Raw genomic sequence first — 41,473 nt, 5'->3', positions numbered from 1 at the left:
GATTTTGTGTAAGTGCGATTTTAATTTTATTCTTCACTATTTTTTCATACGTTGGCAAAACAGATGCAAATAATTCAGCTCCTTTTTCTTTGCTGATGGAAGGATCTTTCATGGTTACTTTTTTTCCACCCGGATAATACGTATTTCCGTAGCCTATTGTCGGGATTCCTGCTGAATCCAAATAAGGTTTGGAACTGAATCCTTCAAATGATAAAATCAGATTGATTCCTTTTTGTGATGTTTTCATTTTTTAAAATATTTATAGATGAAAAAGATGAAGATTAAAAAAAAGATAACGATTGTAATGACAATCCAGGTTCCGGCTTGAGGACCATTCGCTTTTATTGTTTTTGTTTCTTCAAAAACTGCAGAATCAGCTTCTTTTATTCTTTCCTTTGAAACAGTATTGTGAGCCAAATCCTGAATAATATTGGTAAATTTTTCTTTTTTAACCTCCGATTTTTTATTGTCAACCTTTGTATAATGATTGTTGATCGAGTATTCTGCATTTCCAATGATGGAAATAATTTGAATGGTGTCTTTTCCAACTACATTATGAAAAACAAAAGGATTGGAGGGATCAGATTTTCCCGTGATTAATATTTCTCCGGATGTTTCGTTTTTCTTTTCTTTTAACAATCCATCAACAGAGGTATTTTGGGCTGATTGTATGTTTTTTACGCTAAGAGAATCAGCTTTTACTTGTTCTGTTTCTTTTTTATTTTCTTGATGAGTCGTTGTTATTTTATGTTTACTTCGGCAACACAATATGAGGCCACTGAATAAAATCAGCAGCAGAATTTTTGCTTTCATGAGTTCTATTTTTTGAAATTATTGAATTAGGAAGCCAGAAACAGGAAGAGAGGATTTATTGTTTTTATAAAAAAATTCCTAGTTTTTCTATTTTTTTAAATGTGACTTGATTAAAAGTCTGTTTAAGACTAATTTGAAATTTAACCACAAAAGGAACAAAAGACAACTATAAAGTTATTATTAGATAATAAAGTTCTCAAAAGAATAAAAAATCAAAGATTTTTAAAGATTTTTGTGTTCTTTTTTCTTTGTAGTCATTAATTTTAAATAGAAATATCTAAATCTTTAGCCGCTTTTATGGTTAAATAAAAAGTTTACAAATGATAGACTAAAAAAACATCCAACCTCGCCCTTCCTGCTTCCAGCTTATTTTACGTAAATATTTTGTCTTCTTTCACGTATTCTTTTTTGATACTTTCTAAAAGCATCTCTACACTTACCTTATAATCAGGAGACTTTGATGCGATTGTTTTTAAACTCACATCTTGTATGACGTTCATAATATTAGAGCCGGTAAGTTCGTATCGTTTTGCAATTTGGTTCAAATTAATCTCTTCAATCTGCAACTGTTCTGGTAAGTTTTGTTGCCAAATGCGCAGTCGCTCTTCATGTTTTGGATTATTAAATTTGATGCAGCTGTGAAAACGCCTTGTAAAAGCTTTATCCATATTATTTTTAAAATTGGATGCCAAAATAATAAGCCCAGAAAATGTCTCTATTCGCTGTAACAAATAAGAAACCTCCTGATTCGCATATTTATCGTGGGCATCTTTTACAGACGTTCGTTTCCCGAAAATAGCATCTGCCTCATCAAAAAATAAAATCCAGTTTTTATTTTCTGCTTTATCAAATAATTTAGCCAATTGTTTTTCCGTTTCCCCGATATACTTTGAGACCAGCATAGAAACATCAACCCTGAAAACAGGACGCCCGGTATATTTTCCTAAAAGACTCGCTGCAAGAGTTTTTCCGGTTCCCGGTTCGCCGTAAAATAATACTCTGAAACCAGGTTTGAGTTTTTTCTGCATCCCCCAATCTTCCATCAAAATTTGGCTACTGTTGTACCAGTCTTCAATGGTTTGAAGTTCTTTTAACGTGATTTGAGGAAGTATCAGATCATTCCACGATCTATCGGTGTGTAATAATTCTGCCGGGAAATCGTTGCTCATTTTTGGCAATAATTCTACTCCGAAAATTATATTGTTAAAAGCTTCCTGATGAACGCTTAATTGGCTATTCATTGGCGCATGTTCATGAGCTGAACTTGAAAATGCAATAAGTTCTTCTTTAATTAAAACCGATTTTGTACTAAAATAATCCAACGCTTTCAATCGTTCTGAAATAATTTCTCCGCCTAAAATATATTGAACCGCCTGAATCGTCGGATAAAAAAGTCTGCCATTTTCATTGGCTGAGCAATAATCAAACAGCGCACTACCTGGAAATTCTAAAAAAATACGTTTCAACAATGACGGATCTAATCTTGGCAATAAAGCCATCAAAAGAATTACAATTTCCTGATGAGAAAGCTCTTTCCCTGAAATATAATCTCCTAATTGAAAGCCTTCATGGTCATTCGTTTTAAATTCGGGCGCTCCTGTATTAAAATCTTCTGAAGAATTGTTGATACGCCATGTAATAACCTGTTCTAAATGAGCAAATAATTTTTGTATTTGTTCTGGTTCCATTGGTTTTTTAGTCTTTTTTATTTTTTAAATTCAAAATTTACTCTTCTTCGTCTGTTTAAATAAATTCTTTCTCCTAGCCTTATTTAATACGCTGATTAATCGTGTTTAGACATTTTATAATTTTTAAAAACAATTACTGAGTTTGTTGCTTAAAGTAAACGTCATTCATAATAGAAAGTCTTACCTAAACTGCCGAAGCTTATTAGAAAGTCTTTCACTCACTGGAATTCCTACTTTTTAAAAGAATCGATCTCCCGTTTTCACGAAATCATTCTTTACTCTTGAAAGAAAATAATAGATTTTAAAACCCAATCTATCATTCTGCCTCCTGGATGAAACTCTGATGATCGTGCATCAGAAAATTCCAATATTTCAAGAGCAAAAGGCTTCCCGTTACAGAGCATCTTACTCGATTGTTATTAAAATGTTTCCACATTATTTGTGGTTTGTTTTAATAAACCTCAACCGAAAAGTTGCCCACTTATGAATGCAAATAACTTTTGTAACATCTCATTTTTCATTGGTTTTTAGTTTTTTATTTTTGATATAAACAATTACTCTTCTTTTGTGACTAAAAATAAACCTCAACCGAAAAGTGATTCACGTTAGAGAGTCTTAGAAAACTGCTGATGCAGATACTTTTAGAAAGTCTCTCTCTCTTATTGGATTTCCTACTTTTTAAAGAGTCGATCTTACGCCTGAAAGAAAATAATAGTTCAACCATGATCTATTATTTTATTCTCGGATGAAATTTTATTGCTTGTGCATTAAAAAATTCCAATATTTCAAGGGCAAAAGGCTTCCGGTTATTGAAAATCTTACTCGGATGAAGTGATATATATGTTATTAGTTTATCATATAATTGATCAAATCGTTTTCATCTCTTCCTAAAATAATTTTTACATTCACCGGATGTGATCTCAATTTTGTTCCATTAACATCAATTTCTAAAAGCATCTGAATAAGAGAAAATGGTTTTCTATGATGTGCTGTATATTTAAATGAACCAGCTCTGCTAAATGTTCCCGATGGAGAAAACTCCCTGTAATCTGCATTGGGTTTGAAATAATTAATAGGATTAAGGTCTATCACCATTTCATTAGATGTTACAGGGTATTCAGATTGTCTGCCCCAAAATTCTGCATCCAACGGAAGTTCCTGATAAAAACCTGCACTTTTTTCATAACCGCTTTTAAGCGTTTTTTGTTGTTTGTAACGTTTGATGATAATCTTAGGTTGATATTTATCGATATCTAATTCGGTTAATAATTTTACATTTAAACATTTATAAACTACATTTCTGCTTAAAACATGTACATATTTATCTATTTGTTTGGGCTCACTTTCTTCGATATCTTCAATGTTTACATGTCCTCTACCAGATTTTTCGATATCTTCAGCTAGATAGAAATGATAAAATTTTTTCTTACTATTTCCCGTTGCTTTTACGTCTAACCCGAAATTAAATTCATTTAAATGCACATAATTATCGATGAATCTGCCAAATTGAGTTTGTGTAGGATATTTACCTGTTTCAAAATAGGTTTTCAGCTCCTCTCTTTGCGTGAATTTATTTTTTTCTTCCATGACATTTTAGTTTTCTTTATAATTTATGTTTTTAATATACTTTTTCTGGGAGCTAATTTTCTTTATGTTTTAAAGTTCAAAATTCATATATTTTTTGTTCTTAAAAAAGTTTTCCGGTCTTGTTATGCAGTAGTTGCAATAGCTTTTACCACTTAATAATCAATTAATTTCAGATTTAATTTCATAGTTCAACCTCCTATCTTTTTCAGATAAAATTTCATTTTTTTGCTTTCTCTAAAAGGAATAATTAGACGTTTTAAAATTTTTGAAAAACGATGTTCATTTGCTACTGAAAAATAAACCTTAACCGAAAGTTTGTCCACATTGAAGAGCCTTACGAAACTGCCAAAGCAGTTCTTTTTTCAAAGTCTCTCTCTCATCGGATTTCCTACTTTTTTAAAGAACCAGACTCCGTTTCCACAGAATTGATTTCTGCTCTTGAAAGAAACAACAGATGTGATTATCTATTATTTCGTTTCTCGGAAGAGATTCTAATGTTCACACATCAAAAAATTCCAATATTTCAAGAGTAAAAGGTTTCCTTTTAAAGGACATCCTACTCGATTAAGGTTATATTTTTTAGTTATTAGTATATAATTGAATTGCTTTTGAGATGCAATTGCTATTTCTAATTGAGAGCTCAAAATTCATCATTTTTTTGCTCTTATGAAAGTTTTTTGCCCTTCCTATCCTGTAGTTGCAGTAACTCTTATTTTTCTGCATCGTAGACAAAAATTTCAATATTTCCGAAATCTCCTTCCATATCAATAGGAATAGACTCGTCTTTTTGAATCATAAAAACATTTAGCCCAACAATGTGATCATCCATTCTTACAGCCATACAATCTATTGGAGATGATCTTTTAAATGGGATATTAATTTTGCTATTGATCCAAACTTTACCTTCGGGAAAAGCTTTTTCCAGCATTCCTGTATAGAATCCGGTTTCTTCGCGTCTCCAGTAAATATCTCCAATTGTGTTTTCTAATACGATAAATTGAGGCTCAAAAGATTTTTGATCTATATGCAGTAAAGCTCTGTAAATTTTATACTTTCTTCCAGGTTCTGTGGAATCTGAAATGCCTAAAGCCCTTTTCCATGCATAAATATTTTCATAATCCAAATTAGAAGCATCTCTTCTTGTTAAATAACTCACATGAGAATCTGATGACCACACGTGGCTTTCTAATACATTTTTGTCTGCCTTATTTTGAAGATTGCTACTCACACTGCCTATTTGTTCCTGAACTGTGGCTTTATCAGCTTTTGCTTGAAGATCTGTATTCAGATTAGTAACTCCCGTTTCAACGGCTTTTATTTTATTAAATTCTACTTGAGCTGTTTCTAAATCTACTTTAGCTTGAAGATTTGTATTCAGATTTGCAACTCCGGTTTCTACAGCTTTTATTTTATTAAATTCTACTTGAGCGGTTTCTAAATCTACTTTTGTTTCAAGACTAGCGTTTAATTCAAGAACCGCCGCTTTATCAGCTTTCGCTTGAAGGTTGGTATTTAAAGTAGCAACTCCGGTTTCAACAACTCTTATTTTATTAAATTCTACTTGAGCGGTTTCTAAATCTACTTTAGTTTCAAGACTAGCGTTTAATTCAAGAACCGCCGCTTTATCAGCTTTCGCTTGAAGGTTGGTATTTAAAGTAGCAACTCCGGTTTCAACAACTCTTATTTTATTAAATTCGACTTGAGCGGTTTCTGCATCTACTTTTGTTTCAAGATCGGCGTTTAATGTATTAAACTGTTCAAGAACTGCGGATTTATCAGCTTTTGCTTGAAGATTTGGATTTAAAGTAGCTACTCCGGTTTCAACACCTCTTATTTTATTAAATTCGACTTGAGCGGTTTCTGCATCTACTTTTGTTTCAAGATCGGCGTTTAATGTATTAAACTGTTCAAGAACTGCGGATTTATCAGCTTTTGCTTGAAGATTTGGATTTAAAGTAGCTACTCCGGTTTCAACAACTCTTATTTTATTAAATTCGACTTGAGCGGTTTCTATATCTACTTTTGTTTCAAGACTAGCGTTTAATTCAAGAACCGCCGCTTTATCAGCTTTTGCCTGAAGGTTGGTATTCAGATTAGCTACTGCGGTTTCAACAGCTTTTATTTTATTAAATTCTACTTGTGCTGTTTCTATATCTACTTTTGTTTCAAGACTAGCGTTTAATTCAAGAACCGCCGCTTTATCAGCTTTTGCCTGAAGGTTGGTATTGAGATTAGCTACTCCGGTTTCAACAGCTTTTATTTTATTAAATTCTACTTGAGCTGTTTCTATATCTACTTTTGTTTCAAGACTAGCGTTTAGTTCAAGAACCGTCGCTTTATCAGCTTTTGTTTGAAGATTTGTATTCAGATTAGCAACTCCTGTTTCTACAGCTTTTATTTTATTAAACTCTACTTGAGCTGTTTCTGCATCAACTTTTGCTTGAAGGTTGGTAGTCAGATTAACAACTCCCGTTTCTACAGCTTTTATTTTATTAAACTCTACTTGAGCTGTTTCTGCATCAACTTTTGCTTGAAGGTTGGTAGTCAGATTAACAACTCCCGTTTCTACAGCTTTTATTTTATTAAACTCTACTTGAGCTGTTTCTGCATCAACTTTTGCTTGAAGGTTGGTATTCAGATTAACAACTCCCGTTTCTACGGCTTTTATTTTATTAAATTCTACCTGAGCTGTTTCTGCATCTACTTTTGTTTCAAGATCGGCGTTTAATGTATTAAACTGTTCAAGAACTGCGGATTTATCAGCTTTTGCTTGAAGATTTGTATTTAAAGTAGCTACTCCGGTTTCAACAGCTTTTATTTTATTAAATTCTACTTGAGCCGTTTCTAAATCTACTTTTGTTTCAAGATTAGTGTTTAAGGTATTAAACTGCTCAAGAACTGTAGATTTATCTGCTTTAATTAGAAGATCTGCGCTCACATCGATTAATTCATCTTCAACAAATTTTATTCTGTTCACCTCTTGCTGAAGTGCTGATTTATCCGCTTTTGTTTGAAGATTTGTATTCAGATTAGCGACTCCAGTTTCAACAGCTTTTATTTTATTAAACTCTACTTGAGCTGTTTCTGCATCGATTTTTGTTTCAAGATTGGTGTTTACAGTATTAAACTGTTCAAGAACCGCCGCTTTATCAGCTTGTGTTTGAAGATTTGTATTCAGATTAGCAACTCCGGTTTCTACAGCTTTTACTTTATTAAACTCTACTTGAGCTGTTTCTGCATCGATTTTTGTTTCAAGATTGGTGTTTAAAGTATTAAACTGTTCAAGAACCGCCGCTTTATCAGCTTTTGTTTGAAGATTTGTATTCAGATTAGCAACTCCGGTTTCTACAGCTTTTACTTTATTAAACTCTACTTGAGCTGTTTCTGCATCGATTTTTGTTTCAAGATTGGTGTTTACAGTATTAAACTGTTCAAGAACCGCCGCTTTATCAGCTTTTGTATGAAGATTTGTATTCAGATTAGCAACTCCGGTTTCTACAGCTTTTACTTTATTAAACTCTACTTGAGCTGTTTCTGCATCGATTTTTGTTTCAAGATCAGCATTGATTGCAGTAAATTGTTCTTGAACTAAAGCTACATCCGCTTTTGCCTGAAGATTAATATTCACTCCACTCAATTGTTCCTGAATCGTAGCTTTATCTGCTTTAGCTTGAAGATTTGTATTTAGATTAGCGACTCCCGTTTCTACAGCTTTTATTTTATTAAATTCTACTTGAGCCGTATCTAAATCTACTTTTGTTTCAAGACTAGCGTTTAACTCAAGAACCGCCGCTTTATCAGCTTTTGTCTGAAGGTTGGTATTCAGATTAGCGACTTCAGTTTCAACAGCTTTTATTTTATTAAACTCTACTTGAGCTGTTTCTGCATCGATTTTTGTTTCAAGACTAGCGTTTAACTCAAGAACCGCCGCTTTATCAGCTTTTGTCTGAAGGTTGGTATTCAGATTAGCGACTTCAGTTTCAACAGCTTTTATTTTATTAAACTCTACTTGAGCTGTTTCTGCATCGATTTTTGTTTCAAGACTGGTGTTTAATGTATCAAACTGTTCAAGAACGGCAGATTTATCTGCTTTAATTAGAAGATCTGCGCTCACATTGATTAATTCATCTTCAACAAATTTTATTCTGTTCACTTCTTGCTGAAGTGTTGATTTGTCGGCTTTAGTTTCAAGACTGGTTGTAAATGTACCGAATTGCTCAAGAACTGCAGCTTTATCAGCTTTTGCTTGAAGGTTTATATTCAGATTAGCAACTCCGGTTTCTACAGCTTTTATTTTATTAAACTCTATTTCAGCTGTTTCTATATCAATTTTTGTTTCAAGAGCAGCATTTAAGGTATTATACTGTTCCAGAACCGTCGCTTTATCAGCTTTTGCTTGAAGGTTTATATTCAGATTAGCAACTCCGGTTTCTACAGCTTTTATTTTATTAAACTCTATTTCAGCTGTTTCTATATCAATTTTTGTTTCAAGATCAGCATTTAAGGTATTATACTGTTCAAGAACCGTCGCTTTATCAGCTTTTGCCTGAAGGTTGGTATTCAAATTAGCAACTCCGGTTTCTACAGCTTTTATTTTATTAAATTCTACTTGGGCTGCCTCTGCATCAACTTTTGTTTCAAGACTAGTGTTTAAGGTATTAAACTGCTCAAGAACGGTGGATCTATCAGCTTTTATTAGAAGATCTGCGTTCACATCGATTAATCCATCTTCAATAAATTTTATTCTGTTCACTTCTTGCTGAAGTGTTAATTTATCTGCTTTAGTTTCAAGGTTTGTTGTGAAGGTGCCGAATTGCTCAAGAACTGCTGCTTTATCTGCTTTAATTTGGAGTTTAGTATTCACATTGATGAGCTCTCCCTGAACAAGTTCAATTTTATTAATCTCACTTTGAAGTCCTTCAACCATTCCAACGGTAATATTTGAAAGTCCGGTTGCTAAATAATTAGCTTTGTTTCGTTTGTCCCCCCCTTTAAAAAGATACAATGAAAAGTTTCCTTTTGAGTCGGGAACTGCGATAAAATCGTTATCCTCAAATTTATACAGGTCAGAATTTTCTGTAAACTCTAAAATACTACTTTCTGTAGCTTCAATTAAGGTTGTTAAACCCAAAGCTTCAATTTTTTCTGCTAAGATTTTCTTGTCACCATTCAAGAAGTCTTGTGAAAACATGTATTTCGAATCACTCTGATCTTTCGTGTAAACTGCAGTTTTATCAATTTTAGTTTCAAGATCAGCATTTAGTAAGTTAAATTGTTCCTCAACTATAGCTTTGTCTGCTTTATTTTGAAGATCACTATTCACATTGACTAATTCATCTTCAACAATTTTTATTTTATTGAATTCCTGCTCAACGGTAGCTTTGTCTGCCTTAGTTTGAAGATTAGTATGTAAGTTTGCTAATTCCTCCTGAATTACTGGGATTTTATTCAACTCGCTTTGAAGTCCTTCAACCATTCCAACCGTAATATTTGAAAGTCCGGTTGCTAAATAATTGGCTTTATTTCGTTTGTCGCCGCCTTTAAAAAGATACAATGAAAAGTTTCCTTTTGAGTCTGGAACTGCGATAAAATCGTTAGCTTCAAACTTGTATAAACCGGAATGTTCTGCAAATTCTGAAATATCTTTCTCCGAAGCTTCGATTAACGTTGTTAATCCTAAAGCTTCGATTTTTTCTGCTAAAATTTTATTCTCATCATTCAAAAAATCCTTCAAAAACATGTACTTGGAATCACTTTGATCTTTTGTGTAAACATTTCCAGTGTTATTATCATTATCAATAGTAGCAAGATTATTCAATGATTCTTTAACTCCTAAAATACTTTTCCAGGACTCTATATTTTGCGAATTCAAATTAGAAGCATCTTTTTTTGCTAAATAATTCGCATGAGAATCTGAGGACAAAGCATGGCCATCAAAGGCTGTTTTATCAACTTTAGATTGAAGCTGATCTATAAGTCCTATAATTTTAATCATCGGAATGGCTTCATCTTTGTGCCAAAACGAAGACCAAGATTCTTTAAACTCTTCTTGTGTTGGAAAATCGCCGGTTTCAAAATAACTGTAAATTGTATCTAATGGTATTGACATATCGTTTATTAATTTTTTGTTTTTAGTATTATTAAAATTATATTTCCCGCAATACCATACAATCACAGGCTAATTGGTGCAAAATGAGCCATTATATAATATCGTCGAAATTGCTTCTTGAGGTGAAGCTCCAAATCCAAACTTTTGATGTATTTAGATTTATACTTTTATACATTCTATCGTAATGTTTCTCACTTTATCTGCTCTATTTCCTACAGCATCACTACTGTTCCCAAAATGTCTATAATTTGTGCCGGGCTCCAGATAGTCAATGATTAATAATTCATTTGTGTCGGTATCATAAACACTACACTCAATAGTATAATCTGCTTTTGTCATGTCTGCATTGTAGCTGAAGTACAAATAATCCCATTGGTCATAATGAGCGGTTACGGTATTTTCTGTCCTGTAGATATCACGCCAATTGGTACTCTGGCATTTATATTCAATAGGAATATTTGTTTTATTAATGAAATTAATATTGGTATGCAGTACGTTTAATTCTTTTGCAAAATTTTGTTTTTTAATGTAAAAATGAAAGTTTCTTCCATCTAGTTTTCCAAATTCAAAACCATTGAAAGTAGTTGGTAATTGGTGCCCGATTAATCTATCTACGCTATCATACAGGCTTGTTTCATAATACAGATAATAGTATTCATTGGCTTGTAATTTTTCGCTTTCAAATTCTTTTATAGCAACATTATAAGGTCCATTACCAACAAAATACTGTCTTTTTACATCGCCATTATCATGAATGTCACATCTGATTTCTATCTCTTGGTTTTCTTCATTTTCTTGAGCTACATTCAATTTAATGAATGAATTGCTCATATTATCAAAATAATATTCAACAAATCCATTGTTAATCGTTGCTATACGATTTGCTATCGATACGATTTCTCGGTCGGTGAGAAGAAGGGCATTCGTGTCGGTTTGATGTTTGAAAGAATCTATCAGATCTATAAATTGATCTTGCGAAGGAATGTCTCCTGTTTCAAAAAATGTTTTTAATGTGTTTCTATCTCTTATAGCCATTTTTATTGTTTTTGCATTTGTTTATAAATTTGTTTTAGTTTCATGGATATTTTTTTGAAACTGCCCTACTATTCTTATTTTTCAGAGTTTAAAACTCATTCTTTTTTATCTCCATTAAAAGTTTTTTGATGGGTCTATTCTGTACTTGCAGCAGCTTGTATTTTTCAAGACCAGATGATTTACTATTAGATTTCAAGATTCAAAATTCATACTTTTTTTATTCTTACAAAAGTTTTTTGAGCTCTCTAGTCTGTAGTTGCAGTAGCTTTATTTCATTAAAAATCAATTGATTCGAAGTTTGATTTCAAAGCCTAAAATTCATTATTTTTTCCTTCTTATGAAAGTTTTTCGCCTTCCCTATTCCATAGTTGCAGTAACTAACAAAAACGTATAGAAAAGATGATGTTTATCTCAAATTGAAATTATATTCAGTTATTGATGTTTTAAAAAAAGAAAAAGCCCGGATTATAAAAATTCGAGCCTTAAGTTTTAACTGATATCCACAAATGGGACAATATTATTTTTTAATCTAATTTAAAGAAGAAAAAAGTTACTGCTGCCCATTCTTTTTTAATTCCTCTTGCATAGCCAATCGTGCTGTGACTGCTATTTTCTACCGTCCCATCATCTTTGATATAACCAATCGTTGATCGGCTGCTGTTTTCTACAGTTCCATCTTTTTTAACGTAACCTACCGTAGAGCGGTTTTTGTTTTCGATGGTACCATCGCTTTTGATATAACCAATCGTACTTCGGCTTTTATTTTCAATTATACCGTCATTTTTAATGTAACCAACTGTAGAACGGCTGCTGTTTTCAATCGTACCATCACTTTTGATATAACCTGTCGTACTGCGACTTCCAGATTCTATCGTTTGCGCATTTGCAATGGAAAGACTGAACAAAAGGGAACAAATGAATAGTGTTTTTTTCATGGTTTTTAAATTTAATAAGATGTATTTAGATCCTTGGTAACATGTATAAAGATAATGAGTTTTATTGAATACAATCTACAATAGCAAAACTTATTAAATACCCGTTGTGCATTTTAAATTTTGTTTTTCGGAAATAAGTGAAACGGCTTTGTATATCTTATTCCAGTAGTTTTTTAAAATTCCTTGTCTATCCTTGCGTTTTTTAATCGCTAAGAAAGACAAAGTTCATTCAGATAAACTTCTTTTTTAGATAAACAAAGGCATTTTATTTAAAAAAGAAATACAATGATTTAAATATCAAGTATTTAAAAACTTCTTCAAAATACACAATGCATTATTAAATAGAATTTTTTAGAATTGTGGAGCTTATATTTATGACTCATCAATTATGCTTTATATAAATGATTTTTTTGAGAAGATGAAGATGAAAACCCGCACGAAACGATTTGTATAAGAACGTGTGAAAATACTAATCCCGGATGAAAGAATATTACTTCCGCATGTTAAAATATAGTTTGCAGAAGCAAGAATATAATTTACAGACAGGAGAATATAACTTTCGGATGCAAGAATATTACTCCAAGGTATAAGAATATAGTTTCCGGATTGAAAAATATAATCTCCGGATGCAAGAATATAAAAACATCCAGCAAGAACTTATAATTATGGCTCATCAATTATGTTTTTGATAAAATTTAAAAAATTATTGGATAATAAAAATGCCACACGAAAGGATTCGTGCGGCAGCGGGGGGAATAAAAAAACGAAGCTTCTAAAATAGAAACTTCGCTTTTATAATTATTATTTGAATGCTTATTTATCTTTCTTCTAAAAGCTTAAAATAACGACTGTAGTCTTTATTTGGAAAAGCTTTTTGCAGAGCTTCTAATGATTTTTTTAATTTTTGATAGATACCATCTGCTTTTAAATCTTCTAGCGAAACTTCAGTAAAAAGATATTGCCAATCTGCTATACCCAACATATCTAAAACTGCCTCATAATATTCATTAAAAGTGAGATTGGTTTTATAAGCTAAGGTTCTATTAATATAATAAATAACAGGCTCGTTAGGTGGAGCTATCCCATTCTGAATACTGTAGACAGCTAATTTACCATCGCCAATTTCTGGGCGAGTATCTAAAACACGAAATGTCTTCCACAGAGCTATTTCTTCAGGGGTTTGGCCTTTAAACCAAAGTTTAGCATCATAATCTAAAAGAGATAATCCTGGGTAAAGATTCTCTATATTAAATTCTATCTGAGAAGCAAAATCATCTATTTGAAACCAAGAATGAAAATGAAATTCATCTATATTTAACACATCTACAAATCTCTCAGATACCTTCTCATAACCTAGTTTAGTAAATTTATTAATTCTAAATGCAACTGTTTCATTATCTGGAATGAAAACTTTACAATTAATAATTGCCTCTTCTAAATAATCTGATTTAATTGCTGTTTCTAAATTTTTAAACTCTTCAGTGATTTTAAATTCCATATTTTTTTTATGCTAAAATGTTATTAAATTATCTAATTTGGCTCGGCTCAATATAGCTAAATTTTCCTGATTTCTAATAGTGCTTAAATTCATTTTAGAATCTAATTTAATCTCTATGCTTTCTAAATTTAAATATCCCCCATTCTGTTTTAAAACATTAGCAAAACCTTTTGTAACTCGTAATGTTTTTTCCATTTCTGTTGCATCCCAATTGTTAGCTTTCATATCAAAAGCTTGGAATTCCATTTCCGGATAATCCGGACTCATATGAAATTCTTTGATAGGATTGTTCCGCTTCCAATCTTTTCCAACTCTGGAATAGGTTCCATAGCTTGCAAATAAGAATTTAGGAAAAACTTTTCCATTATAATATTCAATATTAAATTTGTACCATATTACCTTCCTTTGTTCTTTCGGAGCTTTTTTAGCTAAATAAATTGCATTAAGTTCTAAACCTTGAGAAAACTTTTTATTGATATTTCCTAAAGCAGGTGTTAAATTTGAATCTACAGCATTACCCCCGCTGCCGCACGATTGTATCGTGTGGTTTAATATTCATAATCTTTTAAACATCCAGCAAGAACTTATAATTATGACTCATCAATTATGTTTTTATAAAGATAAAAATTTAAAAAAATTATTGGATAATAAAAATGCCACACGAAAGGATTCGTGCGGCAGCAGGGGGGGGCTTTAATTTTAATTATTAATTGTTTTACTCTGCATTATAATCAGCTAAGCTATTAGCTTCTTCTGGAGCTTGATATTTTTCAACAACGATAAGTTCTCCTGGATTTTTCACCTGATTTATTTTTAAATCGTGTGAGTGACGCCATTCTGGTTCTTTAACACCAAAAGTTAAATCATATATTATTTTCATTCCTTCATTTGTTTCAGCTACATAAAAAAGTTTATTATATCCTAATTCTCTTCCAGTATTTTCTGTGTAACTTGTATAGCAAGCAAAAATTTCATCATTAACTAACCATCTTTCTAATCCTTCTCCTACTTTTGGATTTTTGTATTGCTTAATTTGAAATAAAGTTCGTGGGATTATTTTTTCAGATTTTTTCAGATATCTATTAACCCAAATCTCATCTCCGATAATCCTGTCTATACTACCACCTCTTCCAAAAAGGTTGGAGTTTATTGAATGATAAAATGAGTAAGCATCTCTTTCCAATTCATTGTACTGTAAATCGGAAATTTGAATATCATATTTGCCTTTATTTGCTTTAAATTCTGCTTCAATATAATTTTCGATAAGTTCTTTTATTTCTTTCATTTTTTTTATTTTGTTCCAAATAATAAGTCTGATTCTTTTATTTCAAATATTGCAAAATCAATTTCTTCTTTATTACTGTCCCCCGCTGCCGCACGATTGAATCGTGTGGTTTAATAACCATAATCTTTTAAACATCCACTAAGAACTTATAATTATGACTCATCAATGATGTTTTTATAAAGATAAAAATTAAAAAAATTATTGGATAATAAAAATGCCACACGAAAAAATTCGTGCGGCAGCGGAGGGGATATTCCAATTCTGTAAATTCTAAAATAAATTTTTTAACGTCTTCTAATGTATAATTCATGATTTTTTAGTTTTAAATCATTAAAAAACAAAACTTCTAAAGTAGAAGTGTTGTTTTTTTAAATTATCCTTTGTTGTAATCTGCTATCCAAGTAGGATGCTCAGGTTCAACAACTCTTAATGTTTCCATTAATGTACCATCTTTTTTTATTGTGATATCTTCAATATAGGTATTAGATCTTTCATTATATATCCACTCAATAACTTCTTCATTTCGTCTTCTTTCAGAATTTAGTTTTCTTTCTGTTATTATTTTTAGTTCGTCATTAACGATTCCAACACTTATATTATTTGGATATACATCAACTCCCATGTCTAAATTTGCACCTAAAAAACAAGAAAAAACTATATCAGAATCCGTATTAACTATTCCTTTTCCAAATGAAGGTTCTTTATACTTACGTATTAGAAATAATTTTCTTTTTCGTAAATTTCTTTTCTTAATAGATAATTCTTCTTCATTCATTAAAGACTCATTTCTATACTTGCTAATTGTTGAGAAATAGCCATAACGATTACCATAATAACTTTCAAGTTTTTCAACTAAAAAATTCCATCTATCGGTATCTATTGAATTATCATGTGCTCCTAATCCATATTGATATTCTAATTCCGTAAATTCCGAAATAAATTTTTTAACGTCTTCTAATGTAGAATTCATGATTTTTTTAGTGACTTAAAACTAAAAAAAGCAAAACTTCTAAAGAATAGAAGTTTTGCTTTTTTAAATTATCAAAATTATCCTTCGTTGTAATCTGCTATCCAAGTAGGATGCTCCGGCTCAATAATTCTTAATGTTTCTACTAAAGTTCCATCTTTTTTTATCGTGATGTCTTCTGTATATACATTAGACCTTTTGTTATAAACCCATTCGATAACTTCTTCATTTCTTCTTTTTTCAAAGTCAAGTTCTCTTGAGGATATAATTTTTAAGTCACCATTGACAATTCCTACACTTACATTAGTGGGATACACTTCTGCTCCCATTTCAACATCAGAACCTAAAAAACAAGAAAAAATGACATTAGAATCTGTTTTATATATTCCTTCACCGAATTTAGGATTTTCATATTTTCTAATTAAAAATAATCTTCTTTTTTTAAGATTATTTTTATTATTATTAAATCTTTTTAGGGTCATTCTCGACTCATCTCTAATAGTATTAATAATTGAATAATAACCAAAACCTATACTATAACAATTTTTAAGTTTTATCACTAAAGCTTTCCATTCTTCATCTGTTATTGAAATATCATAAAAACCTATCCCAAATTGATATTCCAACTCAGTAAATTCTAAAATAAACTTTTTAACATCTTCTAATGTATAATTCATAATATTCTATTTATTTTGTCCCTAAAAAATGATCTGGTCCGGTTTCAAATTCTTTATCAGGAGTAGTTTTTTGATTGTTCCCAAATGTAATTTTAGTTATTGTATAAAAGACATTTTTTACTCTGCGTACTCCTTTTGCCTTTGCACCAGTTCCTATTGTTTCTAATAGTTTTTCATCATTCATATTTAATAAAGCTTCTAAAGTTTTGTATTCTTTATATCGTTCTGATGTTGCTCTTTCATCTTCTGGAATCCCATCTACTTTTTCTTCTAAAGTATTTTTACGATTAGAAAGTCCTTCTCTTAATATATCTGCAGTTGAATTCCCATCATTTTCAAAACGTGTAACTTCTACGGTCATATTGAACGATTTCACGCCATTAAGACCTGCTGTTCTATCTAAATATTCACCAATAGCAACTTCTTTTTCTCTCATTGTTACCTTATTGAAAGTATCACTAGTAAGCATCAAATTATGTCCTTCAACATATCCAGAACCTCTTACTTCATTAGCTACAATATGTGCTCGATTGAGCCCTTCAACAGTATCTCCTTCTGTTTTTCCTCTTCCAAAATCATGTAAAGATATGTTTTTTGCAATAACTTTTTCGGTTTCATTAGTTTTATTATTATAAGTAACAAGAAATGTTTCAGAACCTCCTACATAACCATATACTATACTTGTTTTATCTCCATTTATTATAGTTCTTCGTATAACTGGTTTAAACTTATCATGTACATCACCTCCTGCTGTTATTTTCTTCCTTCTTTTTTCAGGAGAATCTAAAGATAATAATTCTTTATACTTCTTGTCAAAATCATTTTTCTCTTTTCGTTTTTTAACATAAGCATTCTCTGTATCTCCAACAATAATTCCATCAGCATCATTATTCTTGCTATTTGGCAATACAGCTTTGTAACCAATACGTTGTTTACCTTTCCTTTCTTCAGTAATAGTTAAATCAGTTTTTTTATCTGCACTATTACTGTTTAATAAATGTCCATCAACTTTTTCGGTGTTTTCTAATTCAGTTCCCGTCTCATGTATATTCTCCGGACTCGCTGTATATCTATAAATAATTTTATCGTCTTTACTTTCAGCTTTCAAAGAACTAAAAACAGGATATTTTGCCTTAGTTTTTTTAGCAGCTTTATTTGCTTGCTCAAGGGTAAGCTTGTTATTGTGGTTTTCATCTACTTTTTTCTCTTCTTCTTTTAAATAGATAAATCCGGCATCAATTTTCTTTTGTTTTTCAGGCTCATGGGTATTATCTTTTTTACTTTTCCCTACAACTTTCCCAAGCAATCCCTTAGCCTTACTCTTCACAAAAGTCCAGAACTTCGTAATTGCTTTCACAATACGTTCTCTTATTTTATGGATTACTCCAACTACTTTATCAGCCAATCCGCCAATTCCTAATAAGGAAGCTAAAAAGCCAATTAATACAGGGATCGCTCTGCCCAATGCATTTTCTATTGATTTGGCTACCGCACCTACATTTCCGCTTGCGATTGCTTTGATACTTTCCGTAAACGCTCTTACCAATTCCATAATTTGTGCTGCACGTTGGATGAAGAATTTTACTAAATCTATAATCGCCATTGCGGCTTTTACAAACGCTCCCACCGGAGTCATTAAGCCCATAATCCATTTGATACCCGCTTGTATTACCTGCGTCTGAACGATATCCATAATCGTATCCATGATCGTTTCTTTCAGATCGGCAAACTGGTCTTTCAGGTGCTCCCAAAGTCCGGCAACGCCGTCTTTACGAACAATCTGTACCATTTCAAAACCTGTTTCCAGAACTTTCATCACAGGCTCTCCTACTACTTTAGCACCAATGGCTCTGATGCCATCCCACGTTAAACCAAGCACCTGAGTTGTGATTGAGAAAATTCCTTTCAATGAAAACACATCTTCAGGCATTGTGATAGAAACACCTTTCATAGCTCCGGTTAACCATCCGAAGAAACCTGTTTTAAGGTGTGTCCAGATATTGGCTCCGAAATTGGTAAATCCTTGCGATACTCCCGCAATAAGATTTGACAAGAAATCAATTGGATGTGCAATGATTGATAAAATCACATCTAATGCTCCTGAAAGTAAATCGGTAAGTGTTTTTTTGATATTTTGAATGGTTTCCCACACGCCTAATGTTGCATCTTTTAAAGCACTTAAGAATCCTTGGTTACGTTTTTTAAACTCTTCAACCATTTCATCAACTTCTTTCAGGGTATTGTTGTATTTGGTTACCAAAGAATCGATTAATGAAGATTCTTTTTCACTTATTGAGTTTTCAAGTTGTTTAAATTGTCCCTGAATAGCATCAATATCGCCTTTAATGGCTTTCTTAACATCTGCAGGCAGATTTTTAATAAATGTTGTTACCTTTTGACGGCCAAAAGTAATAGCAGCTTTAGCTTTATTTAATCTGTCTGTTACTAATTTGGCGATAGTATCAATCGTTCCGTCTAGTTTTGCTAAAAATAACTTTCTTCCTTCAGTGAAAAATACATTTACTTCGTCTGGTAATTTTCCGTTCCAGCCATCTTTTATACGTTTGCCATATCCACTAACATCATACCAGCTTCCGTATCGTTTTTCTTTGTATTCGTCTGTTTTCTTAGTGACATATTTTTCAAATGCATCTTTAGCAACTTTAGCACCTGCATCAAACAACTGAGTTACTTTAGTTTCAAGATCATTTAATTCGCCATCAACAGATTTTTTAGTATCAGCATAAATTTCATTTAGCTGAGCAACAACGTCCTGATGTTTGCCTGTATTCTTTTCACTAGCCTTGTGCTGTTTTTGAGTTACGCCATCCAGCATTTCTTTTCTGCTGTGATGCATGCCTTCCATCGTATTATTGGTTTTACCTTGTGCCTCTTGTTTAGAAGATTCCAATTTTTTATTTTCAGCAGATTTAAATTCTTCAGGAGTATTTTCGGCATTCTCTTTTGCTGCTTTTTTAGCATTGAGCGCATTGATGAAACTAGGCTCATTGGAAGTTGCTAGCTGCTCATCCGTAATATTATTTTTTTCAAATTGCTGCTCAACTGCTTTGTAGCTTTTGGTAACAGGTTCGCTTAATTCAGCGTCACCTCTTTTACCAGGTATTGTAGCTTTAACATTCACTTTTGAGCCTATTTTCGGATCAGGCAATGCTGTTGCTACACGTTGCTGAACCTTCGATTCATTTGGCTCTTGTTTGGCAACCGTTTCAATACCGCCTGTTACATTATTTTTGGATGCAACGACATCTGCACTAGCCAACTGATTAACTTGGGCAATATTATTATGAGCTTCAAAATTTTCGACCTGTTTTTCATTGGTCGGCAATTCCATTTTATCTACTCTGCTTTTTAATTTTGCTTTGAAATCGGAAGGTTTGAAAGGGTTTGCCTTTTGTTGATCCAACTTTTCTACTTGTTGACCTCTTGCTTTCGATTTTCGTTCTCCAACAGGTACTGCTGCTGCTGCATTTGCATGGGTTTCAGCTTTTTCTTTAGTGTTGTGGGTTCGTTTTGTTTTAGCCGTGTTTTTAACCGAACTTACCGTTTGATTGAATTGTGGATCACTAAATGGATCTGTAGGTGTCGTTCTAACCGCAGCACCTTCTTGCTCAGCAGGTAAAACCAATCCTTCGCTTTCTTCTGGTGTTGCAGGAGAATTTTGAGCGGATTGTATTTCATTCAAAGCATTAGGTTCTGAACTCTCTGTCGTGGCAGATTCAGAGTTATTTTTAACGCTCTGATTCATTGTCGCTTGCTCTTGCGCTGTTTTAGGTAGATAAGTTCCCGATTTAAGATCATTGTAATCACGAGCCTGATCAACATTCAGGCTAGACATATAATCTTTTTCAGTTTCTTTGGTATCGGGATGACTGATATCGCCGGTTTGTGTCAAACTTTCCTGAAGTTTTTCGTACGCTATTTCCGAACCTTGGTCGTAAATAGTCTGTGAACCATGCACAGCCGAAACATTACCGTTAAGGTTTGTTGATCCTGACTTAGCTTTCGATTCTTCAGATCTTTGGGTTTGTACACCTCCTACTTCTATCTCAGATAAAGGTATAACCGATGGTTCTTTTTGCCGTTGATTTTTACTCTGGCTTTGTTGGACTTTATTGTCTTTTTCTACAGGTTTTGCTGTTTTCATTGACTTAGTTTTTTTATTTCATATTGAGTTAGAAGGCATACAAAACGCAATTGATGTGATTGCGCTTTATATACCTGTTGATCTGAGGAATCAGACCGTGTATGGTGAATTTTTAAGAATTGAAGCACTCAGCTTTGGGATGAGAAAGAGGTATGCTGAGTTATCTACTGGTACTTTCTTGCTTTTCTAAATATTCAAGTTTTCAAATTCTTAATTTCAAAATTCACTCATTTTTATGAGAATTGCCTGTTTTCTGAGTAGGAGATTCTGTAGTTGCAGTAGGAGTTTATTTTTGTGATTTATTTTTCTTTTAAATAATTTCATCTTTTTTCTCTTCCTCTTCCTCAAAGTGTCTCTCTGTTTTTACTCCGTATCTATTTTCGATAAAAAGATTCACTGCTGTATCAATCCAGTTGGGCAGATTGGTAGTGATCATTTTCAAGAATTTATCATAGCCATAACCAAGCACAAACAATACTCCTGTAGAATACCATTTGTCGTGAAGGTCTGCTCTATTCATTAAATAGCTCATTGTAAAACCTACAATTATAACAATTGCCAATGTGACAACATGTTCCCATAATTTCTTTTTCTCTTTGTTTTGTATTGAGACCAGTACTCTTAATAACCCTCCCGAAAATGCAATTGCAGTTCCTATTAATAGGGCTTTTAAACCATCCAAATTCATTCTTCCTTATATATTATTTATTAAAAATTTTATTTTTTCGCGAATTATAGATGTAAAACTATTCCTCATCAAGTATGTACATATCATCCAAAAATCTTTTGCTTTTTCGAATGTTTCCCTTTTCATTTACATAGGCTAATTCGTCAATAAGATCGCTGATGTCTTTTTTAGGTTTCTTCAATTTTTCCTTACTTTCTTTATTTTTTTTATTCTTTTTCTTGTCTTTCTTTTTCATGGTTTCTAAAATTTATTAAATGGTTGGTTGTTTTTTTAATCTTTTGAAAGTTGATTTCTCTGGCAATACAAGGTCAAAACGGTTTCTTTTCAGGCTCATATTTTGCCTAAAAACAATAGAACTGAAAAAGTTTAAAACCGTTTTTTCCTTATACTTTTATCTGCATGTTTACATTTGAGAAAGATGCTTGGAACATCTCTTTAATGAATCTGATTTTTGGATAGTTTCCGAAGTCAGGATAATGATTCTGAATTCTTTTCTACATTAATATATTAACAGAACTTTTGTATGGGTATAGACCAACTAGCTCTCAAGAATGATATTATATATTGTTCTTTCAGATAAAAACAGCATTTCTGTTAATTCAGTTACAATTACTTTCATCTGCTTATTCTGATTACGCTTTACATAATCAATTACAAAATTTTTTCTTTTCTCTACTAATTCTTTGCTACGTTTCATTTTTTGGTTAAAGTTTTTATGTTAGTTTTTTTTTCTAATTTTTTTCTCTCTGTTCAAATAAGACAACAAAGCCTCTAAAGACTTATTATAAGTCTTTAAACAGATGTCTGAACATTATTTAATTTTGATTTTTAGAAGTCGGTACGCGGTATTTTCTAACAGAAACGATACCTCCAACTTCTTTGTTTTAAATTTTACTTTCTGGCAAATTATTCTACTATTGTTTATAAGGAATCGATGTTTTATAAACATGATGTAGAAGCATTTACTCCTTGTAATTTGTTTGTAAAAGAACACAACATTCTATTTTACCTTTAAAGTATCTTTAAAAATAAATAAGCTTGTTCTACAAAATTTGTTTGCTCTTCCAATGTATTAATATTCTTACAGTTAGCTATAATTAATCGATATTTTATATACTAAACAGCAGCATTATTCTACATTTTTTGGTTTGTCTTTTAATTTCAAAAAAACAAAAGAGCTAAATGGTTGCTTTATTTTGAAGCGAGTAAAAAATAAACGCATTTTTTTCATTAATAAAATCATTTAAAAACGAACATATTACATATTAAATAAAGCACAAAAATCATATTTTGTAATTTAATTCAGATTAATAAAATATTTCCGGTTCAGTTATCATTTTATGAAACAAAAAATAATATTTACTTCTAAAATGCTTCAAATATGAAAAACAAAATATACAAAACATTGATTATCAATATTTAAATATCTATTTAAAAAACATCTAAATATTAAAATAAAATTAAATCTTTAATATAATTTTGTATATTTGCATTGTTCTTTCATAGCGACGAGACAAATATACGAACATTGTTCGTTTTTCAAAATAAAAAATGAACATTTTTCTTATATTTTTATAAAATAACTATAAACATATCAAAATGAACTATTTAGAATTCAAAGAAATCAGGAAGAAACTAAAGATGAAGCAGGCTGATATAGCAAAATCTATAGGCGTTGGTACCAGAGCCGTACAATACTGGGAAAAAGGCGAACGAAAAATACCGGAAACAACCGCTTATTTTGTAACCAATCTATTACAGGAGCAAGAAAACAAACTAAATGACGGTGCATCACCTGTCGTATTTTCAGATTTAAAAATCATGAACGTTCCTCTTGCCAATCAATATGCACAAGCCGGCTATTTGCACAACTTTGCCGATGAAGAATATATAGAAAGCTTACCCACCATTCCTTTTACCGACGATGTAGAACACCGAGGCGAATACATGTGTTTTGAAGTGAAAGGAGACAGTATGGACAACGGATCGTACGAAAGCTATCTGGAAGGCGACATTATTTTGTGCAGAAACATCAGACAAGATTACTGGATGAGCAAACTGCATTACGACAAATGGGATTTTGTGATCGTTCATAAAGAGAAAGGAATTCTGGTAAAGCGAATCGTCAACCACGATGTTGAGAGAGGCATTATCACCCTTCATTCTCTAAATGAATACTACGAAGATTTTGAAATCCACCTGGAGGATGTTGCAAAGCTTTTTAATATTATCAGCACTAGAAGAAAAAACAATAGAAGATAACTACAATAACCAATTTATTCAATAAAATCCTCAAAAAAAGTTGAGGATTTTATTTGTTTTTAAGCATTCTTGGTTAGCTCTCACAATAAGATGAGATTGCATCGATTTTGCCTGTTCTTGGTTCAACATTATAAATTGTATTTCGTTCAGAATCTTCGAATCTTATCCATCTTATTCCATAACTGTTAAATCCTACAGGATTATCACTTTCAAATTCTGCTAAATTCCCCATTGTAGCAGAAGTTACACCATCTTTCAGGTAAATTAAACTTCCAATTTGTGGGTTTAATGTATTCAAGATTACTTCCTTCTTCCAAATAGTTCCTCTCTGGCAAATAACTTTTTTATCCAGATCATAATTACCCGGTAAACAATAGGCTTCTAGAATTTTTCGAGTATTCCATTTTCCGGATCTAAAGCTAAATATATTCGACCAAGCTGAAACTACAGATGCTGAACAATGCCTTCTTGCTCTGATGTAATAAGCAGTTTCATTAGCAATAGTTCCATCATTCATCTCAATATATTCAATCGGTGTGTAATCACTTCCCATGATTACTCTTACATGAACAATATTGGTAAATTTATCATCTGTTGCTATTTGATATTCTATCGCATAAAGATCTGCCTCATCTGTAAAATAATCCATTATTATTCGATCTTCTTCTCCCAAATATACATTCTTAATATCCGGAATTTCGCAAAACGCAGGAGTACATCTTCCTAACTGAAAAGATCCTGTTTGTTGAGCAGAAACTCCATTTGCAGTTAAATCTAATATATATTCATATTCACCGGAAGATTGAATATTTGGTACCTCTATCGTTCCTCCATTTGTCACTGAAGCGATATTATATTGAGCATATGAACCTGTAGAGCCTTTAATTCTATATCTCAACACTGCACTTGCGCCTGTTGCCGGTATAGAAGACGTATAGCGTATTTGAAATGAAACATTGCATTTCTCTGTTGCCATTGCCATTATATTATGTTTTTATTGTTATTATATTTTTATTGATGTTGAAGGGATGATTTTTTTATAAATAATCACCCCTTTATCTATCTTTATACAAGATTATTATTTGTCATCAGCATAGATTTCCACTGCTATTGCTTTTTTGGCAAATACTCCACTTTCAAGATTAAGAACTGTGAGTTGGAATTCATAATTTTCAGCAACCAAATTTTTAACTGTCAGATTAGCTTGATTAGCACCCTCAAGTGTTACGTTTGGACCTTTTGTTTTAGACCAAGAATAGATTAATGTAGAAGGTCCGTCACCTAAGCCTTCCAGTAACAATTCTCTACCAGACAGAGGGAACCTTGAAGGTCCTTTTATATCAGCTTTAACAATCGGGGTAATTAATTCGCAGCAATTTTCCTTCAAAAATTCTACACCATCTATGGTAACTGTCGGTGCCGGTGGATTGTACCAATTATTATTAATCGAAATCTCCTGAACACAATCGCCGTTACTTACTCTCACTTTTACAATTGGAACATTTTCTCTGTTCAGGTCATAAAATGTGTAGATCACATTTCTTTTATCATCCGGATTTCGAATTTCCCAATGATTATTACCCAAGAAATCCCAACTGTAAGTGAAATCTTTATAAGGATCTCCTGAAATATAAAATTTAGCCTCTGTTTGATTTGAACTTCCGGTAGAATAACCCGCAGAAACAACACTGATACTAACTTCTGGCTGTGTATTAACTTTAATACTACAGCTTGTTGGTTGATCGTTTACAGTAAAATTAATTACCTGACCGTGTAAACTTACATTTACTAATTGAGGGTTGAAGACGTATTTTCCATCCTTTATTTCTACACCTCCACCAACAACATCAGCTTTTACAACTCCATTATCAGGAGATACGGTAAAAGGTATGAAAGAAGATTTAGAGCAAATTTCAGCAGTCGGCAAGCTTAATTCAACCGGAGTTTCTTTGTACCAATCGTCTATAATGATGTTTTGAATACATCCGTTAAGACTCACATCTACTTTTATCGTTGGAATTACATCCGGATTCAGATCACGGAAAACGTACGTAACAAAACCTTCCGAGTCCGGGTTTAAATTCACCCAATTGCCATTATCCCAGAAATCCCAGGTATAAGTATAATCTCTAAAGCCGGTTCCAAAAATTTTAAATTTCACTGTTGTTCCCGCTGAACCTTCAGTTGGATAAGTAACAGACTCTACATTTACATTCATAAACGATTGTGGAATCACTCTGATCGTACAATCGGTCATTTTTCCATTTACGGTAAAGCTGATGTCTTGATTATAAAATTCTGAACTTACTAATGCAGGATTGAAAAAATATTTACCATCTATTATATCCACACCTTCAATTAAACGTCCATCAATAAAGGCACTTACATCTCCGTTCATAGGAAATACCGTAAAAGGTACAGGAGCGCCTTTAGAACAGATTACAGAATCTGGTAAAGTTAATTTAACATCAATTTTTGGTGTACAACAGATGTATGGAAGTGAGAAATCTGCAATTACTCTTGTTGCTCTTCCAATAATGTCATAAACTAGTACAAAAGTATCTCCTTTTCCTGCTCCGCGATGATGCTCCAACCCCGGATTTTTGTCTACATACTCATTGAAGTAAGCTTTAAACATGTCCTTATTCCCTTTTAGTTCGCTAAAAGAAAGACCCATAATATCAAATCCCAGCTGCTGCTTGTCTCTGATTTGCTTTATTTTTTCGAAAGCCTCGTAATAATCCATCCCTTGATGACCTTCAATATTGTAAAACGAATTGTTATCAATATTAAAATCCAGCGGGTTCTGAATATGCATTTCTGATGACAGCAAACTACTGTCATATCCTAAATTTTCTCCGGAAGATCGGTTGCTTGTTTTATCAAAATTCCAGACTTTTAAAAACTCTTCTGTAATCTGATAGTAGAAAGGAATGGCTTTATTGCTAAGAGGATTTAATTTTTGAGATGGAGTAATTTTAATTTGTGCCTCGTTTTCAAAATCATCAGAATATCTGAAATTTTGTACCTGTTGTTTAAAACGGTTAATTAATACTATGACTTTTTTTGTCGCTTTATCATCATCCAAAACAGGCGAATTATAAAACTGATGTCTTGTGGAATCTAATTGTATGTTTGAAGTTAATTTGCCAAGCATTATGTGTTTAGGAAAAGAAACCAAATCTGGAAGGCACTTCGTAAACGCTTTAGGAAGCAGCTTTATAATTTCAGAATAGGTATCTGACAAATCTTTTATAACATCATAAGCATACTGAAAACCTGCTTTTTGATCAAAACATTCTTCTAATTTGTTTTTAAAATTTTGATGATCAACAGTTGAAACTCCTATAAGATTAGAAATGGCATTGATTTTTTCAAAAATATTTTTACCGTAATCATTTCTCACCAAAACATCGCGGTATAGATCTTTTACCTCAGAAGATGAAAACTGTGCATCGATTCCTCTGTCTAAAATAAGACGTTCTACAATTACGCGTTCCTGTTTTACTTCTTCCAAAATATTTTCAATAAACAAAGGATGCTTTTGAATTTGGTCTCTTTCAAGAATATAATTAATTCCGTCTGCTGTAGTAACTAGTACTTTCAGATTTCTAATCTGTTGTATTCCGTGATTGTCGCAATCTACACCTCTACAAGGCTTGATTTCTTTTTCATAACTTTCTAAATACAGCAACAAATATTTATCTTCTAAATTTGAAAGATTATTAACGGTTTGAAAATCTGAATTTGCTTCTTCAGCAGTTGCTAATTCCCAAAGCTCAATCTGATCAGTAGCTTCAATGCTAAACGAAGGGTATCTTACTTTGAAATTGTCGTAGGATTTAAAATGTGTAAACTGTTTATTTTCTAAGTTAATCGTTTTCAGATCACTCATATACAACTCTTTACTTACCTCATTTGTATTATTTAAGGTGAGCAAATCTCCATCAGTAGTTAACGCTACTCCCTGAGAAACCTGTATCTTGTCTAATTGACCTCCTATGTAGACAGGTTGTGGTTTAAGACCACAAACAATACCTACACCTTGCAACAATACTTTAGACAAACGATCCTGATCCTCAAAAAAATCTAAAAACTCATTGAATTGGGGAGATTTTACGTACTGTCCTTTAGTGAATTTGCGGTATTGGGTTGATATATTTTTTAATTGATTATCCATTATGATTCATTTTTTAATGATTTTAAGGTGATTTTCATAAACTTCTTAGGCAGAAGTGATCTACCTAAGAAGTATGTTATCTCTATAGAATATATAATCCTAAATGGTGAGATATTTTCACATTATTTTGTACCCCCACAACCATTTATAATTGCAGATTGAATAGCGCTTGCATTATAACTTGAGTTCCAAGAACCACCTGTACCATCAGCCAAATCTCTCCAGATATATTTTCCGTTTATTTGACTATTAACACCAGCTCCCAATACAATAACTTTAACAGATTTTCTGATACATTCAGCTTTTAATCTGTTCATTTCGTCAACATCTGCAGCTGTAGCATTATCATCATTTCCACCAGGTGTAATATCTGTAATGATAATCACATATTTCGCTACATTATTTCTAAATGCTCCTGCAAAATTGTGTTCTACCACTCTACTCAATGCCATATCTGTTGGTTCTGGTCCTCCAACTCCAGATCCAATGCTCAATCCGCCTCCTGGATTATTCAGCTTTTTAAGTTGATCTGTAAATGTGGAGATATTATTAGTAACAGCAGGCATCACTTCCATTGCCGTAATCCATTGGAAACGAGAATTAAGTCCAGTGTTTACAAATTTCTGAGATGCATTCAGGCTCGTATATGCAGGAGCAGTATGATAACTAGAAACAGTTCTGGAAGTATACTCATCGGCTAATACTATACCCAATCTATAATTATTACTTGATTCTCTTTGTATTGTTTCAACAATACTTGTAGCACCTGATTTAGCTGCTTCAATCTGACCTCCCATACTACCTGTATAATCAAATATGAATACTACATCCATACCCGAATCACATGGAGGCGGTGCAATAGTAATAGTAACTGTTGCAATATTACTGTCTAATTCACCATCATTAATATAATAAGTAAACGAATCTGTAAGAGCTGTTAAGCTACCATTATGTGTATATCTTATTTTACCATCAGCCATTAAAACTGCTGTTCCATTAGATGGCTGTGTTTTTATAAATACTGTTAATGGAGTATTTCCTAAATCATAATCATTGTCTTTAACTGCGATATCTACAAATCCTCCATTTGCTGTAGAAGCAAAATCATTAATTGCTACCGGAGCAGATTTAACACTGATCAATACCGTTGCAATATTACTGTCATCTCTACCATCATTAACACAATACGTAAATGAATCTGAAAGATTAGACGAGCCATCATGCGTATAAGTAAACGTATTATCACTGTTTAGAACAACCGTTCCATGAGATGGGTTTGATTTTTTAACAACCGTTAAGATGTCATTATCCGCATCGTAATCATTACTCAACACAGGGATAACTACTGTTTTACCAAGCATACATGAAGCTTTATCATCCAAAGCAATAGGCGGAACATTTGGTTTTTCTTTAGAACAACACAAGTAAGGCAATGAGAAATCTGCAAGAACCTGATTATTGGTAGCTGATCCGCAAATTAAAACAAAAGCTCCGCCTCTTTCTACACCCGCTAAATGCTCTAATCCTGATTTTCTTTCTAAAAACTCGCTTAAAAGTTCACTTGTAATTTCTTCTTTTCTAGGATCTTCTTTTACAATAGTTACCTCTTCTTTTGTTGGATCTGCAGCTCTTGTAAAGTCGACCTTATTTAATAATTTTAACTGACTGTCTAGTTTAGATAAGCTTAATAAAGCACTTTTAGAATCGGTTCTTTCTCTACTTATATCACTAGAGATCGTCATCAGCTGCTTTCTAAGTCCTTCTATCGAGACCGTTTTTACCTCAGTAGCAATTGCTTTTTCTACAGTATCACTTTTTTCATCTTTATTTAAAAGCAGTATAATGACATCAAAAGCCAACCCATATTGTCTTTTAAGATCGTTGATGTTTTGATATGCCGTTTCGAAAGGCATTCCCAAATGACCTTCAATTCTATAAAAATCGTTGTCATCAATATTATAATCTAACGGATTTTGAACAAAATCTTCTCTGGATAAATTGGTTGTATGATAGCTTAAATTATAAGTTTCTCTATCCGTTTTTGTTTTTTCGAAATTCCATTGAGTCAATAATGGTTTATTTACATTATAATAGTATGGAATTGCTTTATCACCCAATCTTACATTAAGACGAGAAGGAGTAATTTTAATTGGTCCGACGTACGCCTGAAATCCGTTTATTTTCTGTACAAAACGATTAGCAAGCATTACGATTTTTTCGTAATTCTCATCATCGGTTGTCGTTATAGGTGAATTATAAAAATTGTGACGAAGACGGTTATAATCTCCTAATTCCAGTTTTGCTCCGGCATGACCCAACAAAAGATGTTTAGGGAAAGAAGTTACACTTGGGCAACAATCGGCATTCAGATGTAAAATCAATCCTTTTATTTCGTTGTAAGTATCGATTAAATCTTTTTGTAAATCGTATCTATATTGGTAATCTTCTAATCTGGGTGACGTATTTTGAAATAAAGAATTCAGTTTATTAATCAATGTTTGTCCGCCAAGATTGACGCTCACTTTAAACATATTTGCAATTGCACCAAAACCATTGCTTAGTTGTGTCGCAGTATCGGTTGCGTTTTGAAATCTCGACTTCAGATCAAATGCGGATTTAACAGTAGCATCCAAAATAACTCTTTTCGCTTCTACTTTAGGCAAGCCATTAAAAAGCTCTTCATAAGCATTGTGAGCTTTGTAAATAGTGTCTTTTGCATCGCCACTCGCAATAAGATTTGTTACCGAGGCTGAATCTGCCAAAAGTACTTTAAGATTAGAAACCTGTTCTGCTCCTGCATTATCGCAATCAGCATCCTGACAAGGATTTTCTTCATTAGAATAACTTTCTAAATACAGAATAATCACTTTATTATAGATCGTATCCCGGAAGTCATATAACAGTTTAAAACCTTCATTATCTGCGCCTAAAGCTTTGTATTCTTCCTCGGTAACCAATTCCCAAAGAGGCACTTGCTGCCCTTCAATACGAAAATGTTTGTATTCGTATTTATCGATATATTCTCTATAATATTTGTAATTTTTAGCAGCAAAGTCGATGGTAGCTTCTGATGATGTAGCTCCTTTTTGACGAAGTGTAATTAGGTCTCCGTCTGTGGTAACTCCGGAGCCTTGTGTAATTTCAAGAGTATGAAGCAAAGAAGTATCGGGTGCCACTGCTTTTTCCATCATCACTTCAGGCTGCACGATTAAATCCACAAAAGTAGATTTGAAACCGCACACCACACCTACTCCGCTCAGACGAGTTCTTGAAAGCCTGTCTTGGTCTTCGAAATAGTCTATAAATTCGTTTAACTGACCTTCCGTTAAAACCTGACTAGGGTTAAACTTTCTATATTGGGTAGTTATATTATTTAATTTAGCATTCATTGTTTTTAGATTTTTATATGTTTGATTGTCCTAAAATTATTTTTCCGTCTGAGTCTTCGTCATCTTCCATCGCACAATCCAGAAGTTTTCCTGGTCGATAAATATTGTTCAGGTAAGTAAGAGCTTTTACTACATCATGAATACTTTGTCCTAAAGTTGCCGTGTTGTTTTTGGCTTTATCTGAAAGATATTTTTTAAATGCAACTTCAAAATCGGCTAAGTCGTTTTGAGCGGCTTCAGTTTCGAATCGATCTCCAACCCAGCAGATTTTTGCTAAAACGTGAGCCGGAATTTCCTGTCTGATCACTGTTTCGGCATAACGTCTGAAATCAGGATCCTGAAAACGATAGGCAAAGCCCGGAAGAACGACACTTACGCGGAAAGTATAAGGATCATAAACATCAATTTCGCAATCTTCACAAGAACTCATAAGCGCTTCTGAATATTTTATAGGATCTGCCAGAGAAGGATTTGCAATAGAAGAATCTTCCTGAAGGTCGTATGCAATTCTAAAAGTTTCCCCAATCGACATACATCCGATTCCGCCCATGAGTTTATAATCTTTAGCTGTCGGTTTTAATAATAAATGCTCAACAAGGAAAATTCCTTCTTCTGTGAAACCATATTTTAAATAATCTACCAGATTCACAATTCCTTTTTTTAATTCTCCTAAATCAGAATAAGGATTTGTTTTTTTGTGGGTAGCGATTACATTTTGCTTAACAGGATCATCTACAATCTCAAGATAGAAGTTATCGTTCAACGAAACACGAATTTTGATATTTCCAATTAAACAGAAATTATTTTTACACTCTCTTAATTGATTGATTGTATCTGCAAGGTTTTCGTCATCCTCTTTTAGTTGTTCTAATGCATTCTTAAGGTCTTCCTGATCTATTTGAATGGTCTGATAAATTGCTTCATTCAGATTTCTGGTTGCAGCGTACTCAATTTTATAGGAATTTACAGACGATAAAACAATATTGCTTTCTGCATCTTTTATCTTCCAGGTGTAGGTAAATTTATTGCTACCGATAGGTGTTTTAATAATTGAAACAGGCGATTGAGATAAAGTTCTTTGGGTGTAATCTTTAAGCCCCAACAAACGGGCAATCCTTTTTTGTGCACCGGAAATATTAGTCGTATTCCAAATATCTGTATCTGAAAATAAGGTGTAATTATATCCTAATCCACGGTCTTTACTTAATGATGTATATTCGTTTAAGAAGTTTTCTTTATTGCTTAAAACAATTTCGTCAGTAGAATTTCCGTATAATGATTTCATCAGGAAAGTATAATCGCTGAATGTTTCTGCAAAACGGGAAATCAAATGATCTAAAACTTCGTTTCTTCTTTCTACACTATTATCAAGCTCTTCGTACAATGAATCTGTAAGCTGATCTTCATTTTCGGTATCATAATCAGAAACCAATTCATCAAAGCCTTTGATATTTTTAAGAGCTTGTGTGAAATACGTTCTCTTTAAATCACCATTTACGCTTAATACTTCTTTTACTTTCTCAAGGTGTTTGAAATAACCGGCAAGAATTTGATCAAAAAACAATAAATAACCTTTTAATTGTTTTGCCAAAGCTTCCCTTTTAGGATTTTGATTTCCTATAATTCCTGATATTCCGACTCCATAAGTGTCCGGAAACTCATTTAAAATAGTCGCATAATTGGCTATATCATAAGAAGTTCCTTGCGGTAAAGTCAATTCTTTATTTTGTCTTGCGTCTTCTCTCAGAACTTCTTCTTCTCTTTTAAGAGTTTCAATATAATTCTGAACTTTTTCTTTATTGATATTCAACGGTAGAGACCCTTTGCTGTAACTAAATGAACTCAGCTCACACAATTCCGGTTTTCTGCCTTTTTCAATACAGATCAGCCAGTCGTTGTTTTGTTTTACCAAACTATCACAACCCGCAATAGAAATTTCATGAATTTCTTTCACACCATCAATCTTCATGATTTCGCTGATGATATCCGAAAGACGAACTTCTGTTCTTAATTGGCTCTTTCTAAGTTCTTCAGTATCAATAAAACCATTATCCAAAAGAGGTCCTTCAAAAATCTGATCTGTAGTAAAACCTCTGTCGAGCATCTGCTTCAGTGAATAAAAATGAACTTCCGGAGACAAATAATTATTGACTGCTCTGATTACTTTAGCATGCACCAATTCTTCGTCGGCTTTGTTGACAATTCCGATACGGGCACAAACAGCAACTTTTTGAATTTCGACTTTTTTAATTTCCGCTAAATCTTCACAAAGGCTTCTATTAGCGTGATAACGGTCTAATATTTTAGTATTGATATTAGATATCTCGCATCCAATACCATCAACAACGGTATCAACATCAATATCTTCGGCATAATCTACATAAAGATCATACATTCCTTTTACCTTAAAATCTTTTGTCTTTTTTCCGATAGGTTTAAAATCGAGATTTCCGGTTTCGCAATCAACATACAATGTTTCGGTTTTGGCAACCAACCAGCAATCTCGAATGGGTCTTTTATGCCCAGAAGCCATGCTGATATCGATAAATAATTTTCTGTAATCAAGCTCTGTTAAAGGTCTTGAAGGCAGAATTTCTGTAGCTTTTAAAAACTGGGTATGAATATCTTTCTTTTCGTCTTCAGAAGTCAAGATATCTTCCATATTCAGATTCATTCTCATCCCAAGATCTGTGATGGCATAGCTTAAAACTTCCAGAGTGGTAATACCAGGATCATGAGAATTGTAATCAGTCCAGAGTTTTCCTCCTAACTTTTCGATGTATTCAATACCTGTTTTGCGTAGAAAATGAAAATCATTCTGGTCTTCAGTTTCTATATTTTTGGGTATACTAATGTGCTTATTTTCTGACATGATTATGTTTTCTTCTATTTATAATTAAATACATACTTGATTTGTAATGCTAACTTTGTGTTCTTTGGCAGAAACCAAAATTGATTTCGGATCTACTTCTATTAAAGCCTGTTTTTGCAGCTCATCATTCACCGATATCTTCACTTCATCAATGTAATCTACATAAGGTAACTGCTCTAAGTAGCTAACAAGCTGATTAACATTCAGAACCACATTAAAATCAATTTCTTTTGCATCTGTAAAAGCCCAAGGAGAGATGTATTTTTTGATATCTTCATCTAATTGTTTCAGATAAAATGTTTCGTCATACTGCTCAAAGAATTTCACCTTCGCCTCTACTTTTGCTTCTTTGTAATTTGGATTAATTACCTGAGCATCAACATGCATTGTATTTAATTCGTTTACATAATTCTGGATTTTATTCAGTGTTGCTCTGCTTACTCTTGGCTGATAAACATCAAAAGCATTTTTATTTTTAATATTCGGTACCACCATCAAGGTTACATAACCCGGAGCCATGTAAGATTTTTCGGAGGTATGATTTAAACATTTCACCTTAAAAACTTCCGGAAATTCCTGCAAAACCAAATGCTCGTAATCCCATTGTGTGATTGCTCTGTGCTTGTGTCTCAATCTTTCACTTACACGTCTGTAAAACTCAGGATCTGTTTCCTGGTATTTACCGCCAAACGAGTTGTAGGGCTGATCAACAGATTTTATCTGAGCAACTCTTGTGATGAGTTTAGAAATGGTTTCTGCACCTAATCCGTTATTTAAATGAGATAAATCATTATCCTGATTCTGGAATGTCGCTAAAACTGCCTGAGTATAAATTCCCTGAATTTTGCAAACTGCATCATAGCTTCTTTGTGATCTCGCTCTGACCCAAACCAATCCGTCAGTAAATCTTGTGTGACTGGTGTTGATATCTTTAGAAATTTTAAACTTTACAATGCCAGATTCTAAAAATTTTCTGGTTTCATTCTGCAGGATATTACCCGAAAGATCAATCCATGTATTGCCGGAAAGAATGCTCCATTCTATAAACTCTTTTTCATCGAAAGTATCAGCTAAAGGGTTTTCACTTCCTTCCAACATCTGGATCAATAGTGAAACGGTTGTTTGTGGAGTTGCTTCCAGACCGATGTATAATTCACCTCCATTTTTATGAACCGGAACAATTTCCTGTATTTTAGCCTCTTTTTCGTATTGTCCGAATACATCTTCGTGATACAATTGTACGTCTTCGCTTTTTACAACTTCTCCTTCAGAACCTGTTTTTAAATTCAAATAAACAGAATCTTTCGCACTATAATTCAGCTCAATATCTTCCGCAAAAGGAATATACGGCTCGTTTGGAATCAGTTTTTCTGCTTTCGAATCACTTGATAACGCCAATGTATACAGTTTAGGATACACATCCTGTAATGAAGATTGGTTGAACGTTAATCTAATCGATTCACTTGTACCAGATTTATCATCATCATTATTCTTGATAGAAAATTGAGTTTGATAACCCGCACCTTCTATTTTTTTAAATACATCAATATTATTAGCTTTCGTATACCAAATCTCTTTGTGTAGTAATGCTGTATCTGCTTTAAAATAACCATCAGAACCTACAATCGAAGTTGTTAATTTTTGATAATCTGCCAAGCTGACATTTTGATTAGGGTTAATGACATACCCGCTGTATAAACCTGCTATAGATTCCGGAGTATTTTTCCAATTAATGGTGATGTCTGCATTTTCCCATTTTTTAGAAAACATTTCAGGACATTTAATAAAAAAATTAGACCCTTTAATCGGCTGTGCAGTGAATGGATAATAAGGTTTTTCTGAATTTAATGCACCATTATCATTTTCTATCTCAATAGATTTTACCCCTTTTACATCAACCGCTATTTCTATGTTTTTTACTAATGTTTCTGAAAGAGCTTCGTAAACATTGTAGTACTTTTCTCCTTCAATCATAAACCTTACAACAGGGAAATTGGTCTGAAAAGTTTCCAGCAAAACTTCCTTATTGTACTTTACAACCGGCTGGAAATCTCTAGGTAATGTAAAAGAAAGCTTTAATATGTCTTCTTCGTTTTGAAGACATTCTAAAGGAACACCAGATAACCATTCTTTTTCTCCACTACAAAGCACTTTGATATTGTTTATAATATCTTCATCCTCAATACCATGCAGTTTTTGCGCTGAATTTTCCTCAAAAACGATTGTAAGAGTTACCGTTCTTTCACCTTCTTTTAAATCAAATAAAGATGACGCCACCGAGAATCCCAGTTTAGCTTTTGGAAGCTCTTTGTAAATAGATTTTTTTTCTGCAATTGTTTCATTAGCGTTGTATCCGAAAGGCCACCAATAATTGCTTTCTTCCGGTAATTTATCACCAAGACCATCTGCAGTATTTGCTTTCGGAGCCATTTTCAGCTCTCTTTCTTTACCGTCGTTTAAAAAACTTTTTACCTCGACAACTTTTGCTTGATTGGCAATAAGGTCATCATTCGTTTTGTAAACCCGTTTTTTTCCACCAGCATCTTTATCGCCATCCAGCAATGTTCCGGTTGAAATTTTTTCCTGAAGCGCTTTTTTTGCCAATTCAAAAATCACATAAACTTTGTCTGATTTGGCATCATTTTTTTCAATTTGAAGTATTTCATTATAATAAAAATCCAAATGCCTTTTCGTTAAATTATTGAAAGCTTTTTTTGAAAAATCTAATAATTTTAAAAAGCAGACAAATAATGTTAAATGGGGTGTTAAGTTGCTGTCTTGCTCAAACTGGGACATCAAATCTGCAACCTGTTTTTTCATACTTTTGTACTCAACACTTTCTCTACGTGGGATAGCATCGGTATCATCACCCAGGAAGAAGTTTCCCCAGTTTCCTTTTGGTGTTGTATTATCATCTTTGTCAAAATAGTTTACACGTCTCGCAAAGTTATTTGCGAACAATAGCCAATCAAACAAATCGAAATCGTGTAATTCAAGATTGCCCGGATCTAATTCTGCTAAAAAGCGCTGCATTTGTGATTTTCCTTCACGGTAATGTGAAAATGTATCTGTTTTTTTCATTTGTTTATATTTATCTTTCTATGGTCAGATGCAATACTTATTGTAATGTTGGTAGTATTCAAAATGGCTACAGACATCCCGTAATTCATTATATTTCAGTTGCTTCCTCTCTATAAAAAGGAAAAACAATATTGCTTCTTGTATTGGTATTTCTTACTTCGTAGTCAACTGTTATTAAAACTTCTCCTTCAAGTTCTTCTTGGGTGTCGATTTCAATACTTAAAATGTTTATTCTAGGCTCATGGTATAAAATGGCACGCTCAATGATTCCTTTCATTTGGGTAATCAATGTTAAGTCTAGAGGACTAAAGAGCATTTCCTGCAGATCACATCCGTAATCGGGGAACATTACACGTTCGCCCGGTCTTGTTGACAATAAAATAATAAGACTATTATTGATGTCTTCTACATCGGAGGTCATTGCCAGTTTTCCTTCAGTCTCATTAAACTCAGGCGGAAAACTCCAGCCTGTCCCTAAAAAATCTGTATTTATTTTCATACGTTATTTTGTATTATGTTTAGTTATAGCATTTTGCATCTGTAACATAGAGTTTTAGTTTTTCTAACTGTTTTGTTATTGATGTTTTACTTTTTACTTGAGTTGAATATTATTTAAATGCAGTTTATCATTATATAAACCTGTGTTTAAATATTATCCACCTATTAAAACAGTAGCTTCACCAGCGGATATTACGCCTCCATGTGCTGTAGAATCTCCCATTCTTGCGGCGGGTTTTCCACCGATCATTACACTTGAAGATCCTGATGCAATCGTATCTGGCGGACCTGTGCATATTGCTTTGTCTCCTACTCTTGCGGCGGGTTTTCCACCGATTAATACAGTGGGTTCTCCTGCCGGAATAATGGGGCCTCCAACGTGTGGAGTTGTTCCTGTTACCATTGGACAGGTATGCATATCTGTAATTCTTGCTGCCGGTTTCATGATTAATTAATTTTTACTTGAGATCCTTTTACCACGGTTACAGCTCCGGATTTAAGTTCAGAACCTGAGCTGCCTTCTGCTTTCAACTGAGCACTTGCTTTCACATTGATATTGACTCCTTCCATCGTAATGTCGCCTTTTGCTTTGATCTTGATATCTTTTCCGCTTTCGATACTGATACCGTCTTTATTAAGAGTCAGAATATTAGAATGTTCATCTTCTATTTTAATAACATCGGCATCTTCATCCAAGATCACTTTTTTGCCTTTTGGAGTTTCAAGTGTGTATGAAATTTTATCATCATTAAAGATCATTTTCATTTCGCTTCGGGTAACAAATCCTTTTTCGTGATTATCGTCAGAAGCTACAATTGGAGCCGGTTTTGTACTGCTGTTTAACATTCCAAGCACCACTGCGTCATTGGGATCGTCGTTAATAAATCCGATGATCACCTCATCTCCGATTTCCGGTCTGAAAAATGAACCTCTGTTTTCTCCTGCATCCAGCGTTGCAACTCTTGCCCAAATTCCTTCCTCTTCGTTATTGATGATTGGGATTTGTACTAAGATTCTGTCTTCACCATCCGGATCTGATTCTAATTGTGAAACCACACCGATGTGTAATCCGCTTATTGAAGGAATAATTCCTGAACCCGGCATTTCGCTTACATCATAAGTTTCTGAAAACCATGTTGGAGAAAGCCCAAACTGAGCATCAACCAGCCAGTTTCCATCGACAATTTCGTGACGAACACCTGTAACATAAATTTTTCCGTTGAATCGGTTTCCGACTCCCTGAACCGTTAATGTAACTCCCGGTATTACCTCTGGAATTCCCTGAAACTGTATTCTTCCTCTTGTTTTTGCTAATTGCTGGAAAGTTGCTTTAGCATTACTCCAATCTTGCAGTTCGTTTTGGGTAAGATTTCCGCCATGTTTAAGTTGCAGATCTTCAATTCCGAAAACTTTTGCCAAATCTCCGGATGAAAGATTTCCATTAAGATTAATTGCAGGATCCTGAGCTTCAACTTCGGTCAGTTCCTGATCGGTATAGCTCCAGGTTTTAGCTGTAATTTTATTAAATTGATCTCTTGCGTCTATCTCTCCGTCAAATTCATGGACAGATGATCCGTAAATTACTGTTTCTACTTCTTTTGCGCTGAAATCCGGTTTAGCAACTTTAACGGTTCCGTTTTCAACAAAACATAGTTTACCATTGGCTTGTGCTCTGGTCAACATAAAATCCCAGTCTGAAGATTGATACTGAACCAGCTCTTTATGCGAATTTGAAGTCGTTTCTACATCGGCAGTTGCACCGCTATTACCAATCAATTCTTCGATGATATCACTGTCTTTACTGTCGTAGAAGTATTTGCTTTTTCTTCCTAAGGTCATTTTTACAGCCTTATCTCTACATTCGATGATGAGGTAAGAAGAGCCACTTCTCACTTTTATATTATGTTTTACAACAACCCCTTTAAAAATGGTTTCTTCTTCAGAATGATATCCTGCAGTGATCTCAATTTCTTTTCCTGGAATAAGCTGTTCTTCGTTACTTAGTTTGAAATCCTGTTCCGGGACACTTCCATCTAAAATAACAATGCGGGCATAAGGAATTCTGTTGACTTCTTTTTCTACCACGATGCTTTTCACTCCATATTTTCCCGGCAGCTCTGTACCTCCAGACATCACCTTAAATGTGACCAGGTCTGGATTTTTTGCTGTTTTTATGTATCCGCTATTGTTCATGTTATGATTTTTTTAAGGGTGGAAAATATAATGTGCTTCCTGGTTTTAATTGTCTGAAATTGACAAGACCATTTGCTTTTGCAACTTCCAGATAATACTTAGAATCTCCGTAAATCCTTTCGGTCATTAAGGGTAATGTATCTCCGTCTTGTACAGTTCTTTTGTGGGTAAGATCCGGGGAATTATTTTTTTTCTCCGCTGCCTCTAGTTTAGGACTTATAGATTCACTAAATTTTGCTTTTCCTATAGCTCTCAAGGGTTGTCCCTTATTATCAAACATCTTATACTCTACAGTAAATTCTGCTAATACCCCTTTAAATTCAAAATCACCCCAATTAAGAATAACATTGTAAGGTTTATGTATAGGACCTGCAACCTGACCTGTAGCCTTATAAAAAGCATCAACCTGATCTTTTACAGATGTTTTTTCAAAAGCTTTCCCTTTAATTTTATTGATAAGCTTATTTCCTGAATAGGTTTCTGTAACTCCTGTACCATCAAATAGAAATTCTAATTGTAAATCAGTTGAAGGGGATGCAACATATTTTAAATCGGCTTTAGCTGTTCCTAATGCTTGACCGGGTTCAAGTTCTGTTTTATAAGTAACAGAATAACCCGTAGGATTTATAAAAGCTGTAAAAGCCTTGTTATCAATTCTTTTTTGATAATCAGAGTTTTCGTATGTTCCTATTGTTAATTTTTGAAGTGCTCCTCCCATTATCTTTCTTTTTTACGTTTTTCAATATTTACTACCTGTTCCACGCTTTCGCTAATTGCCCGCATCAATTTTTCTTCATCTATAGAAGTGGCAGTTTGCGTTGCAGCGGCTGCTTTTTCGTCCACATTTATTTTAATGTGAAGCTCTTTTATTTCTATTGGCATTTCGTTTGTTTTTTAATCAATTATTAATATTCAAAACACTAATAACCAATGATTTAACATATTTATTTTTAAAAATCTAAGCACATAAAGAGTGTGTTCAGTCTTGTTATAGACCAATCCTTTATTTTTTTATCTGAAAATTTTTGCTGAATGTTATATGAAAACTAACACACTTTAAAGTGCTTAGATAGATTTAGAAATTACAAGCCTAAGCTTGCTAACGATGAGGGTATTGTGAAATATCTATATTTCAGTTCTATGGTTTCAATAGCAAGTTTGCTTTCTTCGGCGTTGAATTCTGAAACTTCCCATTTTACAGGGTATGCGCCAACTACATTCCAAACCATTAAAGGTGCTGTAGACTGAAGCCCGCCGTAAAGAGAAACAATAAGGTCTCTGGGTTCAAACTCGAAGTTTTCCATAGCATTTCTGCACCAGCTTATCAATCCGGAACTTACGATTAACCCACGTTTAAGAACTAAATTTGGATATTTTGGTCGCAAAGGAAGTTGATGAGTAAATCTGTTCTCGCCTCCTTCTGCATATTCTTCAGTTGTAATTTCTGTTGATAAACCAGATATAGACTGAAATCTGGAGTCAATACCCTCTGTTGTTGAAATCCCATTAACAATAAAAGAGAAACTAGTTGGAGGATATAAAAGAGCCATG

The 41,473-nt window shown here is 33.1% G+C and carries 28 protein-coding genes; 1 reads left to right on the top strand and 27 read right to left on the bottom strand.

Features of this window, described 5'->3' with window-relative positions; all coding sequences use genetic code 11:
• From OEW74_RS16230 to OEW74_RS16155, 16 genes are all read right to left on the bottom strand, one after another.
• Positions 1-247: lysozyme (locus OEW74_RS16230; RefSeq protein ID WP_265429468.1), on the bottom strand; the 247-nt coding region annotated here is incomplete at its 3' end.
• Entirely contained in the window at positions 244-813 is a 570-nt protein-coding gene (locus OEW74_RS16225) for a hypothetical protein (RefSeq protein ID WP_265429467.1), read from the bottom strand. The genes OEW74_RS16230 and OEW74_RS16225, both read right to left, overlap by 4 nt.
• A gap of 371 nt (positions 814-1,184) precedes the next feature.
• Positions 1,185-2,501, bottom strand: a complete 1,317-nt coding sequence (locus OEW74_RS16220; RefSeq protein ID WP_265429466.1) for an ATP-binding protein — start codon at positions 2,499-2,501, stop codon at positions 1,185-1,187.
• A gap of 846 nt (positions 2,502-3,347) precedes the next feature.
• The gene (locus OEW74_RS16215; protein ID WP_265429465.1) at positions 3,348-4,088 is read right to left on the bottom strand and encodes a hypothetical protein; all 741 of its coding nucleotides are present in this window, start codon (positions 4,086-4,088) and stop codon (positions 3,348-3,350) included.
• Positions 4,089-4,797: 709 nt separating this feature from the next.
• Positions 4,798-10,197 carry a hypothetical protein gene (locus OEW74_RS16210; RefSeq protein ID WP_265429464.1) on the bottom strand — a complete coding sequence of 1,800 codons (5,400 nt, stop codon included), beginning with the start codon at positions 10,195-10,197 and terminating at the stop codon, positions 4,798-4,800.
• A gap of 159 nt (positions 10,198-10,356) precedes the next feature.
• A complete protein-coding gene (locus OEW74_RS16205) occupies positions 10,357-11,232 on the bottom strand; it encodes a hypothetical protein (protein ID WP_265429463.1) in 876 nt (291 codons plus the stop codon).
• A gap of 524 nt (positions 11,233-11,756) precedes the next feature.
• On the bottom strand, positions 11,757-12,167 hold the full coding sequence (locus OEW74_RS16200) for a 5-fold beta-flower protein (protein ID WP_265429462.1): 411 nt from the start codon (positions 12,165-12,167) through the stop codon (positions 11,757-11,759).
• A gap of 817 nt (positions 12,168-12,984) precedes the next feature.
• Positions 12,985-13,665, bottom strand: a complete 681-nt coding sequence (locus OEW74_RS16195; protein WP_265429461.1) for a hypothetical protein — start codon at positions 13,663-13,665, stop codon at positions 12,985-12,987.
• Between the two features lie 12 nt (positions 13,666-13,677).
• A complete protein-coding gene (locus OEW74_RS16190; RefSeq protein ID WP_265429460.1) occupies positions 13,678-13,932 on the bottom strand; it encodes a hypothetical protein in 255 nt (84 codons plus the stop codon).
• A gap of 448 nt (positions 13,933-14,380) precedes the next feature.
• Entirely contained in the window at positions 14,381-14,950 is a 570-nt protein-coding gene (locus tag OEW74_RS16185) for a hypothetical protein (RefSeq protein ID WP_265429459.1), read from the bottom strand.
• Positions 14,951-15,323: 373 nt separating this feature from the next.
• Positions 15,324-15,920 (bottom strand): hypothetical protein, encoded by a 597-nt coding sequence (locus tag OEW74_RS16180; protein WP_265429458.1) that lies wholly within the window; start codon positions 15,918-15,920, stop codon positions 15,324-15,326.
• A 77-nt stretch (positions 15,921-15,997) separates the two neighbouring features.
• Positions 15,998-16,594 (bottom strand): hypothetical protein, encoded by a 597-nt coding sequence (locus tag OEW74_RS16175; protein ID WP_265429457.1) that lies wholly within the window; start codon positions 16,592-16,594, stop codon positions 15,998-16,000.
• A 10-nt stretch (positions 16,595-16,604) separates the two neighbouring features.
• Positions 16,605-20,759 carry a phage tail protein gene (locus OEW74_RS16170; protein WP_265429456.1) on the bottom strand — a complete coding sequence of 1,385 codons (4,155 nt, stop codon included), beginning with the start codon at positions 20,757-20,759 and terminating at the stop codon, positions 16,605-16,607.
• Between the two features lie 310 nt (positions 20,760-21,069).
• Positions 21,070-21,447: a hypothetical protein gene (locus OEW74_RS16165; protein ID WP_265429455.1), complete on the bottom strand. Its 378-nt coding sequence runs from the start codon at positions 21,445-21,447 to the stop codon at positions 21,070-21,072.
• Between the two features lie 58 nt (positions 21,448-21,505).
• Entirely contained in the window at positions 21,506-21,682 is a 177-nt protein-coding gene (locus tag OEW74_RS16160; protein WP_265429454.1) for a hypothetical protein, read from the bottom strand.
• A 303-nt stretch (positions 21,683-21,985) separates the two neighbouring features.
• Positions 21,986-22,144, bottom strand: a complete 159-nt coding sequence (locus OEW74_RS16155) for a hypothetical protein (RefSeq protein WP_159437588.1) — start codon at positions 22,142-22,144, stop codon at positions 21,986-21,988.
• 902 nt (positions 22,145-23,046) lie between these two features.
• Here OEW74_RS16155 and OEW74_RS16150 point away from each other — a divergent pair.
• Positions 23,047-23,709: a S24 family peptidase gene (locus tag OEW74_RS16150; RefSeq protein ID WP_265429453.1), complete on the top strand. Its 663-nt coding sequence runs from the start codon at positions 23,047-23,049 to the stop codon at positions 23,707-23,709.
• A gap of 73 nt (positions 23,710-23,782) precedes the next feature.
• Here the strand turns inward: OEW74_RS16150 and OEW74_RS16145 are convergent, their stop codons facing one another.
• The 11 genes from OEW74_RS16145 to OEW74_RS16095 form a co-directional block, all read right to left on the bottom strand.
• Complete coding sequence (locus OEW74_RS16145) at positions 23,783-24,691, bottom strand: hypothetical protein (protein WP_265429452.1); 909 nt, start codon at positions 24,689-24,691, stop codon at positions 23,783-23,785.
• A 96-nt stretch (positions 24,692-24,787) separates the two neighbouring features.
• Positions 24,788-27,889: a PKD domain-containing protein gene (locus OEW74_RS16140; protein ID WP_265429451.1), complete on the bottom strand. Its 3,102-nt coding sequence runs from the start codon at positions 27,887-27,889 to the stop codon at positions 24,788-24,790.
• A gap of 122 nt (positions 27,890-28,011) precedes the next feature.
• Positions 28,012-31,278, bottom strand: coding sequence for an Ig-like domain-containing protein (locus tag OEW74_RS16135; protein WP_265429450.1), 3,267 nt, complete (start codon positions 31,276-31,278; stop codon positions 28,012-28,014).
• A gap of 13 nt (positions 31,279-31,291) precedes the next feature.
• On the bottom strand, positions 31,292-34,150 hold the full coding sequence (locus tag OEW74_RS16130; protein WP_265429449.1) for a hypothetical protein: 2,859 nt from the start codon (positions 34,148-34,150) through the stop codon (positions 31,292-31,294).
• Positions 34,151-34,174: 24 nt separating this feature from the next.
• Positions 34,175-37,231 carry a baseplate J/gp47 family protein gene (locus OEW74_RS16125; protein ID WP_265429448.1) on the bottom strand — a complete coding sequence of 1,019 codons (3,057 nt, stop codon included), beginning with the start codon at positions 37,229-37,231 and terminating at the stop codon, positions 34,175-34,177.
• A gap of 88 nt (positions 37,232-37,319) precedes the next feature.
• Positions 37,320-37,730, bottom strand: coding sequence for a GPW/gp25 family protein (locus OEW74_RS16120; RefSeq protein WP_265429447.1), 411 nt, complete (start codon positions 37,728-37,730; stop codon positions 37,320-37,322).
• Positions 37,731-37,883: 153 nt separating this feature from the next.
• Positions 37,884-38,174: a PAAR domain-containing protein gene (locus tag OEW74_RS16115; RefSeq protein ID WP_199766237.1), complete on the bottom strand. Its 291-nt coding sequence runs from the start codon at positions 38,172-38,174 to the stop codon at positions 37,884-37,886.
• Positions 38,175-38,176: 2 nt separating this feature from the next.
• On the bottom strand, positions 38,177-39,922 hold the full coding sequence (gene vgrG / locus OEW74_RS16110; protein ID WP_265429446.1) for a type VI secretion system tip protein VgrG: 1,746 nt from the start codon (positions 39,920-39,922) through the stop codon (positions 38,177-38,179).
• Position 39,923: 1 nt separating this feature from the next.
• Complete coding sequence (locus OEW74_RS16105) at positions 39,924-40,640, bottom strand: LysM peptidoglycan-binding domain-containing protein (RefSeq protein WP_265429445.1); 717 nt, start codon at positions 40,638-40,640, stop codon at positions 39,924-39,926.
• Positions 40,640-40,804, bottom strand: coding sequence for a DUF5908 family protein (locus OEW74_RS16100; RefSeq protein WP_265429444.1), 165 nt, complete (start codon positions 40,802-40,804; stop codon positions 40,640-40,642). The genes OEW74_RS16105 and OEW74_RS16100 overlap by 1 nt, the downstream gene beginning before the upstream one ends.
• A 200-nt stretch (positions 40,805-41,004) precedes the next feature.
• On the bottom strand, positions 41,005-41,473 hold a 469-nt coding region (locus tag OEW74_RS16095), incomplete at its 5' end, for a phage tail protein (protein ID WP_116098348.1).

This window comes from Chryseobacterium sp. YIM B08800, from assembly GCF_026163565.1.
Taxonomy (GTDB): Bacteria; Bacteroidota; Bacteroidia; order Flavobacteriales; family Weeksellaceae; genus Chryseobacterium.
This window is presented reverse-complemented; position numbering and strand designations above follow the sequence as displayed.

Coding starts and splice junctions, on each gene's coding strand:
- OEW74_RS16225 (WP_265429467.1), bottom strand. CDS start 813: ATGAAAGCAAAAATTCTGCTGCTGATTTTATTCAGTGGCCTCATATTG.
- OEW74_RS16220 (WP_265429466.1), bottom strand. CDS start 2,501: ATGGAACCAGAACAAATACAAAAATTATTTGCTCATTTAGAACAGGTT.
- OEW74_RS16215 (WP_265429465.1), bottom strand. CDS start 4,088: ATGGAAGAAAAAAATAAATTCACGCAAAGAGAGGAGCTGAAAACCTAT.
- OEW74_RS16210 (WP_265429464.1), bottom strand. CDS start 10,197: ATGTCAATACCATTAGATACAATTTACAGTTATTTTGAAACCGGCGAT.
- OEW74_RS16205 (WP_265429463.1), bottom strand. CDS start 11,232: ATGGCTATAAGAGATAGAAACACATTAAAAACATTTTTTGAAACAGGA.
- OEW74_RS16200 (WP_265429462.1), bottom strand. CDS start 12,167: ATGAAAAAAACACTATTCATTTGTTCCCTTTTGTTCAGTCTTTCCATT.
- OEW74_RS16195 (WP_265429461.1), bottom strand. CDS start 13,665: ATGGAATTTAAAATCACTGAAGAGTTTAAAAATTTAGAAACAGCAATT.
- OEW74_RS16190 (WP_265429460.1), bottom strand. CDS start 13,932: ATGAGTCCGGATTATCCGGAAATGGAATTCCAAGCTTTTGATATGAAA.
- OEW74_RS16185 (WP_265429459.1), bottom strand. CDS start 14,950: ATGAAAGAAATAAAAGAACTTATCGAAAATTATATTGAAGCAGAATTT.
- OEW74_RS16180 (WP_265429458.1), bottom strand. CDS start 15,920: ATGAATTCTACATTAGAAGACGTTAAAAAATTTATTTCGGAATTTACG.
- OEW74_RS16175 (WP_265429457.1), bottom strand. CDS start 16,594: ATGAATTATACATTAGAAGATGTTAAAAAGTTTATTTTAGAATTTACT.
- OEW74_RS16170 (WP_265429456.1), bottom strand. CDS start 20,759: ATGAAAACAGCAAAACCTGTAGAAAAAGACAATAAAGTCCAACAAAGC.
- OEW74_RS16165 (WP_265429455.1), bottom strand. CDS start 21,447: ATGAATTTGGATGGTTTAAAAGCCCTATTAATAGGAACTGCAATTGCA.
- OEW74_RS16160 (WP_265429454.1), bottom strand. CDS start 21,682: ATGAAAAAGAAAGACAAGAAAAAGAATAAAAAAAATAAAGAAAGTAAG.
- OEW74_RS16155 (WP_159437588.1), bottom strand. CDS start 22,144: ATGAAACGTAGCAAAGAATTAGTAGAGAAAAGAAAAAATTTTGTAATT.
- OEW74_RS16150 (WP_265429453.1), top strand. CDS start 23,047: ATGAACTATTTAGAATTCAAAGAAATCAGGAAGAAACTAAAGATGAAG.
- OEW74_RS16145 (WP_265429452.1), bottom strand. CDS start 24,691: ATGGCAATGGCAACAGAGAAATGCAATGTTTCATTTCAAATACGCTAT.
- OEW74_RS16140 (WP_265429451.1), bottom strand. CDS start 27,889: ATGGATAATCAATTAAAAAATATATCAACCCAATACCGCAAATTCACT.
- OEW74_RS16135 (WP_265429450.1), bottom strand. CDS start 31,278: ATGAATGCTAAATTAAATAATATAACTACCCAATATAGAAAGTTTAAC.
- OEW74_RS16130 (WP_265429449.1), bottom strand. CDS start 34,150: ATGTCAGAAAATAAGCACATTAGTATACCCAAAAATATAGAAACTGAA.
- OEW74_RS16125 (WP_265429448.1), bottom strand. CDS start 37,231: ATGAAAAAAACAGATACATTTTCACATTACCGTGAAGGAAAATCACAA.
- OEW74_RS16120 (WP_265429447.1), bottom strand. CDS start 37,730: ATGAAAATAAATACAGATTTTTTAGGGACAGGCTGGAGTTTTCCGCCT.
- OEW74_RS16115 (WP_199766237.1), bottom strand. CDS start 38,174: ATGAAACCGGCAGCAAGAATTACAGATATGCATACCTGTCCAATGGTA.
- vgrG (WP_265429446.1), bottom strand. CDS start 39,922: ATGAACAATAGCGGATACATAAAAACAGCAAAAAATCCAGACCTGGTC.
- OEW74_RS16105 (WP_265429445.1), bottom strand. CDS start 40,640: ATGGGAGGAGCACTTCAAAAATTAACAATAGGAACATACGAAAACTCT.
- OEW74_RS16100 (WP_265429444.1), bottom strand. CDS start 40,804: ATGCCAATAGAAATAAAAGAGCTTCACATTAAAATAAATGTGGACGAA.